We start from the raw sequence: 57041 nt of genomic DNA, 5'->3' as shown, positions 1-57041 counted from the left end.
ACGTCGCGTGGGAGAGCGACGCCGGAAAGCGCATACGCTGCTCGAACTCTACGGCGAGACCAACAATGCCGATGTCAAGAGCATGTGGCGCCAAACGCAGGATGAAATAGACGAGCATGAGCGGCGCCTTGCCGAACTGCGTGAACAGTTCTTGAGCGCAAAAGGCGCTGTTTCCCCGGTTGAGCATGTGCGCCGCATTCAGAAATTCATCGAGCAGATCAACGACGAAGACCTAGAAATCCGGCTCGATGCACGGCGAAAAACGATGACCGCGATGAATGCCGTCATCGACTTCATCAATTTTGACAGGGATCGCAAGGCAACCGTTGTGTTCATGGGCGGTGCCCACAATGTCAAACTCTCGGACAAGGGTGCCGTGGAGCAAGAATTCAGCTTCTTGGTCCAGCTTACTGAGGGCGATCAGATCGCGACCTTGAACGATGGGACCGAGTTGGTTGCGCCCGTGTCGGCCCTGCGGGATGGTCTGGTTGGCGATGACCCCGTGCGGCAATCGAAACTCGACAAGCTTGTTGATCGTGAGCAGCGCTTCCGCACTGGCATGGCCGAGTTAGAAGCCGAGGAGCAGAAGGAAAAGAGCGGCTAAATCTCTGGTCGCTCTTTTGGATGGTGGCTGTAGGCCGGTGGAAAGCAATCCACATGGAGACACCACAGCATGAGCATCCTGAAGTCCTTGAAATTGGCGACGGCACAGCCGGTGCGTGCCGATGCCGATCCCATCCAGCGGGCGCGTGACAAGGTAATTTCCGCGCTGGCCGAGCAGAAGGCCATGGCCGAAGCCAAGATCGCTGGGCAGCATTTTGCGCCCACTCATATGGTCTGGCGTAAGAACGGCGAAGGTCAGCGGGTTCAGGTTGAGACCCCGAAGCGCCTTCGTGCCGGCTGGTTCGTGGATGCTAGCGGTCAGACCTTCTTCGGACTGCGTTATGCGGGCAAACCCATCGAATTTGCCAAGGACAAGAACGCCATCGCCGTTGGCGAGCTTACGGCGTTGCCCTCGATCCTCGATACCCTGACTGAAGCTGTCCGCGCTGGTGAACTCGACGCCCAGCTTTCGGCTGCTGCTGCCGAACGCGGGCATATGCTGCGCAAGGCCCGATAGCTTTGAGCCCGAAATACCTCCGAGTGCTGGGAGCGGCTGCGACGCTGCTCCCAGCATTTTTGCGTTTCGGTCGGCAGGGAAGCGCACGATGACGAGCTACATGCCGCCGGGTTCGCCAGAATATGAGCGCTTTATCCGGTTCAAGCGGAACTTACTCTATTGGGAGGCCAAGCGTGGGATCACCCGGCAACAACTTCTTGACCACATGGGCGTGGACGTGAACCATTTTGATCGAGCCTCCAAAATGACCAGAGAGGACAAGATCGCCTATCTCGAAAAGATGGCGGCTTTCCTGTCCATCCCATTATCAGCGTTGTTCGCGCCACCACCACCCGACTATCGTTCGCCACGCAGTGGTTGGCGACGTGAATAGGAATAGATGGCCGGGAATGGCTTCGATGCTGTTCCCGGCATTTTTGTCTTTGGTCAGTCCCGCCGATGCTGATGATCACCAAGGACAACGTGATTGCGCCGATCTCCGATCAACGGTCCTGCAACTCGTCGGGGATTGGTCTAAGGACATGCTATTCGCGAGCCGCGACATGCACCGCGATGGCTGGCTCGATGCCAATGCGGCGCATTCGTCGTTCAAAGACGTGCAGATCGCGGTGATGCATTTCGACTACGCCTATGAGACTGTGCCGAAGACCCGCGATGCCTGCTATGAATTGGCTTTCCAATTCGGCATGGAAGTGGGCACCTATATCGAAGAGGTTATGGCTACCGGCACGCGCCCAGCGAGGGGCATAGCGGGGCTGGTAGCCCGATAGGGCAGCACGACTTACCCGATGATCATCAACCCCGCCAGCGGGCGCCGTAGGGCATCAATGAGGCAAATAGCATGTCGGCTGCGCCTTGCCGTTGCGGCGTCATTTGCCTATATGGTGGGGTGAAAGGAATTTGTTGTGCATCAGTCCATCCGCAAGCGCTGAGAATATAAAAGCTGCTTCGCTTTTATTCACGCCCTGCCTCTGGCGGGTGTTTCCTTGTGCAAATGGACACTTCCAATGAAAACCTTCGATCTATTTGATCGCCCAGCCAACTGGGCGACCGCAGCCGATGCCTTCCGTGACGACTTTGAGCGGGGCGACCGCATTCAGGCGGCCCCATGGGGTGGTTATGCCATTCTGGGCTATGGCGAACTTTTGGAACTTGCCCGCAATCCCGCCGTGGATGGAATGGCTCCTGACCCGCAGGCCATGGCGAGCACGCCTAACGTTTACACTATGTTGGCGAGAGCGCTGTTCACCAAGGCGGGTCACCACCATCGTGGTGAACGCGCTGCCGTAATTGCCGCCTTCAACAGCGCGGATGTTCCCGCTGTCGTTGCAGAGGTCGCTGCCTCTATCTTGCCGCCCACGGCCTCTGAGCTGGACGTGATGGATGGCATCGTTCGTCCGCTGGTTCGGGAGATATGGGCACGGATAGTCGGCTATAACACTGACGAGGCCGCCGCGTTGGAAACGGCGGTGCAGGAACTGGGTCATGTTCTGTCCTCTGCACCAGATGCCAGCAAGGCCGATATCGCCGATGCAGCAGCGCAACGGGTTCGGGGCCTCAGTCTGGCTGTGGTTGAACGCGGTAGCCCGTTTGCAAATGTGCTGGAGCAGAAGCTGGACAAAGATCTGGCGACTGATCTGATCGCCGGCATGGCCTTTGATGCTTTGGAGACCTCATCTGTGGGCATCGTGGCCAGCTTGCGGATTGCTGCCCGAAACGCGGATAAATTGCTGCCGACCGCCAAATGCGCGGATGAATGTCTGCGGCTTGCCAGCCCCACCCCGTTTACAGTGCGGCAAACCACAGAGGTCGTTCGTGTGGGCGATGTGGAGTTTTCGTCAGGAACACCGTTGAGCATGATTTGGGCAGCGGGCAACCACGATCCTTCAACGTTTGTAGCGCCGGAAACGTTCGATCCAGATCGAGAACGGTTACGCCCCCTTAGCTTTGGTGCGGGGCAGCATGCCTGCCTGGGGCTGGGTATCGTGCGAACTGCGATGCAACAGCTGCTCGCCCTCATGGTCGAACGGCGTCCGAGCATCAGCGGGGATGTGCAGGGCTGGTATCCGTTCAATCCCGCCGGTCCCGAGCCCCTGAGGGTTTCGTTCTAGCGGGCCACCCGCGCAATGCGCGCGTGGCACCCAGACCGGTATAGCCATCGGCTATACCGGTCTGGCCTTGTCCAAAGTGCCCGAGTGGCCAAAACCCGTTCCTAACCCCTTGGTTCTGCTGGTTTCTTTTGCTGAAAAACGCGAGTTCTTGGCCTTTGATCCATTCGGCTGCATATCGCGGCATCGATACGGAAACGGAGATGTGGATTGCGGCCAAGGATCACGGAGGGGCACAAGCTGCTCGCGCACAACGTTCGGCGCTGGCGGGAATTGCGCGGGATCGACACCATCGAACTGGCCAGTGCCATGGATTGGCCTCTGGCCATGATCGAAGACATTGAGCGAGCTGCACGGTTCGACATCACTCTCAACGACATCGACCAGATGGCCGAAGCTCTCGATGTTCGGGCCTTCCAATTGCTCGCGCCGGTCAGGGAATAGCCGATGCCGCGATTGAAGCATCCCGAAGCACCACGGCTGCTTGCCCGCAATGTCTGGCGCTATCGGGAACAACGCCGGATCACAGTCAGCGCTTTGGCCGAGAAACTCGATTGGCCCTTGGTGGAGCTCTATAAGATCGAGGGTGGCGATAAGTTCGATCTGAGCCTTGATGAGCTTGAACGCCTTTCACTGGCGCTTCACGTTGAGCCCGCCGATCTTCTCAGAAGAAATTCGGATCACTAAGGCTTTAGCCGCTATCGGTTGATCAGAGATCGCTTTCGTTGTTGACCGCCGGTTAAACCGAGCAATTTCACGAATGGGTGCGCGGTTACTCATTCGTAGCCCGACTGTCGTTGTATTCGAATATTGGCCAAGCTGGCCCGGTCCAGATGGCCACCGGCTGGTTTGAGATCGACATATCTCCCCAGCGGATTCCCGCAGTGAGAGCAATTCACCTCTGAATCGGGTGTAAGATCACTGCCAATCAGGGTATTCGCAGTCTTACAGGTGGGACAGACGATTGATCTGTCGCTCGCGGATTGAGCGGGCACAATGCTTTCCTTCCGTGGGTTACGTCGAAAGCTCAAGCCTCTTGGATTAGGACCATCTGTCTCTCAGCGGCGGCATGCCATTCGGCGCCGACGATTAGTCGAGCGTCTGCCGCAACTGTGTCGGAAGGGAGGCGCACCTCCAGATGTCCGCCTCAATTTAAGGCTAGTCGGGCAGGGAAGTCTGCGCTATTCGCCATTCTTTTTGTTGTTGTGCTGGCGGTCTTCCTGATTCATGCCGTGTTCACTGATCGGCATTTCGCTTTGTCGTGCGTCTCTGTCCCGAGGAGCGCGGCTATGGCTTTGTTCGGGATGCTTGTCGACATCGCTCTTCTTCGGGACGTCGGGTTTCTTTTCCAACTGGCGCTCGAACTGCTCATGGGTCTTTTTGCCTTGCATCACCATTCTCCTCATGGTTCGCGGGATGGTGATGAACAATCCCAGAGCACGCCTTTTCGTTGCAGGGAGAATGACGGCGGGCAAAGGCTCGCCACAAGCGACGATCCTAGGAGTCCGCTACCCGACTATGGGCAGGGCGAGGGGGATAGGTGATCGCGCCGCCACCGGGAGATTTCACCGCACCCACGGTTAGCTTTGCGTGCTCGCGGCGTCCTGGCGCCATCAGGTGATCGACGTCGTGCCCGGCCATCAAAAGATAATCGGTAATGATTCTGCGGTGGCACCGCCACCAGACAGCCTCTGAGCACATCAATGCCAAGCGCTGGTCTCGGCCAAGATCGATCAAGCGACGGAAGGCGGCGGAGAATTCGTCGCCCATCGCGTAATCGGCATAGTTGTGGAAGCTCTGAACGCGCCAGAGTGCATTGGTGCCTTCGTTCACACCTGGCTGCTTTCCTCTCCGGCCGCCGAGTGCAGGACAGTGCCGGTATCCGATCTGCACTTCCGCGAGATCATTGGGCAAGGTGTCGATGTTGAATATGGGATTGGCACGCGATCGGGGGAAGGTTCGAACGTCGATCAGCAGGGAGACCTGAGCACCGCGTAGCATCTCAACCAGTTCATAGAGCGGGCGATTGGAGTGTCCAATTGTCAGGAAACAAGCCATCGCATTGGCAACTCGTTGAGTTGAGCGACAGTTCCACCATTTACCCTAATCTTCCAGCTCGCCACCCTCACAGTCAAAGGTCGCCCCAAGGGGCGACCTCACCATTGTCAGAGACTATATCAACCCAGCCTCAGCGCATTCTGCGAGTGTGATGGCGTCAAAGTCGATGGTTGCATCGCCGGCCATCGTGTCGCCCGGCGCAGCTATTTCCGGATCGGTGGCCATGCCGTCAGCGGCTGTCTCGTCGCCGGCTGCATCGCCATTAGCATTCGTGTCGTCAGCGGCTGCATCACCCTCGGCTGCATCCCCGTCAGTGGCTGCATCGTCGGTGGCCGCATCAGCTCCTGCTGCATCTTCGCCCTCTGCGGCCAGCATCTGGCAGTGATCTGACACGGCGGGAAGGTCTTCGTCAGTGACTGCCTGGTCGCCGACCATGGTCTGAGCGAGCGCGCCAGTGCTGAGCGTCACAGCGGCTGCCAAAGCAATCGGTGATATGAGCATTTTGAAAGACATTCGTTCCTCCTGCTGGATGGTTGGGGCACTGCCGCGCAGCACCTTCATCAACAATCGCGTGAGGGCACGCTCGTTCCCGTCGTCGTTCGCTAGCCGCTGCTTGCCCATAATGTTTGGCGATACCGGGAACAACGCCAGATCACCGCGAGCGCCTTGGCCGAAAAGCTCGATTGGCCATTGGCGGAAATCGACAAAATCGAAAACGGCGATAAAACCGATTTGACCGTTGATGAGTTGGAGCGGCTTTCCCTAGCCCTTCATATCGAGCCCGCCGATCTTCTCAGAAGGAATTCGGCCCACTAGATATCGCTTCCGGTGTCGGATTGCCGGGTGAAGCGGGCGATTTCGCGAATGGCCATGAAGCAATTGCCCTCGGCCAGCCAGTCCTCGATGCGCAGCACCAATCCGGCGGCATCGTCGGATTGGGCTTCGACCTCCCGCGCCAGTTTGCGATAACTCACCATATGCTGGGCGGATTGGCCGTGCAGATAGATTTCCTGCAAGAGTAGGTGCAGCCTTTGCAGTGGCGTTTCCGCCGTCTCCGGATCGATGGCCTCGCGGTCCTTGAGCACCGGCTGATCGCCATCAATGTAGATGGTGACGGTGGTGTCGGCACGAATAACAAGGGTCGACCTGCCGATATAGATTTTTTCGCCGGGCTTGATAGCCAGTTTGAGCAAGGTTGGTTTCTTCTCAGAAGATGGGGTGACGCCGAAGCGCCACCCCAAGATGATTAGAACAGACGCAACACGGCCTGATCGGCCTGCGAGGCCATCGACAGTGCCGACGAGGACAGCTGCTGGCGGGTTTGCAGCGCCAAAAGGTTGGCGGCTTCTTCATTGGTGTCGGCCAGGGTGAGATTGGCCGCGCCGGTCTGCAGGGTGTTGATGGTCGACTTGGTAAAATCCTGCCGGGTCTGAACAATCGAGAGGTTCGAGCCCAGGTTGGATGCAACCGAACGCAGGGACACCAAGGCTTTGCCCAGATTGGTCGCCGCGTTTTCCAGATCACCATCGCTTTGGAAGTCGATTTCTTCGCCGCCCGCGAGAATGCCGAGGCTCTGCGCATCGAGCTTGGTGCCCTCGATGTTCAATGACGCTGCGGCATCGCCGGACTTTTCGTTGAACACCACCTTGAGCTTATCGCCATTGAGCAGGTTGATGCCGTTGAACGAAGCATCCTGCGCCAGCTTGCCGATCTGATCACGGATTTCGTTGAACTGGGACACCAGCTTGGTGCGCACTTCACTGGAGACGCCAGTGGAGGCAACGCCAGCGCCCGTCAGAGCCGTGGTGCCATCATTGCCGGTGTTGACGCCCATGGCTGTAAATGCCGCAGCCGCGGGGTCGCTGTTGTCGGCTGTGGCATCGAGCTTGAGGGTCTTGCTGTCATTGGCGGTGATCAGCAGTTTGCCGGTGTCATCGACCGAGGCCGATGCCAGCCCCGAGGCGTTGATCGAGGCCACGAAGTCCCGCACCGTGGTGGACGCATCCACCTCAAAGGTGTGGGTGGTGTCGCCAACACTTATGCGGACCGCACCGGTGTCGTCGGCACCGATAGCACCCATCAGGCCAGCGATGCCATCCGTGCCCGCCACTGATGCTGTAGCGGAGCCAGCGATCTTCTTGTCGAGTGCGGTTTCCCGAACTGATTTGCCGGTGGCATCGCTCTCGGCAGCCGTTGCGAGCGTCTTGTTGAGTTCGGGCTTGGTCTTCGTGGCCGCATCGCCAAGTGCCTGACGGATCGTGGACTGGGCGCTTTCGACGAGCTTGGTGATCGCCTTGATGCCGTTATCGGCTTCCTCAATGGTTTTGATGCCGTTCGACATGCTGTCCATGAGGTTGTTGAGGTCCGACGCCCGAGAATTGAGCGAGGCGGCGGTGAAGAAATTGGTCGGATTGTCGAGGGCCGAATTGACCCGGTTGCCGGTGGCCAGGCGCTCTTGCGTCTTGCCCATGAGGTTTGCGGTGTTCTGGAGGGAAAGCAGGTTCGAGCGAACCGCTTTGGAAAGCGAGATATCAGACATGTGACTTCCTTCTGGAATGGCCGAGGCGAATTCTGTCCCCGGAGCCATATGAGGCGTAAAAGCATCATATTAAGAAGTCATTAATCCGTGCGTATAATCCTCGCACGCACAATCGTGCATGGGAGGTGGAATGACCAGTGCTGCACTGGCCGTGGGCCGCAACATTCGGCGGGTGCGGGAACACAAGGGAATCTCACGGGATGACTTTGCCCGAGCCCTCGGCACCAGCATCGCGCAAGTGACCCAATGGGAAGCCGGGCAGGCTGATCTCGATGTCGATACGCTGGACCGGATCGTTGCGGTGCTGGAGATCAAGCACCGCGACCTGTTCGACTGACCCGTGTCAAACGCCTAAATATAGGCGTAGTGTCCGTGGATTAATGCGGCACTTTATGATGATTTGCGCCGATGAATGCACGCGAACTTGTGGCTTGGAACATGCGGCGCTTGCGGGTGGCTGCTGGCTTCTCGCAGGAAAAACTCGGCGATGCCGCCGGGGTGGACCGCACCTATGTCAGCCGTCTTGAGCGCAAGATGGAGAACCCATCGATTGGCGTTCTCGAAAAAATATCCGAGGCGCTGGGCGTGCACATCTCCGAGATGTTTGCCGAGCCCGATCCCAACGAGAAAGCGCCCAAGCCGTTGAAGGCTGGGCGGCGTCCAAATTCGTAAACTAGGCGTTGCGAGGATCTAATCCGGCCAGCCAACGAATAGCGGCCGTAAGATCGAAGGGTTCGGGAGCAATGGTTTGCGTCGTGCCCACGTGGGCAACCTGTTTGGTTAGGGAACGTGGTAAGGTCTGTTCTGCGAGATAAATGTTGACCTGCGCCATTGCATGACGAAGCGCTACCTCACCGCTCTCATCACCGTGTAATCCTTTTATTTCCGAATAAATTGCATCACCGAGCCCCATGATGACCTGGTTCGAAACCGCACGCTGCTTGGCACGCATCGAGGTCAGATAGCTCGGGGACTTTCCGAGCAGTCGTTCCGAGAATTCACCTTTGGACCGGACAATCCCAGCCTCATGAAGCTGCCCGTAGATATTTTCCAGAAATTCGATACCCTGTGTCACGTGCGTTGAGCCTCCCTGTTAAATTCCCCTGAGCTGCCGCAGCGCTTCGATGGCTGCTGCAACGGTATTTAGCTGTTCGGCTTCACTGGACTGCAAATGCCCTGCTGTGAGACGCCGTAGGGCATCAGCGGGTAGCTTGGGAACAAGACCGCGGGGAACAGCAACAACGGAATTTCGAAAGCCCGTGCTGTCCAGGCTGCAGCAGAAAAGGGACATTGCAAATTGCAATGTCCCCGAGCGTTACCAGAACTGCCCACTGGCTAGGTCGTCAATGTCAGCAGCCGCTTGCGCTCTTTGGTGGCTTTGGTTGCAGCGACACGCGCGTCAATCTGCTCCTGCGATTGCTTGACACCTTTTTTGGACCGGCTGACTGCGGCCTTATGCTCTGCGGAACGCTTTCGTCCACGCTGGGCGTCACCAATGCGCTTCTTGGCATCTTCGGTATGGGTTTCCCCAGCCTGGAGATAAAATCGTTCCCGACTTTTCTCGCGTGTGAGGATGCGCGCTGTCGTTGCGTCCATAACGCCTGCTTTTCGGTCGGCTTTGGAGCGCCAGGATAGGACAAAGCCCTTATCCCTATGTCTCATGGCCTTACCAAGCCGCTTGCTCTGATGCCAATAGACGAGTTTCTCCAGCTGATCCATTTTCCAGAGGGCCTGGTATTCCAAGAAAGTGAGCTTGAAATCTATTCCCTTTGAAATTTGATAGCTTTGGGCACGGCTGTAGTGGCTCCAGAGCCAGGTGACGATGCCTTCGGGTAGTGACATAGACATGTTTTTCTCCTTGTTATTGTTGTCTATGTCTCAATTTAACAAAACTGGAATCACCACGTCATTATTCATGTAAGAAAGAACATATATATTATAATCTACTGATCTTCATTGAAAGACATGGCTTAAGAAAGAACTATCTATCTATAGATAGATATTCCCTCCCTAAGGCATACCTCCCAACGAACATCAGGCGAGCGACAGCGCCTTTGGCGGCGCGTTTCTTCGTTCGCCAAGCTCACTCAGAACCCGCTTGCCAAAGAGGCGCTCTCGCGAGTGCTTTCGCCCTCGGCCGTTGGCAGGGCCAACGAGCCGAAGGTCTTCACGCACCAGTTCGCTGAAGCTCACTGGCACGTGTCATTGGCCTTCAGCCAATGGAGAGACGCCGTAGGCGTGAGAAATTGAGGGAGAGGGTTCCGCGCGCGAAAGCGAAACAGCACAGAGGTATCAATAGCCAAAAGAGCGCGGAATTCGAATTTTTCTTCCTTGGAAATCAATACCCTAGAAAGCGCAGATAAGTAGGGAGCATATAGGGTAGCTGACCGGTCGGAACCTTGCTCATACGTGTTGAAATGCCTGAGAGTGAGTGTGCACCGAGTGCAGTCGATCTGGTTCTGCAAAGTTTTGAATTAAGCTGCTGTTCGGCTGTGGGCGTCATTGTTCGCGTTCATAGTATTCTCCGTGCTGCCCGAAACCTGCCGTGCGTTCGGTTTCCTACAAACGGCAGGTCGCGCATCTGCAGTGCTTCCGTCGTCAATTTCGTCGGTACGACGGTGAGCATTGAAAGGATTGTTCGCGGTCCTACTATCCCCATTCCTGTCTTGCCAGCAACGCGGCCTGCACGCGGTTGCGAACCGCAAGCTTGGTGAAGATGTTGGAGAGATGGAATTTCACAGTTTTTTCCTGCACGGCCAGATTCCGGGCAATTTCGCTGTTGCTCATGCCTTGGGATACCAGTCGAAGCACGCGGCCTTCCTGCGCCGTCAGGGCCGCAAGCGCTTGTTGCTCCGGAGTGCTGGCCTGCGCCGCCTGCCGATTGATAAGGCCACTGAAAAGCCGAGGCGAGATATAATCGCTACCTGCGAAAATCTCGTGCAAAATCGCCAAAAGGTCCCGTGCCGTGGTACCTTTCAAGACATAGCTGACAGCACCCAATTCTAGCGATCGTGCGACGTCGTCGGCCTTCTCCGAAGCGGTCAGCATCACCACCGAGGTCGCCGGACTTGCCTCAAGAATTTTCGGAATGACGTCCACCCCGCTCTGATCCATGGTGATATCGAGCAACACCATGTCCGGACGGTGATCTTGGGCGAGCGACACGGCCTCCACTCCACTCGTTCCCTGCCCAACGACATCGAACTCTTCCTCAAGTTCCAAGGCCTGAATGAGCCCGGCGCGGAAGATCGGATGATCATCGACAACCACGATGCGCTTTTTATCCATCGACCATATGCCCCTTTAGGTCGAGACTCATTGTCAAGATGCTTTTGTCGGCCAGAGGCGTGAAAGAGAAAGTTCCGCCCAGGGTATCGACCCGCGCCTGTAGTCCCTTTAGCCCCATACCGTAAGTCGTCTTGCGCTCTCCTGCCTCTCCAGGTCCGAAAGTCGTGATCGCCAAATGCAGGATCGAGCCAACCTCGACCCGGGCTTCCACCAGCGCACGACCGCTTTTGGAATGACGGAAGGCATTGTTGAGGCCCTCCTGTGCGAACCGGAAGGCGCAGACATTGACTGGGCTCGTGGTTCTCGTGGTGCCGAGTTCGATGTCTGTTCCCACATCCATGCCCGTGCGCTCGACGTGCATCCCGATCGCCTGCGATATGGCATCGGCCAGAGGCATGTCGTCGATGGCCGGCAGCGCCAGCCCCGTGGCGATATTGCGGATGTCGTTGAGCGCCTGTCCAAGACTCGTTTCGATATCGCCCAATTCGACCTCCCGCTGGTCGTTGGTCAGGGCGCGACGAGCGCGCTCCACCTTAAGGGTCGCGAAGCTGATGAGTTGGCTGGGCCCGTCATGAAGATCGGCGCCGACCGTGCGTAGCATCCTGTCGGTAAATTCGGTCATGGAACGGGATGCGTCGAGCGCCCGGCGGCGCAAGGCGGCGTTGCGTTCCGCGAGTTGGCGGCTGGCGGCCAACTGCCGCGCGAGAGATTTCTCCTGATGATCGATCACGCGGGAGGCGCGCCAGACGATTGAGAACAGGGCCAGCCAGAAAGCGAGACATGTAAGTCCCACCGCCGTCCAGCTTCGCAGGGTAGCGACCGCAAGGGTTGTCCAGATATCTTCGGATGCTTCGTGGATTTCCGAAACCGCGACGACCTCTCCCGTCATACCTCGCAATGGGGTGTAGATCTCGGTAAAGGTGCGCGTGAAATCGCGACTGGTGTGCTCCATGGCCCCAAGGTCGGTCTCGGCCGCCACGACTTCGCCCGTGAAGGCCTGGCGAGCCGCGTCGGGAAGTTCGAAGATGCGCCCAACCAGTTCGGTCGAATTGGAATAGAGGATCGTTCCGTCGGGACTCCATATTTCGAGATAGGGGATGCGGTCGGTAAATTTCGGATCGTCGAGCAGCGCATCGAGTTCGGCGCGGGCCCTTTCGCCCACGGTTCCGGCGGTCCGAAGGTCGCGTAGATATTGGGCAATGGTGCTGTCAACGAACAGCGCCGTGGCGACCGCCCGGTGATAGAGCACATTCGAGCGCACGAAGTTGGTAATGACCATCCCGCAAATGAGGACGCCGACGATCATTACCGTACCGCCGGCCCATGTGAACTTCTCGATCAGGCTGCGCTCACGCCAATAGCGAAGCCCCCTATTCCAAAGCGGCACGCTGGCAACACCAGCCATGCTTTTGTCCTCTCTTCAGGTTGCGCCTCTGCCTCCCACAGAAATGTCATCCAGGTGGTCGAAGGAATTTGCTTATCCCTTGGGCACATTATCGAACAAAATAAAACAGGGAAGATGAAAAGCGAAGTAATTTAAAAGTAGAGTGTAATGGTTGACAATTACCTAGTCTAAAGTCCTGAAAACCATCAGACCAACGACCCTTAACTTCACCAGACCATTCGTCATTACCTTCGGTTGGGTTTTACCGCAGCATGTTGGCAATTGTCAGCTAATCGGGCGCGGTGTGACCGGCCCTGAAAGGGACGAAAATGGTCAAGCTCAACACACACGACCTCTCTTTTATCCTGGACCAGATCCGGATTGCAGAGGCCCACAACGCCCTCATCGCCGGTTTTACCCCTGACGATTACGCGGAAGACGACCCCGTTGGCGATGCATTGCGCACGCTGGTCGACAGCCCGTTGCTGCCCCACGGATTACGCACCGTCGATGGGAGCTACAACAATCTGGTTCCCGGGCGCGAGCAATGGGGCATGTCCGGCGAGCCGTTCCCCCGGCTGACCGATGAACATTGGGTCAGTGAATCCGACGACTCCATCAGTTTCGGCAACGGCGCTGTGACCCTGACCGATGGCAATTACGGCGAGCATGGCGCACCGACCGACCCGTTCGGGCTTGGTGGCGGCACCTTGGTCGATGCCGACCCGCGCATCATCTCCAACCTCATCGTCGACCAGACGCTGGATAATCCCGCAGCCATCGCCGCCGCCTTGCGTTACGCAGGGCACGATCCGGCCGATATGCTCAATGCGGTGGAAGCAATCCGCACGGTTTATCTCGCCAACAAGGACGTTCTCCAGGCAGCCCAGGAGGCCGATGCTGCGTCGGATGCTGCTGCAGCAGCCGCCGGCGCCGCGTTCATCGCCTGGCAGACGGCTATCGGGGCGGGCGATCCGAATGCTCCGGTTCTTTGGGATGCTTACCAAACCGCCATAGGCACTGCCGTCATTTCGGCCCAAGAAGCCGCAAACGCCGCCAATGCGGCAGCAACAGCCTCTGCTACGCTAACCGCCACGCTCGAAACCTACGGCATCGAGATGGATGCCAATACCATCCGGTTGCCCAACGTATCTCCAGATGAAGGCCTGTCAGCGCCCTATAACGCGTGGTTCACGCTTTTCGGTCAGTTCTTCGACCATGGCCTCGATCTCGTCGCCAAGGGTGGCAACGGCACCGTCTATATTCCCCTTCAACCCGACGATCCGCTTTACGACCCGGCCAGCCCGCACACCAATTTCATGGTGCTGACCCGCGCGTCCATCGGAGAGGACGCGGGCAACGTCACCACGCCTTGGGTCGATCAGAACCAGACCTATACCTCGCACGCTTCCCATCAGGTGTTCCTGCGCGAATATGCGCTCAATGCCGATGGCAAGCCGGTGGCTACAGGGCACCTGCTCGACGGCGCGCGAGGGCTCGCCACTTGGGGCGATATCAAGGCCCAGGCCCGCGAAATGCTGGGCATCGAATTGACCGATGCCGATGTGGGCATGGTTCCGATGCTGCGCACCGACCCCTATGGGCGGTTCATTCCCGATCCCGAAACCGGTTTTGCGCAGGTGATCGTGGGGTTGGGCGCCGACGGCATTCCCAATACGGCCGACGATATCGTGGTTTCCGGAACGCCGGACAGCCCCGTCAATCCCACGACCGCCGGCGCGCTGCGTCTGCCCAACGCGTTCCTCGACGATATCGCCCATGCCGCGGTTCCGATAATAACCGATGGCGTGCTGCAGGCCGATGACGACAGCAGCGTCGGCTATTCGGGCGGGTTCGACACACGCGGCCAGCAGACCGGTTATGACGACGAGTTGCTGGACGCCCACTACATAACCGGTGACGGGCGCGGCAACGAAAATATCGGCCTGACCGCCGTCCACCACGTGTTCCATGCCGAACACAACAGGCAGGTCGATCAGATCAAACAGACCATCCTGGATTCGGGCGATCTGGCCTTTCTCAACGAATGGCTTATCGACGATGTTACGTCCATCCCCGGTTCGCCCGATGGGCTCGTGTGGGATGGTGAACGGCTCTTCCAGGCCGCGCGGTTCTCGACCGAGATGCAATATCAGCATCTGGTCTTCGAGGAGTACGCCCGCAAGATTCAGCCGGACGTCGACCTCTTCATGGTTCAGCCCGATGTCGAGCTCGATCCGGCGATCTTCGCCGAATTCGCCAATGTGGTCTATCGCTTCGGCCATTCGATGCTGAACCAGTCGGTCGATCGCATCAACGCCGATGGCAGCCGGGACGATATCGACCTTTTCGAAGCCTTCCTCAATCCGCTGGCCTTCGGGGCAGTGGACGCCGAGGGCAATGTGCTGGTCGACCACCGGGAGGCCGCCGCCGCCATAGCACGCGGAATGAGCACCCAGCACGCCAACGAGATCGACGAGTTCGTGACCGACGTGCTGCGTAACCAGTTGGTCGGTATTCCGCTCGATCTCGCCGCGATCAACATCGCCCGCGGCCGCGATACCGGCATGCCCACCCTCAATCAGGCACGGGCGCAGTTCATGGAAATGGCGGGCGGGGACACCCTGCTCAAACCTTACGATAGTTGGACCGATTTCGCGCTCAATCTCAAGAACCCGGAATCGATCATCAACTTTATCGCCGCCTATGGAACGCATGCTTCCATCGAGGGTGCGGAAACGCTTCAGGAAAAGCGCGATGCCGCCTGGGCGCTGGTTTTCGGCGGCGAGAACGCGCCAGCCGATCGCCTCGATTTCCTCAACGGCCAGGGCGCCTATGCCGGCAATCTCGGCGGGTTGAACGATGTCGATCTGTGGATTGGCGGGCTGGCCGAAAAGAAGATGGCATTCGGCGGCGTGCTGGGCTCCACCTTCTCGTTCGTCTTCCAGTTGCAGATGGAAAACCTGCAGGATTCGGACCGGTTCTACTACCTCTCGCGCGCCCAGGGTCTCAACCTCTTGACCGAGCTCGAGAACAATTCGCTGGCCAAAATGGTCATGCGCAACACCGATCTCGACGGGTTCGCTCTGCCGGCCGATATCTTCTCGACGCCCGATCACATGCTCTACATGGATCGCAACAAGCAGTTGCAGATGACCGGGCTGGACGACCCGATACATGACAACCCGCTGCTTGAAGCCATGTCGAACCTCGTGGAGCGCCGCGACGCCAATGGTGACGGAGTTGCGGAATATATCCGCTACAACGGGCTCGACCACATCGTGATCCAAGGAACCGATGGCAATGATCACATCATTGCCGGCGGCGGCGACGATACTGTCTGGGGCGGCGCGGGCGACGATCGCATCGAAGCCGGGTATGGCGTCGATGCCATGAATGGCGGGGATGGCGACGATATCATCACCAGTTCGGGCACCGATATCGGCGCGGTATCGGTCCTCAAGGGCGACGCGGGCAATGACGTCATCGTCGACGGAACAGGCATGTCCCTGATCTTTGGCGGAGACGGAAAGGATTACCTGTCCTCGGGCTCCGACGACGGCGACATTCTCGCCGGCCTGGGCGACGACTTCGCGGCCGGCGGCGATGGCATCAACAACATTTTCGGCCACGCTGGCGACGACTGGATCGAGGGCGGCGCCGGTTTCGACTACATCGCCGGCGACAACGGCGAATTGTTCTTCAACTCGACGGTTATCGGCCATGACGTGCTCAATGGCGGCCAGGGCGATACCGATTATGACGCCGACTCGGGCGACGACATCATGTTCGCTGGCGAAGGCATCCAGAAGAACATCGGCATGTGGGGCCATGACTGGGTTATCCACCAGGGTCAGCAGACCGGCGCCGACGCAGACATGCGGGTGGAGATTTTCACCACCCTTCCACTCGAAGTCCTGCGCGATCGTTTCAGCCAGGTGGAAGGTCTTTCGGGCTGGCACCATGACGACGTATTGCGAGGCGACGACCGGACGGGCACTGGCCCTGAAGGTGGCACCGTGGTGGACCCCACACCGGAAACCGGCCTGCGCTATAACGAACTCAACCAGGCGGCGATCGATCGCATTGCCGGGCTCGACCAGATCATAACCGACGATCTCATGGTCGACGGCGAATACTGGGCCGACGGGTCCTGGGAAAACGGCCAGACCGGAACGTCAGAAAAGATCTTCGTGGGCGGAAATATCCTGCTCGGCGGCGGTGGCTCCGATACCATCGAGGGACGCGGCGGCGACGATGTGATCGACGGCGACCGGTACCTGAGCGTTCGGATCGCTGGGACCGCCAAGGACGGGTCGACATTCTCCGTCGACCGCATGGACGGACCGGTAACGCTCAACGGCGTCACCAAGCCACTCTCGGCCTGGATGATCGAAGGCGCGGTCAATCCCGGTTCGCTCGAAATCGTGCGTGAAATCCTCGATGGCGGCGCGGCGGACGATATCGACACTGCCGTCTATTGGGACGTTCGCGAAAACTACGAAGTCACACAGAACGCCGACGGCAGCTTCACGGTCGCCCATATCGACCAAACCGGCGGCGCGATCGATCCGGTGACAGGCCGCAATCGTGAATCCGACGGCGTGGATCGGCTCTACAACATCGAACGCGTGCAGTTCGCCGACGGCGTATTCGATATCGAGACCCTCATACCCCAGCCCAACAGCCCGGCGACAGGCGCGCCGGTGATCAGTGATCTCACCCCCACCGAGGGACAACAGCTCGCGGTCAATACCGGCCTCATCGCCGATGGCAATGGGCTTGGAGCCTTCAGCTATCAGTGGCAAGTTTCGTCGGATGGTGGCGCGACCTGGAGCAATATCCCGGCCCAGGCTGGCGGCACCTCGGCCAATTTCACGCCCAATGACGGCATCCTGGGGTTCGGAGGCCAGGTCGGGAGCGTGTTGCGGGTTGCAGTCAGTTTCACCGACGGCGCCGGCAATCTCGAAACGCTGACATCGGCCCCCACGGGCGTGGTGGGCGACGACTGGAATGCCATTCCGTTCGTAGGCAACACGTTCAATGGAACCGAAGGTGACGATATCGCAAATGGCACCAGCGGCCTTTTCGGAGCTGGCGCCAACGATACGCTTAACGGCAATGGCGGCAACGACATTCTCAACGGCGCCGGCGGCAACGACACCATCAATGGTGGAGCCGGCGACGACATCATCGATGGCGGGGCTGGAAACGATACTATCAACCAGACCAGCACGCATGGCCGCGACATGGTCAATGGCGATAGCGGCAACGATACCTATCGCCTCAACGGGGCCGCCGGCAGCGAGATTTTCCGGATCTACGCCATGACCAGCGGGCAGAACGCCAATTTGGCAGCACTGCTCGGAACCGCCTTTGCGGCAACGACCGAAATCGTCGTCACCCGCACCGCCAATGGTGCGGAAACCGTGGTGGCCGAACTCGACAATATCGAGGAAATCGTCGTCAACACCCTCAATGTTACCGCCGATGATGGCGGTGGTCTGAACCAGGGCACCAATGCCGGCGACACTATCCAGGTGGTCGGCAACTTCAGCGCCACCAGCCTCAACTACAGCACCATCACCATCGAGGGTAGCGAAGGAGACGACGTTATCGACATCTCGGCCCTCGAATCCGCTCACCGCATCGTTTTCCGCTCCAATGGGGGCAACGACACGATCATCGGCACCCTGCGCGATCAGGATGTCGTGGAAATGCCGGGCGATTACACCCAGTCCACGAGCGACGACAAAACCCGGCTTGAGACCGAAACTGGATCGGTAACGTTCGATGCGCTTGGATCGCCTGAAATCACTACGGGACCCGGCACCAACGATGATGACTGTAACGATGATGACGATCAGGGCGGAGATGACGACAACGGGGAACCCGTCACGCCTCCCCCGTCTTCGGCACCCGGCGTTATCACCGGCACTTCCACATCCGACGTCCTCATGGGTACCGCCGGAGCCGATCTGATCTTCGGCTTTGCCGGAACCGACTACATCGTTTCGGGCACCGCGGCCGATATCATTCGCGGCGATGAGGGCGACGACTTCATCTATGCCGAGGATGGCCGCGACATCGTGTTTGCCGGCGACGGCGACGATGATGTGTTCGGCGGAGCCGACGACGACGCCCTTTATGGCGAAGACGGCGATGACTGGATCGCGGGCGATGGCGGCAACGATATGCTCGATGGCGGCCTCGGCAATGACACCGTCTTCGGCGGTGACGGCGATGACATGTTCATCGGCCGGGCCAATGACGGAGACGATTTCTACGATGGCGGCTCCGGCATCGACACGCTTGATCTCGGCTCGGTCGGAGGCGGTGTCCGAGTGGACCTGGGAACCGGCATCGGAGGGCGCGGCAGCGTCACCGGCGTGCAAACGGGGACCGACACGCTCTACGGCATTGAAAATGTCACGACCGGCTCGGGCAATGACACGATCATCGCCAGCACGGCCGTCAACGTCATAGACGGTGGCGCGGGAGAAGACGTCTTCGTCTTCAAATCGGTCGCTGCAGCCAATGGCGATACGATCGTCGGCTTTGAAACCGGCGACAGGATCGACCTTTCAGGTATCGATGCCAACACCGGCATCGATGGCGTCCAGAGCTTCACTCTGGTCTCGGGCCAAACGAACGCACCGGGGCAGCTCGGCATCACCCATGAAAGCCGTGAGGATGGCGATTATACCGTCATTTCTGGCAACACCGGTGGGGACGATCAGCCTGAATTTCGGATTGAGATCGCCGGCAATCACACGCTGACCAACTCCGATTTCAACCTGTGACACCGACCGCCTGGCCGGACCTCCGGCTAGGCGGACAACCATTGACCGGGGGAACCGATGGCCACCGCAAAAGCCGCCAGCAAGCTCGCAGAACATCGCGGAGACGAAATGCTCCGACGCCAGTTCAAGGGCATCGGCCACTATCTGTTTTGGATATCGGGTATCATCAACGTGCTGGCGCTGACCGGCTCGTTCTACATGCTCCAGATTTACGATCGTGCTCTGACCAGCGGGTCCGTGCCCACCCTTGTGGCGCTTTCGGTACTGGCGGTGGGGCTCTATTTCTTCCAAGGCGTATTCGACACGTTGCGCGGCCAATTGCTGGTTCGGGTCGGCGCCCGTTTCGACAAGCTCCTCGCGCCGATCGCCCATCGGGTAAGCGTCGACATGCCCCGGTTCGGCTTTTCGACCTCGGAAGCCCTCGAACGCGGGCGCGACGTGGATACCGTCAGAGGCTTCATGGGCACTCAGGGTCCGGGAGCCCTGTTCGACCTGCCCTGGGTGCCGCTCTATCTTCTCTTCGTTTATTTCCTCCATCCCGTCCTCGGCGCCATGACGCTGGGCGGCATCGTGGTTCTGACGCTCCTGACCGTCATAACCGAACTGAAATCCCGCAAGCTGGCCAAGGCCGCCCAGCAGGCCGGGATCGTCCGCAACGCCATTGCCGATTCCAACGCCCGCAATGCCGAGGTGATCAAGGCGATGGGATTTGCCGGCCGCGCCGTGGAACGTTTCAACAAGGCCAATGACGAGCATCTGCAACTTCAAACCCGAACGAGCGATATTGTGGGTACGTTCAGCTCGTTCTCGCGGGTCTTGCGCATGCTGCTGCAATCGTCCCTGCTCGGCATGGGCGCCTATTTCACCATTCAGGGCCAAATGTCGGCGGGCGCGATCATCGCCGTTTCTGTCGCCTCAGGCCGGGCCTTGGCACCGATCGATCTGGCTATCGGCAATTGGAAGGGCGTGGTGGCCGCGCGTCAGGCTTTCAACAGCCTGCGCGACACCATGATCGCCCTCGACAAGGTCGAAAAGCCCATGGACCTGCCGCCACCATCGCAGACACTCTCGATTGAAAAGGTCACTGTAGCATCGCCCGCCACCGGCCAGGTTCTGCTTTCCGAAGTCAGCCTAGAGCTCAGCGCTGGGCAAGCCCTCGGCGTCATCGGGCCCAGTGGCGGTGGCAAGACGACGCTGGTCAAGGCCATGACGGGCATCTGGCCAGCCTTGCGCGGCTACGTGCGGATCGACGGGGCCGATCTTTCCCAATGGGACGAGGATGTCCTGGGCCAATATATCGGCTATCTGCCCCAGGAGGTCGCGCTGCTCGATGGCACCGTGGTGGAAAACATATCCCGCTTTGCGCCGCAACGGGATGGCCGAGCCATCGTACTGGCCGCCCAGGCCGCCGGCGTCCATGAAATGATCGTGCGCCTTCCCGATGGCTACGATACCCAGCTAGGCCCCATGGGAACGTCGCTTTCGGCAGGCCAGCGGCAGCGCATCGGCCTTGCCCGCACGCTCTACAACAACCCCTTCATCGTAATACTCGACGAACCCAATGCCTTTCTCGACGCGGAGGGCGAGGCGGCGCTCAACGCGGCCATTCGCGGCGTGCGTGAACGCGGCGGCATCGTTGTCGTGGTCGCGCACCGTCCCAGTGTCCTCGCCGAGGTCGACCTCGTCGCCGTGATCCAGAACGGCAAGCTCACGAGCTTTGGGCCTAAGGATCAGATCATCTCCACCTCGCGCAGCACGGCGCCCGAGCCTGCCGATCCGACCCGAGTCAATCCGCAGCGCAAGGTGGGCTGACCATGACCATCGACGTCAAAGCCAGCAAACAGGACAAGATCCCCGAGGACCCACGCAAGCGCTTCGATTTTCTTTCGCGCCACCGCATGACCAAGCTGCCGGTCCATGTGGGAGTGTTTGTCATTGCGTTTGCGCTCTACATCAAGAGCTTCTTCGATCCCCCCCAATCCGCAACACCTTCCGAAGGCAAAGACCACGAGCCGCATGAAGACAAGATGCATGCGGCTCGTGGGGAAAGCGGCCTCAAGCCCGACTCACGCGACAGACGCGAAGGCGAAGATCGGGACGAACGCCGCCACGAAGACGACGATCTCGATTACCACAGGATGTCACAAGGCCCCGACTGGTCTCCGGCCACGTTCGTTTCCGACTCGGTAGGTTTGCTGCGGTTCACCAATCTCGATTTCCCCGGTATCCGGCCAAATCCGGGATTGTTCCCGGCCGGTTTCGGTTTCGAGATTTCCAATGACAATCGCACTTCCGTGCCGATCGGCACGTCTCCCAAGCCCAACACTTCCCCGTCATCCAGCAAACCCGCCAGCTCGCCGGACAATCCCGACAAGACTGATAATTCGGGCAAGGATGACGGCAAGTCCGACGACGATGACGACGACAGCGAGGGGGAGGCAATCGAGCCTAACCGGGCGCCCATGCTCTCCGGTCCGGTTCGTCTTCACGACGTGATTGCCGGACAAGCCGTGCTCTTCGGGCTCTCGCACCTGCTCTGGGGAGCGAGCGATCCCGACGGCGATATACTGAGCATCATAAACCTGACGGCATCGGGCCTGCCCGTTGGAAGCGAGACCTCGGGGTGGTCGTTCCAAACATCGCCGGGCATGCTGGGCCAGATAACTCTCACCTACCAGATCACCGACGGCGAGGCGTCGGTCTGGCAAACTGCGCATTTCGAGATCGTCCGCAACTTTGTGGTCCTCACGCCGCTGAGCGATCTTTTCGTCGGCGCTCCATATGACGACGACATCGATGGCGGCGCCGGCGACGACATCATCAATGCAATGGGCGGCAATGATCTGGTCGTCGGGGGGCTCGGCGACGATCACATCTTCGGGGATATGGGAGACGACGTCCTTTACGGTGGCGATGGCGACGATGCCCTGTTCGGAGGAGTGGGCAACGACATCATCCACGGCGGTCGAGGCAATGACCGTCTCTTTGGCGAAGATGGCCACGACACGCTCTATGGAGAAGCTGGCGACGACATCCTCGACGGTGGCGCCGGCAATGACAAGCTCGACGGCGGAACGGGTAACGACCGCCTCATGGGTGGCGACGGTAACGACACGCTCGCCGGCGGCCATGGCAACGATTTTCTCGATGGCGGAACAGGTGCCGATGTGCTCGATGGCGGCGAAGGCCACGATCGACTTTTGGGTGGCGAAGGCGATGACATTCTGATTGGCGGAGCCGGAGATGACGTGATCGATGCCGGAAATGGCGACGATACCGTGGTGGGCGGTGCCGGCAGCGACATTTACGATGGAGGGGAAGGCTTTGACATTCTCGATTACAGTCAGGCTGAAGGTCCGCTCATAATCGACGACACTGCAGGCCAGGCCTCAGGCGCCACGATCGGCGAGGACAACTTTACCGGCTTCGAGCAGATCAATGGTGGTTCAGGCGACGACCTTTTCGTCATCGGCACCGAAGCCCGAATCCTGTCGGGCGGTAAGGGTCGCGATATCTTCGTCTTCGAGGTGACCGACACTCTGCCCTCGCTGAGCGACGACATTGTCCACGATATTCTCGATTTCGTTGTCGGCGATCGTATCCGCGTCCGCGAATATGACGTCGCCCACGAGGCCCGCGCTGCGGAGCGCGACCTTTTCCGTTCAATCTACGGCGATGACGACGACGAATGGTTGCGCTCGGACCTTCCGATCCTCGTCGGTCACGAGCGCTACAACGATGTCGATCGCACTGTCATCCGCGCCGATATCGACAATGACAACATCTTTGAGATCACCATCAACGTCCACGGCGTGCACCTTCCGCTGGGCAATGATCCGATCTCTGCGTAACCAGGGAGACCAGTGCACATGTCGACCATAGATGCGGGATATCAACCCTCCTTTTCGCCGAACCCGGCAAATTGGTCTTCCAGGGATAAGCTCTTTTCATTGAGGGGGCGCGTCATTCTCGGATCGATCTTTGCCGTGTTGTTGCTCGGCGGCATCGGCGGCTGGGCGATGACGGCCAAGCTCTCGGGTGCGGTGATCGGCACCGGCAGCGTGTTGGTGGATGAAGACATAAAAGTGGTTCAGCACCCCGATGGCGGCGTGCTTCGTGAAATCGGGGTGCGCGAAGGCGATTTCGTCACCATCGGCCAGGTTCTGCTGCGGCTCGAAGATGCCGAACTGCGCGCCGAGCGGGCAATCATCGCAGGTCAGCTCGTGGAATTGCAGGCGCAGCGCGCGCGGCTAATCGCGGAAACCGAAGGGCTCCACCTGCTGGCAATTCCCGTTGGGCTGGTCGAAACATATCCAAGTGCCGAACAGATCATTGCTGGGGAAGAACGCCTGTTCCTGGGCAACCTGGCCCGCCATCAATCCCAGAGAGACCAGATGGCGCTGCAAGTCGATCAGCTTCGGGAGGAAATCAACGGACTGATTTTCCAGCGCAACGCCGTTATCGCCGAATTCGAACTGGCACAGATCGAGCGCGACAGGCTGCGTACCCTTTCGAACAGCAACCTCATCGAAACCTCACGCTTGAGTGATGCGGAGCGCGATGTTGCCCGGCTGCAGGGGCAGATGGGAGAGCTCGATACCGCAATCGCCCGGGCGGAGGTTCGTATCAGCGATGTCGAACTGCGGATTCTCGAGCATGACGGCACCCGCCGCACCGACGCCCAGCGCGAACTGCGTCTCGTCGAGGCAGAGATATCCCAAACCGAGGAACGTCTCGCGGCAACCGAAGCGCGATATGCGCGCACGGAAATCCTCTCGCCCGTCACCGGCACCGTCAACGAACTCAACGTCACCACCGTCGGCGGTGTTATTTCTCCCGCCGAGCGACTGATCACCATCGTGCCCGAAGACGCTGACCTCACCATAGAGTTCCGTATCGCCATCAATGATATCGATCAGGTGCGCGTTGGCCAGGAGGCAACCCTGAGGTTCAGCGCCTTCAACCAGCGCACGACCCCTGAAGTCAGCGGCGAGATCATCCGGGTTTCGGCCGCCGCCCAAAGGGACGCTCAATCGGGCGAGCAGTTCTATCTCGCCCAGGTTGTCGCCAATGAAGAGGAAATGGCGATCAGCCAGAACCAACTGGTGCCAGGAATGCCTGTTGAAGTTTTCGTGGAGACCCAGCAGCAGCTAGCCATCGCCTATTTTCTCAAGCCGTTCACCGACCAGATTACTCGCGCATTCCGAGAAGAATAAATAATTATATACATTCCGACTTTCACTAAAGATTATACTAGCCCAAGGTCTAGCATAAATCATTCATGTTAATCAAAATACACAATTACATATATTTCATGTTTACGATTAATTAACCAGCGTGCATACTACCCTTTACGTCCCGCCATTGGGGAGCGGGGCGTATCGGGGGCGGTGCCGCATGCGCCAGATAACGATCGCATTTTTCGACGACCACCCAGCAATGCTAAGAGGATTGGTGTCGATATTTTCAGAGGACAACAGGTTTTCAGTCGTCGGCTCCGGTTCTTCGGCAGACGAGGCCTGGACTTTGGTTGCTGACAATAACCCCGACATCGTGGTTCTCGATTTGAGTATGCCGGGCGATGTCTTCAAGATCATCTCCGATATCGCCCGCAGCAATGGTAAAACGCGAGTCGTCATTTTCACTGCATTTTCAAGCACCGACTCTGCCATCCGCACGCTCGATGCCGGAGCGACCGGTTTTGCGCTTAAGGGCAGTCCCATCCCCGAACTGGTTGAAGCTATCGAAGGCGCGCTGGCCGGCCAGCTCTATGTCGGCAGGCAGTTCGCGACCCAGGTGCTGACTGGCCTCCGAGAAAGGGCGCAAAGGCGCAAGCTTCAAGAGGTCGTGAGCCTCAACGTACGTGAAAAGCAGATCGTCGCCCAATTGCTGCAAGCGCGTACCAACAAGGAAATCGCTCAAGAACTCCATCTGAGCGAAAAGACTGTCAAACACTACATGTCCGGCCTCATGCTCAAGCTCAAGGCCCGCAACCGTGTCGAAGTCGTGATCGCTGCCCGTCGCCATCAGGATGCAGTCGAAGCGGCAATCTGACACCAGGCGGTGCGTCTCGCCCGCCGGTTATGCGCTTGCTCCAGATTTCCCCCGAGATGGCCGACGGCATAGGCGTCGACGAGCGCCGCACGCGAGTATCGCCTGTGTCTTGCGCACCTGCCAACACTCCAGTTCCGATTGCCGTCCTTCAGCGTCTGCGTTTCATAAGGTACGTCCGTAAGCTCGGTTTCGAGATCAAGGTCGGCTGGCCACTAGCCGGAAGGGAATATCGAAGCAGCATCGGCGTCTAGAGCGAAGATAGGAGCATCGGATGTTCGAGGACGGGAACCCGCCGCAGGTTTTTGACAGAGTTGTCACCGCCGGCGGCTATCCGCTCAGGTATCAACCTGAGCGGGGAGGGCTCTTCTCCTTGGGAGCGTATCAAACCAAGAGTGCCATCACTTCGTCGGCGTTGAAGAAATTTTCGCCAATCACGCCCGCGGAAATTTGGGGTGGACTTTCAAGAACCTTGCGAACCGCGTCCACCAACAGCGGTTTGTTCCGAACATAGCTGTCCCGGTTTTCGGTCCATTCGCTTGGGTAGAGGCAGTCAGCCGGATACATCTCGCTGTAGGAGAGCCGGTTGGGGGCAAACGGCACCGCTCCGCACAGGAGGCCCTCATAGAGGCCGATTCCAAGGGTTTCCTGCAGGCTGGCCGAAAAGACCATTTTGGCCTCGCCCAGCAGCCGGTGGTATTCGGCCTTGGTCAAGGGTGTGTCCTGACAGACTCGGAACTCGTAATCGGGAAAAGAGTTCGCCAGGTCTCTAAAGATATCGACCTGCTTTTCCGGGGCGATCCGATGCGGGAACAGCACCAGATTGCGCTTGGGGAGGTCCCGATAGGGCGCAAGGGTGGTTTCGAGGTATTCCATCGGCCATCCCGTGCGCAGGATGCGGCTATCGTCGCTAACACCCAATTCCGACTTGAACAGCTCGATGTGGAAGTGGGTGGCGAAGCAATTGACATCGAGCGCATGGAACAGGGAACGCTCGAAGTGCCGCGCCCAGGTGGTGGGGATGCGGCCGAGGAAGTCGTGCGGATCATAGGAGCCCGCGTGCCAGAGGCCGAAAAGCTTCACCGGCACGCCCAGCAAATCGCTCATGTAACGCGTGGTGATCACGCCGGGGTGCCACGCGTCGGCGAAGAGGAATTTGTCGTCCGGTCTGATCTGCCCCCGAGTGAACAGCTCGGCGATCTGGCTGATTTGCGCCGCCTTAAAAATGTTGGTTTCGGCAAAGTTCAGGAACGCCCCTTCGGTGGTGATCTGAGTCGCGTGGTGGCCTTCCACCACGCGAACCTGTTCGATTGAGCCGGAAGATTTGAGGAACTTGGCGACACTCCTGGGCAGTTCCGTTGCCCATTCGCTCGTATAGCGTTGCTCGTGCTGTTCGAGGCCGATGATATAGACGGTCATCACAGGTCCCCTTGCTGGGCTTCAACCCACTTAAGACCGATCCAGAAGACCATGGTGCCGATAAGCTTGATGACGATCCCGAGGATCAGCGAAAGCGGATCAAGGATGTCGAGCAGGGCGTAGAACACCGCTGTGTCCATGGGAACGCTGATCAGCGAGGAGATCACGACACGCTGCGACATCGGGCGCTTGGTCAGCGAATAGATGATCCAATCGGCCAACTCGGCGACGAGGAAGGCCGAGGCACTGGGAATGGCGACCTCTGGGCCGGCGAGCCAGAAGGTGGTGCCGGCAGCGGCCACAATGGCGATCAGCACGAAGTGGCCGATTTCCCGCTGGGCAAAGTCGCGCAGCACGAACACGAAGCCCGAGGCGAAGATCGCCGGTGGAATGGCCGAGCCAGCGATGAACAGCGGCTCGAACCAGAGCAGCATCATGTTGGCAAAGACGATGGTGCCGAAATACCCCAAGGTCCAAATGGGAAGGCGCTTGGGCGAACGAATGCCGGATGTGGTGATGGTGGTCATTTGATTTTCCTTTTTCGAGACGCACCGGTCCTGTCCGCTGAAACAGCAGGTTGAAACGGCGCAGAGGTTTTGGGAGAGCCGCTGATCAGCGGCCGAGGATGCGGCGGCGCTTAGCGGTCGGCGTCGCCGTAGTCTTCGAGCAGCTTTGTGTTCCGGCTCTTGTGCCGGAGCATGTCCAAAAGGACTTGATGCTGGTCGATCATCGTGTGCGAGTTTTCGCGCACGAGGATTTCTTCGATGATTTCGGCCAACTCGACGATCCGGGGCGGCAACCACAGATTGCGATTGGCCGAGGGGAGGCTAAGCCGGTGGTTGACCAATGCGATGGCCCGACACATCACCCAGACATTATGCACGGCGACGAGCACGTGCGAGAGCGTGTCCCAAGCCGACTTCGGATCGCCCTTGCGCACATTGAGGTCGCCCAGGTCGAGCCGGTTCGCGAAGGGGCTGGAGACGGGCCAGGGATGATCGCTGCCGACATAAATGTCGCCATGCGGCATCTGAGCGATGGTCATCTGCAAACTCTTGCGATTGAGGGTCGGCACGCCAAAGGCCTTCTTGTATTTTCCGGCCATGATAAATGGCGTGGCGCTGTCAAAGGAGACCTGGATGTCCTCGCCGATCGTTTTTTGCAGCCCCGATTGCACGGCGCTGAGGGCACAGGCCACTTCCGGATGTCCGGTGCCCAGCACGTGGATGGGGGCGCTGTTCCTGAGCAAGCCATTTTCCCGAAGCGCAATCAGATTGCGCAGCTGGATCGAGAAATGCAGCCGGGCCGCTCCGGCGATAGCCCACCCGTCGAGGGCGCGCTCACCGTAGATTTTCGGGTCGCTGAACTGGGAAACAGCGCCCAGCCACTCCTCGGATTCCTTCTGGGAGCGCCCCTGACTGACGTTGAGGAGCTTGGTTTTGCCCGGAACACGATGCTGGATGGCATAAAGGGCGTTGGACTCGGTGAACCTCATGCAATCGGCCAGGGAGCGCAGCTTGCTCTTGGGATTGGTGATCGATGATGTGGGGCCATCGAGAATGGCCGCACTGTTCATGGCTTCGGAAAACCGAAACATGTCGTGCTGCCGCCGCTCGGTAAGCTTGAGCACACCAGTGGAAGCCTGATAGCCGCCGCTGTCGGCCATCCCGTTGGTGATCGCAGGATTGCGGGTGGCGACCATTGATCGCTCACTGCCTTCCACACCGTCGGGAGCGGCCTGTAGGAAGTGGGTAACATGAGCAAGGCCAGTGCCGCTCAGCAGATGCAAATCCGCACTACTGAGCTTGCCGTCGGTGCGCAACCGGGCGGTGCCGTCACCGATGACACGGGCCATCCAATCCTGCATCGCAGGGCGGTAGGCGGCCCCGGTATGGGCGAGAGGGTTTTTCATAGTGAGTTCCTCCCGTCCTAAGCCGCGCTCTGGTAGGCTTTTTCCAGCGCCCGAAGAACTTCGTCGGCCTGGGTCGAGATGATGGGACCGCGCACCACGATGGTGTCGCCGCGAACGTGGCCAAGCATGATGAAGTAATCCTGGTCGAGCCCTGCGTCGTTGGGGATCTTTCCGATCACTGCGGGAAGCACTGGAGATGCGGTGCTCGGTGTGGGGACCAGCCGCAGCGGGGCCGAGGGCGCCGCACCGGTCTCCTCTGAGGCGTTCTCATCCTTATTGTCCGGCTCGGGCTTCTGGCGGGCATGCGGTTGCCCACTGGGAGCGGTCGTCGTCTGGGATGCCGGAGGATTCGAGATGTCGGATTTTGCGGCACCTTCCGCATCCGGCTTCGCCTCAGCCGCGTCCACGAGCTTTTGGAAATAGGTCCTGTTGCGCTCCAGTGCGGTGTCGATCACCTTGGCGACATTGCCCAGGTGAACTGCGACCCCAAGGCGTTCACATTCCATGCTCAGACCGATTGCCGTCTTGGACAGGCGAGAAATGCGCACATTGGTGTCAGCGCGTGCCGCAACCTGTCCAGTGACGAGCCGGATGAGAGCGCTCATCCTGGCGCGTTCGATTGTGGCCGCATTGGCCGCAATCTTCACCTCGCCCTCGCCAAGAAGGCTATCGATATAGCCGGGCGACTGTTCGGCGGTCTTGACCCAGCAAACAAAACTGGCGGTCAAGATCAGGTCGTGGCGGCGATCGCGAGCGATGAGAGCGGTTTGGACCTGTTCGTCAGTGGTCTTGAGGGTCTGACGATAGGCGTCCAATGCCTCGTCGGATTTTGCCTGTTCGCCGATGGCCAGGCCATCGGTGCGCAGCTGCGCCTCATAGGCGTTGCTGAACCCGGCGTGGTGCTCGCCGAGAACGTCGTTCTGGGCGGTGTGGTGTTGAAGTTCGGTCGTCAATGTCTTGCTCCTGGTCAGTGTTGATGTCCAGAAGCATAGGGATTTGGCTAAATCTCTCGATTAGAACAGGTAGGGAGATATCTGTTAGATATCAGTAGCTTAAAAGGCGAACTCGCAGCTATAAAATTGCCATTGCGCGTTGAACGAAGGTCGGACTGCAAATGTAATGTTCGCCAAACTGGCTGCCGTCGGCGGCGATGATGCAGGCCGTGAGCAGTTTATCGCGATTGCGATTGTTTTCCCGGCCATGCCGTTGGTCAAACTCATCGGCACCGTATCGGCTGAAGAGCTCGAGCTTGCTTTGCGGCGTGAGCTTGGCGATTTCGGACTGAAGGTTTCTCGCCGCCATGAGCGGAACGTCCATCGCCCCCTTCTTCTGTCCTGTCCCAGCATCATAATGCTGGCGCATGACCTCCATTTTCAATGGCGTGCGGCGACGAAAAGAAAAGTCATAGGGGCGATCGAAAGGTGCCTCCGGTGATAGCAGGCTGGGCTCTTTGGCGTGGAAGTCCTCAACGATAGCGTTGCGATGCTGGGGCTTGATGCTGCGAACGAACTGGGCGGTTTCTTCGCTGAGGCCAGCAAAGTCCTGAAGCTCTTTGTCGGACCATGTCCGCATATCGGCACGCATGTCGTCGAGTGCACGTTGCCGATCGGCTTGCCGCTGTTCGTCTGAAACCTGCCAGCCGTCTTCCAATTCGGCTTTAGGGGTTTTGCTGGCGTATTCGCGAGCGTAGGCGATCTTCTCCAGAGTTGCGTCCATGTCGAAGTTATGCCGGGCAGTCATCTTATAATAGAACAGCACGCGCCAATCGGCCGTGGTGATCTCATCGACGCTCTTGCCGGCAAATGTCTCGGTCGCATGTGCGGGGTAAACGCGATCAAACAACGCGTGATATTGGGGGATAACGTCATTCCCGACGGGCTGGATGATTTTTGCCCGGTGGCGCCGAGCGTATTTGATCGCGTCGACGAGTTCGTCCGTTAGATTAGTTGTAAATGCCTTGGCCATAACGTGCCCCCGTAAATCCGTAGAGGGGCAATTTCCCAAGCAGAGGACAACACCGAGTAAACGCCAGCCCACACATTGCAATTTGAAATGTGCCGTCACCAAGCACGGGGCGACCGCCCGTATCTCGACTATGGGGAGACCCGGGAGATGGTGCTGGCGCTCACATTATAACTGCGGGCGATTTCCCGCACGGGCTCACCGGCCAGCTTCCGGCGTCGGACTTCGTCCTGCTGATGCCGGGTGAGGGTGGGGCGCCTGCCCAGGCTCTGGCCGCGTGCTTTGGCGCGGGCGCGGCCCTCGCATGTTCTGGCGCGGATCAGTTCGCGCTCGAACTCCGCCACTCCGCCCACGATGGTCACGGTCAGGCGGCCATGCGGAGTGGTCGTGTCGGCCCACCCCTCGGTGAGCGAACGGAACATGGCCCCCTTCTGGGAAAGCCCATCAAGAATATTGAGCAGGTTGACCGTGGACCGGGCCAGCCGGTCGAGCCTCGTGACCAGCAGGGTATCATCGCGACCGATGAGAGCCAGTAACTTGGCCAGTTCGGCCCTGTCGGATTTTGCGCCGCTCGCGGTTTCCGCGAAGACCTTTTTGGCCCCGGCCGAGGTCAGCGCCTCACGCTGTGCATCGAGCGTCTGACCGTCAGTGGATACGCGAGCATAGCCGTAAATCATGCCGCGATTCTGCAACGGACTTTTGCAACGCGCAAGCCATTGAATTCCGTGGCCGGAAAATTCGTTGCACAAGTTGTAACTTCCGCAACGTCGGAAGACGACGTGCCCGCATGGGTGCCCAAAACTGGCATCTTCCGACCCCCTTGCGGAAATTCCGAGCCAAACGGCTACGATCCGAAAGCGGCCGTAAGCTTCGACCGGGGTTGCCAAGCCTAACAAAGCTGCTTTATATCTCAATGGTCCTTGAAGCATTGAGACGATGATGAACGAGCAACAAGCCCTTACCGCATTTGCTGCACTTTCCCAGGAAACGCGACTGCGCATCGTTCGGCTGCTGGTGACGGCCGGTCCCGATGGTATGGCCGCTGGCGCGATCGGCGAGGCGATGGATGCCTCATCCTCGCGCATGTCGTTTCACTTGAGCCACCTTGAGCATGCCGGACTGATTGGATCACGCCGCGAGGGCCGGTCGATCATTTACAGCGCTACTTATCCGGCGCTTTCCGGACTCGTCGAATTCCTGATGCGGGATTGCTGCCAAGGTCATCCCGAAGTGTGCCAGCCAGCCGTTGCAGCTCTGTCGTGCTGTGACCCAATCACGAGTGATGCCCATGCCTGACCCAATTTATAACGTGCTATTTCTCTGCACCGGCAACTCCGCTCGCTCGATCCTTGCCGAAGCGATCTTGAACCAAATGGGAAATGGCCGTTTCCGAGCCTATTCAGCCGGTAGCCAGCCCAAGGGACAGGTTCACCCACTGGCGATCGAGACGCTTCAACACTTCGATTTTCCGGCCAATGGGCTTCGGTCGAAAAGCTGGGACGAGTTTTCCGGCCCATCGGCACCGGTCATGGATTTCGTCTTTACGGTTTGCGACAACGCCGCCGGCGAAGCGTGCCCGATATGGCCGGGCCATCCAATGACAGCGCATTGGGGCATTGAAGACCCGGCGGCGATTTCCGATCCGGTCGAACAACGGACGGCCTTTGTGACCGCCTTACGCTACCTGATGAACCGGATTTCGGCGTTCACTGCCCTGCCTGTCGCTTCTCTCGATAAGTCGTCCCTCAAGGTGCGGCTGAACGAAATCGGGCGAGCCGAAGGGGCGACCAAGCCCCGAGACAGTGCGGCGTGAGGGCGGCATGGATATTATCATCTACCACAATCCTGACTGCGGCACCTCGCGCAACACGCTCGGCCTGATCCGCAATGCCGGCGTCGAGCCGCACATTATCGAGTATCTGAAATGTCCGCCGACGCGGGCGCGCCTCGCCGACCTCATTAGCCGCATGGGAATAACCCCGCGCGACCTCCTGCGGGAAAAGGGCACGCCCTACGCCGAGTTGGGGCTGGACGATCCAAGCCTTGGCGACGATGCCTTGATCGACGCGATGATGGACCACCCGATCCTGATCAACCGGCCCATCGTCCTAACGCCCGCCGGGGTGCGCCTATGTCGGCCATCCGAAGCGGTCCTCGATCTTTTACCGCCACAGCGCGGGGAGTTCATCAAAGAGGATGGCGAGCGCGTCGTGGATCAACACGGCCGCAGGGTCGCGTCTGCCTGATCCTCATACTTATTGTATTGGAGAGTTCCCATGGCTTCCGTTGAGCCAACTTCACGGCTGTCGTTCCTCGACCGCTACCTGACGGTCTGGATTTTCGCGGCAATGGCCCTCGGCGTCGTCCTCGGCACGCTGTTCACCGATTTGCCGAACACGCTCGATGCCATGTCGGTCGGGTCGACGAATATTCCGATCGCGATCGGCCTCGTCCTCATGATGTATCCGCCGCTCGCCAAGGTGAAGTACGAGGAACTGCATCAGGTGTTTGCCGACAAGAGGGTGCTGATCCTCTCGCTCGTGCAGAACTGGCTGATCGGCCCGACGCTGATGTTCGTCCTCGCGGTCATCTTCCTGCGCGATCATCCGGAATATATGACGGGACTGATCCTGATCGGGCTGGCCCGCTGCATCGCCATGGTACTCGTCTGGAACCAGCTCGCGCGCGGTGACAACCAGTACGTAGCTGGCCTTGTCGCCTTCAACTCGATTTTCCAGATCCTGTTCTTCTCGACCTACGCATGGCTGTTCCTAACGGTTCTGCCGCCGCTCTTTGGCTTAGAAGGCAGCATAGTCGATGTTGGCTTCTGGACCATTACCGAAGCGGTATTGATCTATCTCGGCATACCGTTCCTCGCCGGCTTCCTGACGCGGCGCATACTGATCGCTCGCAAGGGGGAAGGCTGGTACGAACGCGAATTCCTGCCGCGGATCGGCCCGATCACACTGGTGGCACTGCTTTTCACAATCGTAGCAATGTTCAGCCTGAAAGGCGGCGACGTGGTGCGCCTGCCATTCGACGCCGTGATGATCGCGATCCCGCTGACGGTCTATTTCGTGGTCCAGTTCGTCATCAGCTTCGCCATGGGCAGGCTGATCGAGGCCGATTATCCCCGCACGACCGCGATCGCCTTCACCGCCGCCGGAAACAATTTTGAGCTGGCCATTGCCGTTGCCATTGCCGCGTTCGGCCTGGCTTCACCGGTCGCTTTTGCAGCCATCATCGGTCCTCTGGTCGAAGTGCCTGTGCTGGTGCTGCTCGTTCACGTCGCGCTGCGTCTCGGCCGTCGCTGGTTTCCCGCGACTGCGCCAGCGACAGCCCGATAGGAGAGCTCATCATGCCACTACGAACACTCATCGCTCCCGATTACCTGCCTGCTCTCGATCCGCGTTTCGTAATAGAGCGGCCCGGAATTGGCTTGGGTCTGGCGGATAACCCGCCGCGTATCCTACTGCTCTACGGATCGCTCCGGCCTCGGTCCTTCTCCCGGCTGGCGACGGAAGAAGCCGCGCGACTGCTGCAATTCTTCGGCGCGGAAACCCGAATTTTCGATCCGAGCGAATTGCCGTTTCCCGATCAGGTGACGAAGGATGATCATCCCGCGGTCCATGAGTTGCGCGAGCATGCGCTTTGGTCAGAAGGCATGGTTTGGTGTTCGCCGGAGCGCCATGGTCAGGTCACGGGCCTGATGAAAGCGCAGATCGATCATTTGCCGCTCTCGATCGGCAGTGTTCGGCCGACGCAAGGTCGGACGCTCGCGGTCATGCAGGTATCAGGCGGCTCTCAGAGCTTCAACGCCGTCAACACGCTCAGGCTTCTCGGCCGCTGGATGCGCATGTTTACGATCCCGAACCAGTCGAGCGTCGCCAAGGCATACCAGGAATTCGATGAAAACGACCGTATGAAGCCGTCGAGTTACTATGATCGGATCGTGGACGTGATGGAGGAACTGGTACGTTTCACGATCCTCACGCGTCCGCATGCCGGTCAGCTTGTTGATCGATATTCAGAGCGAAAGGCGGCAGCGCTAAAGCACGATCCAACGACCGACAAAAGCGCAATTAGCGCACCTCAAAAGCAGCCCGCATAGACGATGGTCAGAGCGAATCGGCTGACGGTCCATGCTCTTGGCGTAGTAATGATCTTCACCTGGGGCAGCACCTACTATCTGATCGCCGTTCTTGCCGCGCCGATCGTTAACGATACGGGTTGGCCGCTTGAATGGGTGGTCGGTTCTCTTTCGCTCGGGTTGCTGGTCGCAGGGCTTTCCGCGCCTACAATTGGGGATGCAATATCGAGACACGGCGGACGGCCAATTCTGGCGCTTGGCTGTCTCATTATCGCCGTAGGTCTGGCAATGATTGCGGCCGCGCCAAACCTGGCGATCTTCATGGCCGGGTGGGCGGTTCTCGGCATTGGCATGGCCGCCGGGCTGTACGATGCCGCATTCTCGACCCTCGGCGGGATCTATTGCGAGAAAGCCCGCCCCTCGATCACGACGCTGACATTGTGGGGAGGCTTTGCGAGCACGGTTTGCTGGCCACTTTCAGCCGCTATGGTCGACGCGGTCGGCTGGCGCGGGGCTTGTTTCGCCTATGCGGCTATTCTCGTTGGCGTTTGTCTGCCCTTGATCCTCGCCATGGTGCCGCAAGCCACACGGCCGCTTAAACAGTCCAGTATCGACGCCGATGCAACGCTCGTGCTCTCGCCTCGGGAACGAGCCATGTTCTGGCTATTCGCCTTGATCCAGATCATCGCAGGCCTGTTCGTCACGATCGTCGCGGTACATCTGCTCACGCTCCTGCAAGCCAGAGGCATATCCCTGGCCGAGGCGGTCACACTCGGCGCGCTGATCGGGCCAGCCCAAGTCGGCGCGCGGGTTCTGGAAATGCTCGGTCGCGGTCGCCATCATCCAATGTGGACGCTAAGTGCAGCGGTTGTTTTATGCGCTGGCGGATTGATCGTTCTAGCGGCAGGGATGCCGATTGTTGGGCTGGCGCTGATCCTCTACGGCGCAGGGAACGGCATCTTTTCGATCGCGCGAGGGGCGCTTCCGCTCAGTCTCTTTGGTCCGGAGCAATATGCACCTATCATCGGACGGCTTGCCCGCCCCGGCCTGATTGCTCAAGCTGCTGCCCCCATGATCGGAGCAATTTTGATTTCCAGGCTTGGTTATGACGCTCTGCTTCACGTCATAGCAGCATTGGCAACGATCAACGTCTTGATCGCCGGCATGCTTTGGCAGGTCGTTCGACAACGTCCGCTTGGAAGGGTTGACTGCTGAAAGCTGTCTTTCCGCTTTCCACCCCAAGTAAGCCATTCCTCAAGAGGAGGAACAACATGTTTGCGGGAGACGTAACTTCATGAAAGTGCCCGAAAACCGGCAATTCAAACGTTACATGCACAACTAATGCTGTGACCAATCCTCCGCAACGGTTGTGTCCCATGCCAGGCGCAATGATTTGAATGGCTTAGCCGTTAAGCCGTAGATGCTGCCCTGGTCGGCATTTGCCCCGGTCTTTCGGCGCACCAATGCCATCTCTGGAAAGAAGCCGCAGGCCACGGAAACGGGTAATATCGACTATGAGACTAAACGCGGCGGGCTTGTGAAAGGTCTTGCCGTGCGTCTCTAATGATCGACCATGCCGATTGCAGGAACAGGCCCGCCACGGCGAAGGCAACCAGCAAATCCGGCCATGGATTATTGAGCCACCAAACGAGAGCAGCAGCAGCGACCACGGCCAGATTGCCAATTGCGTCATTGCGCGAGAACAGCCATACGGCCCGCATATTGGCATCTCCTTTTCGGTGCGGGATCAGCACCACGGCAGCCAGCACGTTGATGATGAAAGCCACGAAAGCAAACCCCGCCATCAGCATGGTTTGCGGTTCATGCTCGAAAAACACCCGGTAGGCGGTCGAGCCGATCACGCCGAAGCCGAGCAGGGCTAGAAACACGCCTTGCAGCAGGGCTGCTTTAGCGCGGGCAGCAAGACCCCATCCGACAGCGATCAGGCCGAGAAATGAAATCAGACCATCCCCGATAAAGTCGAGGGAGTCGGCTTGAAGGGCTTGTGATCCTGACAGGATTGAGCCGCCAATCTCGATAATGCCATATCCGACATTGAGCAGGACGACGATCCAGAGCGCCCGTTTATACGCTGGGGTGACGTGGGACAGGTCGGGAATTTGGTCGTCATCATCATCGCCCGCGCCTTCGGCCTTGTGTTGGCCTAGGCGGTTGAGTTGATAGCCAAGGTCGGTTATGGCGGATTCCACCACTGGCAGGCGCCGCGCCGGGTCATCGACTTTTAGCGTCATGATCTGGGAGGCAATCGACACCTTCACATCATTGACGCCATCGACCTTGCGGGTCGCGCCCTCGATCTTGGCGGCACAGGACGAGCAGTCCATCCCGGTTACATGATAGCGGACTGTGTCGGTTGCGGCGGCCATGGTCGATCCTCGAAATTCTAGCCTTGTCATGCTACAACCTGTAGTCACTACAGGAGCAAGACGAAAAGATGCAGATTGGCGACTTATCCCGACAGGCAGGCGTGAACATCGAAACAATCCGCTATTACGAGCGCATCGGGGTTTTGCCCAAGCCTGCCCGCCAATCCAACGGACGGCGCACTTACAGCCCCGTCGATGCAGAGCGGCTGGGCTTTATCCGCCATGCCCGCGATCTTGGTTTCGATCTGCCAAGTGTTCGGGTGTTGCTGGCTTTGCAGGAGCAACCCGAAGCATCGTGCGAGGACGCGAGCCGCATTGCACAGGGACAGCTTGAGGAAGTCGAAAGACGCATCGCCCGCTTGCTCTCTTTGCGCGACGAGTTGGCCCGCATGGTAGGTGAATGTCATCAGGGGCGCGTTTCGGAGTGCCGCGTGATTGAGGCGCTTTCAGTGAGCTGAACTGAATAATCTCACTATGACCATGAGCGGGGCCGTCGCCTTTCCGCCCCATTCCGGGCGATGTGCAGGACGTTGGAAGGTAGCGAGTTAGGTGAATACATCATCAAAACTATCGAAAGCCGACTTTCTGTTATGTTACATACACGGCTGATGCTGTGGCCAACCCTCTACAATGGTTGTGTCCCACCCAGGCGCAATGATTTGCATGACTTAATGTGCGCGCGCTGGATCAGCGGCAAGAAACGACCCCATTGTCGCCGTTCGGAGCGCCGCGTTCGGCACCCGAAACCTGCCGTTCATTCATTTCACCCGACGGCAAAGCCGGGGCCGTCTGCTGAAGAGGTCATCAGGGAAATCAAGCGGCTCTTCAAGATTGAAAAGAACCCACCCACTGTACCCGCGCCGAAGGTCGCCTCACGCGGCGCGGTGGCTTCTTGAAGAGTACGGCCTCGTCACCGACGACTATCACCGCACACGATGGGTGTGGTTCGCTGTGACCTTCACCGCAATCTGGCGCAATTTCTCCAGCGCTAAGTGGCGGATTGCGGGCGAGATCTCGAAGAAAAGTAGAACGGACGTTCGAGCGTGATGCCGCGAAAGTCTGGTCTGAGCCCAAAGTGACGAATGCTGCACGATGGGCGAATGTCGATTACCGACCTCACTACGCCAGCGTGCGCGTCATCTCACGGATCAGATCATTTGTCTCTGGTCTCGTCGTTTGGTGCCGATATCGAAGAGCCAAAACAGTTCTTGTTAATTCAAGACCATCGATGGGTTTCGACACCAAGCCCATGTCCGAAGGAATAGCGGTGGCTGGCAGGATCACCGCACCTGACCCTTGTCGCGCCAGTTCAACCAACCAATCCACGCGATTTGACCGATAGGCCGCGTAGAGTTCATGACCATGATCCGCGCAGGTTCCATGCAAAGTATCCCGCATTTCGCAATTTAGTCGGTCCAGCATGTCAGTCTTAGCCAGCGTCGAAAGAGAGATCGCATTTAGTTCAGACAACGGATGCGACTTTGACACCACGACCTTGTAGTCCTCTTCATAGAGATGGTCTATGCGATAGAGGTCTTCACTGACCTTCTCTGCGGTGACTACAACGTCAAATTCACCATCTCGTAACCCGGCAAGAAGCTCGGAGGTTGACGCAACGATCAATTCGATTTCGGCTTGCGGCAATCGCGTACGAGTACGCTCCATAGCTGCCGAAATCCTGTTGTGGCCAATCGTTTCGCCGACACCAACAGAGATTGGAACCCGCTCCAAGCGCACATGACGGACCGCCTCCGCCTTCGCCTGTCTCGTCTCATCATGAGCCTTCTGCAATCTTGGCTGCATGAGTCTTCCCAGCGGAGTCAGCCTGCATCCCGCTCGGTCCCTGACAAACAGGTCACCTCCAAGCTCGTCTTCAAGTTTCTTGATCGCAGTCGTCAAGGAAGGCTGGGAGACATTGGAGGCGCTGGCTGCGTGGGTGAAGTTTCGGTGCTCGCAGACAGCGAGAAAATACCTGATCTGGTTCATTTCCATCGCCGCATTCTCCGTTACATCTCCAGCCACGCCATCAAACCAACTTCAATAGTCCATGTCTATCAAAGAATAGAACTTCGGAATTGGGTTCGGGCGCATTCGGCATGGGACAAGAGTGCATCAAAACCAAACATGAAGCACTTCAAATCAGGAGACGACCATGAAAACGCAAATCCTTCAAACAGTCGCCGCACTGGCGCTGATCACAACTTCTGCAACTGCACAGGACAACCCAATGGTAAATCATACAGCCAGCTACATCGCCATGCCGGCCGCCGAAGGCCAGACCGGAGCTTTCGCGGAGTTTCTGGCTGGTGCCGCAGCGATCGTGCGGGACACAGAGCCGGGCACCGTCCTTTGGTTTGCTCTGCAAGCCGATGACACGCTCGCAATCTTTGACATCTTCGCAGACGAAGAAGCACGCGACGCTCACTTCTCAGGAGCGGTTGCTGCGGCTTTGAACCAAAACGCCGACGCACTGGTCGACGGCGGATGGGACGACGGTGTTGTCGCGAATATCAACAACTCCGATGTCCTGTCGGTCAAGGCGCCGGTTGATCTCTCCACGGCAACAACCGCAACTTACATCAAGCTCGAAGCTGCTCCAGGTAAAGGCCCCGAATTGGCAGCCTTGCTGACCGCCGCCGGCCCCATCGTCGCAGAAACTGAACCCAAGACATTGTTCTGGGCGGCGCTGCAGATTGACGAGACCAACTTCGCCATCTTCGACATCTTTGCCGACAACTCTGGCCGCGAAGCGCACTTTGCCGGACAAGTCGCCGGACTCCTGAATGAAAAGGCTTCAGAATTGATCTCAGGTGGATGGGACGACGGTGTGGTGGCAAACGCCCACAATTTCGAAATCCTCGCTACCAAGTAATCTCGAGGTGACTTGAGAAAGAAGTGCCCGGTGCAACCCATCGGGCGCTTTGCTGTTTGAATTTAGAGTCACGCCAAAGCGGCCGTGCCGGAGCTGGCAAGCGAAGCTCGCACTCGCCTCCGGCTTTGAAAGGGCGGCTATCGGCGGGAACATGTCAGCGCCTTCGACCAACACGTCGAGATCGCGGACGACGCGATCTACATCAAGGGCAGCAAAAATACCCTGTTGAGGAAGCCGGTAGCCACCAAAGGAGGGAAGTCGGCGAGAATCGGCGTTCCCGATTTTTACCAAAGTGGCGGACCGGGTGGGGTTCGAACATATACGCCGGAGTAATCGGCTTGCGCTTGGCTAGGCCGTGAGCAATGTCGGCTTTCGGGACGCCGCAAGCGGCAGTCGAACGGCCGGATAGGAGGCGCATTGTGGTCGAAGTACAGTAGCCTGCTGAACGGCCGCTTTCCCGGCTTGGGCCCCAGAAGCGGTCGGCAGCTTGCCACCCCAAATAAGCCATTCCTAAGAAGAGGAACAACATGTTTGCCGGAGGCGGACCGTCATGAAGGTGCCCAAAAACCGGGGATTCAAACGTTACATGCACGACTGTGTGCGTGTTACGTTTGAAAATTCCGGTCCCTGATGCCCCAAACGTTACATGCACATTTGATGATCGGTCCTCCAGGCGCGGGAAAATCCATGCTGGCTCAGCGCCTGCCTTCGATCCTGCCGCCCCTCGATCCGCGCGAACTGCTCGACGTGTCGATGATCGCTTCGATCGCCGGGGAATTGAAGGGCGGCCAGATTTCCGACCGAAGGCCGTTTCGCGCGCCCCATCATTCCGCCTCCATGGCCGCGCTGGTGGGTGGGGGAATGAAGGTGAGGCCGGGAGAGGTTTCGCTGGCCCATAACGGGGTTCTGTTTCTCGACGAGCTGCCCGAATTCCAGCCCCAGGCGCTCGACAGCCTGCGCCAGCCGCTGGAATCGGGAGATACCGTCATCGCCCGCGCCAATGCCCGGGTGACCTATCCCGCCCGCTTCCAGCTTGTCGCTGCCATGAACCCCTGCAAATGCGGCCTCGCCGGCACGCCCGGCCACATTTGTCGGCGCGGGGAAAAATGTGTAGCCGATTATCAGGGCCGCGTCTCTGGCCCGTTCCTCGATCGCATCGATATCAGGATCGATGTGCCCGCCGTCACCGCGTCCGACATGATCTCGGCCCAGCCGGGCGAGGCGAGCGCAGTGGTCGCCCAACGCGTCGCCCGCGCGCGAAAAATCCAGCGCGATCGCTATATGGCGCTCGATCTCCCCGGCATCCACACCAACGCCGCCGCGCCGTCCAGCGCTATCGAGCAGATCGTCGCCCCTGACGGCGAAAGCCGTGATCTGCTCCTCAAGGCCGCCGAAAGCTTCAAGCTCTCGGCCCGCGCCTATCACAGGGTCCTCAAGGTCGCCCTGACCCTCGCCGATCTGGCCGGCAGCCCAAAGGTTTCCCGTCCGCACATTGCCGAGGCGCTGAGCTACAGGATCAACATGGCGGGTGCGTGACCAAGCTTGCGGCGCCTGCCGCCGTCCAATGGATCAGTTGCCAACAAAAGGACCGTAAAACCATGAGATTTGCATTTACCGTCATGCTGGCGCTGGCCATTGCCCTTCCCGCCCAGGCCGACGAGTCCTTCGCACAGGCCCAGTCGATTTTCATGCCGCTGACGCCCGCGCCCATCACCGACAATATCGATGGCGAATGGCTTTCGATTTCCACATTGTCGGGCGCCACCGTCGGCGGGCATGGCAATCCGGAACTGGTTCCGAGCCTTCTCGAGCGGATTTGCGGTGACGATCCTGCAAAGGGCTATGTCATCGCCACCGAAGGCGAGGCGCGTTTTACCATGGATGTGCCCGGCTCGGGCAATCTCGTTTACACCTTCGATTGGGTGGGCGGCACGCGCTTTTCGCGCGGCTACGATGCCCAGATGCTGTTCGAGCGCCTCGGCCTCGACACCATGGATGAAGAACGCCGCCTCGAAATGGGCGCGCGCGCCCTCTCCGATACCCCGCGCGAGGTCGATATCTACCGGCTCGACCCCGACACGCTGGTCATTTCGACCCCGCGATGGACTGAAATTCTAGGCCGCTGCGGGTAACGCCTGGTCGCTCGTTCAGGCCGCCATGCCCCGGTCCTTGGTGGTCATGAACGTCAGTTCGGGAAAATCCTTGGCGCAACGGTCGATTTCCCATTGGCTGGGCGCCAGGAACACCGGATCGCCATAGCGGTCCTCGGCAATGTTGAGCCTGTGCAGCGCGGCGAATTTTTCGAACTGGGCCTGGTCGTTCACCTTCACCCAGCGCGCGGTAACATATTGCGCCGGCTCGATCCGGATCGAAACCGAATATTCCGCCGCCGCGCGCGAGGTCAGGACTTCGAGCTGCAGCGGTCCCACCGCGCCCACGTAATACCCGGCGCCGAGCGTGGGTTTGAACACCTGCACAACACCCTCTTCTGCCAGATCGTTGAGCGCCTTGGCGAGCTGCTTGGTCTTGCTGGCGTCCGAAAGGTGCACGCGGCGCAACAGTTCGGGGGCGAAGTTGGGAATGCCCGTCACCGTCACCTCGGGGCCTTCGCTCAGCGTATCGCCCACCGAAAGCGTGCCGTGATTGGGAATGCCCACAACGTCCCCGGCCACCGCCTCGTCGGCCAGTTCGCGCTCGCGGGCAAAAAAGAACATCGGATTGGCGATCTTGAGGTCCTTGCCCGAGCGCACGTTTTTCAAGCGCATGCCGCGCTTGAGCGTCCCCGACGCCACCCGCACGAACGCCACGCGGTCGCGGTGGTTGGGGTCCATATTGGCCTGAACCTTGAAGACGAAACCCGTACAGGCCGGATTTGCCGGATCGACCGGGGCGGGAACCGCCGGCTGGATGCGCGGGGCCGGCGCGAAGCGGCAAACCGCTTCGAGCAGTTCGCGCACGCCGATCGATTTGAGCGCCGAGCCGAAATAGACGGGCGTTAACGTTCCTTCGCGAAAAGCTTCCATCTCGAATTTGGGCAGGGAGCCCCGCGCCAGCTCCAGTCCCTCGAGGGATGCGGCGACCAAGGGGTTCTGCGTATCGCCAAACCGCGCCGCGAGCGCATCGACGCCCACCGCCTCGGTTTCCGGCACGCCCTCCGACGAGATGAACCGGCCGCGTTCGAGGTCGATCAATCCGGTGAAATCGACGCCCGCCCCTACCGGCCACATCATGGGCGCGGTGTCGAGCGCCAGCGTCTCCATGATCTCGTCGAGGATTTCGAGCGTGTCGCGCGCTTCGCGGTCGATCTTGTTGACGAAGGTGATGATGGGAATGTCGCGCAGCCGGCACACTTCGAAGAGTTTGCGCGTCTGCGCCTCGATGCCCTTTGCCGCGTCGATCACCATGATCGCCGAATCGACGGCGGTCAGCGTGCGATAGGTATCTTCGGAAAAGTCGGCGTGGCCCGGCGTATCGAGCAGGTTGAGCGTCAGCCCGTTATGCTCGAACGTCATCACGCTTGAGGTGATCGAAATGCCGCGCTTCTGCTCGATCTCCATCCAGTCCGAGCGCGTGCGCCGGCGCTCGCCGCGCTCCTTGACCTCGCCGGCCAGATGAATGGCACCCGAGTTCAAAAGCAGCTTTTCGGTCAGCGTCGTCTTGCCGGCGTCCGGGTGCGAAATGATCGCGAAGGTGCGGCGGCTCTGATAGCCGGTGGTCTCGGCACTCACGGGGGCAATTCTCCGGGAAGGATGGTTTTCCGAACCTATATGGTCCGCGCGCCTCCCTATACCAATTCGCCCGTCCTAAAAAGCCCTCGGCGCGCCCGCGCGGGCGCGCCTGGCGACAAACGATTCACGTGAAGCATCGCCGGTTCGGGCTCGATGTGCTTCACGTGAATCATTTTGCTGTGGATAAGATCGGGGAAAATATCCCCGGTCCCTCAGTGGAACTGCGCGGTTTCGGTCGATCCGGCCATGGCCGTGGTCGCGCTCTTGCCGCCGCTCACCGTGGTGGCCACGGCGTCGAAATAGCTCGTTCCCACCTCGCGCTGATGGCGCGTGGCCGAAAAGCCGTGCTTTTCCGCCGCGAACTCGGCCTGTTGCAATTCGGAATAGGCCGCCATGCCGCGCGCGCCATAGCCGCGCGCCAGGTTGAAGGTGGTGAGCGAAAGGTTGTGGAATCCGGCCAGCGTGATGAACTGGTATTTATAGCCCATGGCGCCAAGTTCGCGCTGGAAGGCCTCCATTTCCGCCTCGCCCATATATTTCGCCCAGTTGAAAGAAGGCGAGCAATTATAGGCCAGCATCTGGTCGGGATGCTGCTTGCGGATCGCCTCGGCGAAGCGTTTGGCGTCCTCCAAATTCGGCGTCGAGGTTTCGCACCAGATGAGATCGGCATAGGGCGCATAGGCGAGCCCGCGCGCGATCGCCGCCTCGAACCCGCCCTTGAGGCGATAGAATCCTTCCTCGGTGCGCTCGCCGGTGATGAAGGGCGCGTCATAGTCATCGACGTCTGAGGTAATCAATTGCGCCGCTTCCGCATCGGTGCGCGCCATGATCAGGGTCGGCACGCCCATGACGTCGGCGGCCAGCCGCGCAGCGTTGAGCGTTTTGACGAAGGTGCGGGTCGGCACCAGGACCTTGCCGCCCAGATGGCCGCATTTTTTCTCGGACGCCAATTGGTCCTCGAAATGGACGGCCGCAGCGCCCGCCTCGATCATGGCTTTCATCAGTTCAAAGACGTTGAGCGCGCCGCCGAACCCGGCCTCGGCATCGGCGATGATGGGGACGAAATAATCGATTTCCTCGTCCGATTTGCCGTCGAGCCGCTCCATGGTCTGGATCTGGTCGGCGCGCTGCAGCGCCTTGTTGATGCGCTTGACGATGGCGGGAACGGAATCGGCCGGGTAGAGCGATTGGTCGGGATACATATTGCCCGAGGTATTGGCATCCGCCGCCACCTGCCAGCCCGAGAGGTAGATGGCTTTCAACCCCGCCTTCACTTGCTGGACGGCCTGATTGCCGGTGAACGTGCCAAGCGTTGGCACGAAATCCTCGCTATGGAGCAATTCCCACAGGCGCCGCGCGCCGTTTTCGGCCAGCGTATGGCGGATGGGCAGGGAGCCGGCCAGCCGTGCCACGTCGTCGGGGGTGTAGTCGCGGGCGATATTGGTCCAGCGATCGGGAGCCCAATCGGGGGCGTCGAAGGTTTGCGGGGCGGGTGATTTTTCGAGCATCGTGAATTCCTCCTCGTGTAAAATTCTGTGGCGGTATTCGCTGCAAGCTCAGCGCACCCCTCATCCGACCGCTTCGCGGCCACCTTCTCCCTCAAGGGGAGAAGGGGTGCTTAGGGCGAAAGCTCCGGAAAGGACCCGAGGAGCTTTTTGAGCAGGCGATCGTTGTTGCAGCGTTTGCGGTAAGCTTTCCTTCTCCCCTTGAGGGAGAAGGTGGGCCGGCGAAGCCGGGTCGGATGAGGGGGCGCCGAGCATGCAGCAGGCTCCAGCGCCAGCCGCCCTACCCCCGCCGCGCGAACGTCGCGGCGACCATCTGGGCGCCGTCGAACAGCTTCTGTCCGCCCGCCATTGTGAAGCTGTGGCGTCCGGCACGGTGAACGATGGAATAGTCCCGCTCGGCCAGGCCCTGGTTCTTGAAGCTGTCCATCACCTCGGCCATCGACGGGGCGATGATGGTTATGAAGTCCTCATTGGCTGTGTCGATGATGTCGTGGGCAGTCATTTTCATTCTCCATCCAGAGACACATCCTCGTGTCTCGCTTGTCGTAAAGAATTGACAAGAGAACGGATAAAAGCAAGAAAAGAAGTGGAAACAGCGTGTTAAGCTGTAAAGTGCTGCAAAGAACTGCCGGTTTATTTGTAAATCCAGTAAAGATTTGCGGCGCAGGAGGAGTGGCGATGACCCAGGTCGATTTACAGATCGGCGGACGCATCAAGCGGCTGCGGCGGCAGAAATCGGTGAGCCAGACCCAGCTCGCCGAGGCGCTGGAAATTTCGGCCTCCTACCTCAATCTCATCGAACACAACCACCGCCGCATCACCGTGCCGCTGCTGTTCCGGGTCGCCGGCTATTTCGGGGTCGAGCCGGGGGAATTGGCCGAAAGCGACGACGCGCGGCTGGCCGGGGATCTTATGGAAATGTTCGGCGACGATATCTTTGCTGACGCCGATCTGACCAATACCGATGTCCGCGATCTCGCCACCCACCATCCCGCGGTGGGCCGTGCGGTGCTCAAGCTCTTCGACCAGATTCGGCACTTGCAGGCGCCAAAATCGGCCGCCGCCGAACCCCTGGCGACCGGCCATAATGTGGTGACCGAAGCGGTGTCCGATTTCCTGCAGGAAAACGCCAATTACTTCCCCTCACTGGAAGCGGCGGCCGAGCGGGTGCGTCACGATATCGACAATGACGGCGATGGGTTCGAAGCGGGGCTAAAGGCCTATCTCTTCAACGTCTTCGGCATCGAAACCCGCCTTGCCTCCCTTCCCAATGGTGTGGTGCGCCGGCTCGACGATGGCGGGCGCGTGCTTTTGGTGTCCGATACGCTCGAATCCGAATCCGCGCTCTTTACGCTCGCCCAGCATGTGGCCTTGCTCGTCGCCGATGGGGAAATCCGCGCGCTGATCGAAGCGAGCACCCTGCCCCAGCCCGACAGCATCGGGCTGGCGCGCAATGTCCTGGCCTCCTATGCCGCCGCGGCGCTGGCCATGCCCTATGAGCCGTTCTTTCGCGCCTGCCGCGACACCCGCTACGATATCGAGCGGTTGGGCCGGCGCTTCCGCATGAGTTTCGAGCAGGTCTGCCACCGGATGACCACGCTCCAGCGGCCGGGCATGAGCGGCATTCCACTCCATCTGGTGCGCACCGATATCGCTGGCAATATTTCCAAGCGTTTCTCGCTGTCGGGTATTCACATCCCGCGCCATTCGGGCGCCTGCCCACGCTGGAACGTCTATTCGGCGTTCCTCAATCCCGGCCAGATCAACGTCCAACTCTCCCAAATGCCCGATGGCCAGCGCTATTTCTGCATCGCCAGGGCCATCACCAAGGGAACCTACGCTCATAACGCACCGCGCCGGCACATCTCGATCGGGCTGGGTTGCCATGTGAGCCACGCGGCGGGCATGATCTATGCCGATGGCGTCGATCTTTCCGCCCCGGCCGGCGCCGTCCCCATCGGGGTGGGCTGCCGCATCTGCCCGCGCGGCGAATGTGGCCAGCGCGCCCACCCCGCCGCCGACCATCGGTTTCTCACCGATGACAGCCGGCGGATGGAAAACCTTTACATGCGCTAGCGCAGGGCGGAAATTTTGGCGGCTGAACCGCTTACGCCTTCGCGCGTTAGCCCACGGGATCGATTACGGGAAGGAAATGCATCATGGAAATTCTTTACACCGCTCATGCAACCGCCAGCGGCGGTGGCCGCGAGGACGGACACTCGAAAACCGATGACGGCAAGGTGGATGTGAACCTCTCCACGCCGAGGGAAATGGGTGGATCGGGCGGGGAGGGCACCAATCCCGAGCAGCTTTTCGCCACCGGCTATGCCGCCTGCTTTCTGGGCGCCATGCGCTTTGCCGCCGGCAAGTCGCGGGTAAAACTTCCGGCTGAAACAACCGTCTCAGCCGATGTCGGCTTCGGCAAGCGCGACGATGGCGAGGGCTTCGGGCTCAAGGTGACGCTGACGGCCAAGGCCCCGGGCCTCGATACCGAAACCCTTAAGGATGTCGTGGACGCCGCTCATATCGTGTGCCCCTATTCCCACGCGACGCGGGGCAATATCGAGGTCGAACTCAAATCGGCCTGATGGATTCACGTGAAACCGCCCCGTTGTGGGGAGGTTTCACGCTGCTGCTGGATTCCGGGAATAAATCCCGGAATGACAACGGTGGGGATTTGGGAGTTGCGGTTGCGCTGAACTCAGCTTGTCATGCCGGGGGCTCGTTCCCGGAATCCAGCGCTGCATTTGCCGCAAGCACCGATCGACCCTATTTCTCCAACGGCCGATAGATGAAATGGGAGAAATCGGCCGGACGAGCCGAGCCGTTAAGGTCCTGCGCCGCCATGCCCACGAAGGCGCCGGTGAAGCTGCCATGCTCGGCATGCCCGCCGCATTCGTCCGAAAGGATCGACGCATCGAGCAGCGGGCCGATTGTCCTCCACTCCCCTCCGTCCTCGGCATAGAAAAACTGCAGTCCGGAATTCTCCATCCTCGCCTTCATCCCGATCGGCCCCGCGCCGACCGGCATCGGGTCCGTCCAATAGGTGAGCCGGCCGTCCGGGAACGAGACGACTGAAGAAAAGATATTGAGCTCCCGCCTGCCGTCGGGATCGGCGGTGAGGTGCAGATAGTGGAAATTGTATCGCCCGTAATAGGCCGTCAGCCCTGCCATCTCCCGCTCGTCCCACGGATCGAAGGTCAGTTCGGTTTCCGCCTCGTAGTCGAAATGGGTCTGCCGCCGCGCCACCAGCGCTTGCTCGAACCATGAGGCGATCGATTCCCGGCCGTACAGGCGCAGCCGACCTTCCTTGATCTCGAAAATCCGATCCGTTTCGGGCGTGCGCAGCCATTGGAAATCGATGTGCAGTTCATGATCGAAATCATAGCGCCGTTCGGCATCGAAAGCGGCCTTGTCGTAAATGCCGGGCACCTCGACTTCCGATTTGGGCAGGTTCGAGCCGCCGCCCAGATAGAGCCAGCCGTCCTCTTCCCATTGCGCCTTCTGCAGCGCCGTCTCGCGCCCCAGAACGCATCGCCGCTTCTGCGTGGTCGGGCGTCCGCTCAGGTGCACGATATAAGTCTCGCCCTCGGGCGTCTCGACGATATCCCCATGCCCGGCCCGTTGCAGGGGATTGAGCGGATCGTCCTTGGCCGTCACCACATAGATGTCCGGGTGCAGCTCATAGGGCCCGTCGATAGTTTTCGCGCGCGCCAGCGTGCAGGCGTGGTCGTATCCGGTGCCGCCCTCGGCGGTGAGCAGGTAATACCAGCCATCGCGCTTATAGAGATGCGGCCCCTCGACGAGTTTCAGCGGCGAGCCCTTGAAGATGTTTTTCCGCTCCCCCACCAATTTACCGGCCACCGGATCGAATTGCTGCAATGCTATCCCTGCGAACCGGTGATATCCGTTGCGGTGATCCCAGAGCATGTTGAGGAACCACTTTTTCCCATCGTCATCGTGAAACAGCGAGGGGTCGAACCCCGAGGAATTGACGTAAACCGGGTCCGACCACGGCCCGGTGATCGTCTCGGCGGTGACGATAAAATTGTGAGCGTCCTTGAAGTTGCCGTCCTTGCGCTTGACGTCGGTATAGACCAGCCAGAACTTTTCTCCGTCATGGGTGAGGCACGGCGCCCAGACCCCGCAGGAATCGGGGTTGCCCCGCATGTCGAGCTGGCTTTTCCGGTTGAGCGGCCTCGTGATCAGTTCCCAATTGGCAAGGTCTTTTGAATGGTGGATCTGGACGCCGGGATACCATTCGAAGGTCGACGTCGCGATGTAGTAATCGGTCCCGACCCGGCAGATCGAGGGATCGGGATTGAACCCGGGCAATATCGGGTTTGGGCGAATGGGCATGTGGTTTCCTCCCAAGATGTCGTTGGTTGAGACTCTGCGCACCCCTCATCCGACCCGGCTTCGCCGGCCCACCTTCTCCCTCAAGGGGAGAAGGGCAGCCCTTGGCAGCGTTTCGGCAAAAACTCAACGCCGCCACAAGAGCCCCCCTCTCCCCTTGAAGGAGAGGGGTTGGGGAGGGGTGCGCGGCGGGCGCAAGCATCTCGACGATCAAACGAACCGATTGATCAAATTCTCCAGATATTCCTGCCGCCCCGATTTCGGCTGCGGATCGATCCCCTCAGCTTCGACCCGCGCCGCGATATCCTCGAGCGTCCTCTCCCCCTTCAGCATCGCCAGCGCCTCGGCGCCTTTCCATCCGGCATAACGCTCATCGAGAAACGCGTCATAACTCCCATCCTCGATGATCGCCGCCGCCGCCTTCAATCCGCGCGCGCAAATATCCATCCCCCCGATATGCCCATAAAGCAGGTCTTGCGGGTCGATCGATTGCCGCCGCAGTTTCGCGTCGAAATTGGTTCCCCCGGTCGAAAACCCGCCGGCCTTGAGGATATGGTAATAAGCCAGCGCCACTTCGGGCACGTTGTTGGGGAACTGGTCGGTATCCCAGCCCGACTGATAATCGTTGCGGTTCATGTCGATCGAACCGAAAATCCCCAGCGCCGCCGCGCTCGCCACCTCATGCTCGAAACTGTGCCCGGCAAGGATCGCGTGTCCCACCTCGATATTGACCTTGACCTCGTTCTCCAGCCCGTAGCGCTTCAAAAACCCGTAAACGGTCGCCACGTCATAATCATACTGGTGCTTGGTGGGCTCCTGCGGCTTGGGTTCGATCAGGATCGCGCCGGTAAACCCGATTCTATGCTTGTAATCGACCACCATCGAGAGCATGCGCGCCATCTGGTCGAGCTCCTGGCCCATGCGCGTATTGAGCAGCGTCTCATAGCCCTCGCGCCCGCCCCATAGCACGTAGTTCTCGCCCCCCAGCCGCGCCGTTACGTCTATATTGGCCTTGATGGTCGCGGCGGCATAAGCGAAGACGTCCGGGTCCGGATTGGTCGCCGCCCCCGCCATGAAGCGGCGGTTTGAAAAGAGGTTGGCCGTCCCCCACAGCAGCTTCACGCCCGTCTCGGCGATTTTTGCTTCGAAGATATCGCCAAGCGCGTCGAGCCGCTTTTTGCTCTCGGAAAGGCTCTCGCCCTCCGGCCGTACATCGGCGTCGTGGAAGCAGAAATAGGGCGTGCCCAGAAGCGTGAACAGCTCGAACGCCACGTCCGCCTTGAGCTTGGCCGTGTCCATCCCGCCATCGAACCAGGGCCGCTCGAAGGTCCGCCCGCCGAACGGATCGCCGCCCTCCCAGGCGAAGGAATGCCAATAGGCGACGGCAAAGCGCAGATGCTCTTCCATCCGCTTGCCCAGCACGATCTCGTCGGGGTTGTAATGGCGGAACGCCAGCGGATTGGTGCTGTCGGGGCCTTCATAACGGACCTTGTCCAGCCCCTTGAAAAAATCGCTCATAATGCCCGGGCCTCCTCGATGCCCCGATACAAGGCGCGATAGCGCCGATATTGATCGTCCTGGGCCGATGTGAGATCGGCCCTCGGTTCGATGGTTTTTCGTATGGCGGGCCTGGTGCAGACCGATTTCGGATCGGCCCCGGTCGCCGCGATCAGGCCCAGCCGAGCCGCGCCGAACGCGCCGCCGAAATCGCCATCCTCGGGCACCTCGATCGCCATGCCGAGATTGGTGGCGATCATTTCGAGCCAGAGATCGGAACGCGACCCGCCGCCCACCGCGATCAACGTATCGATCCGCGTCCCGGCATCCGACAAAACGCGCTGGCAGTCGCGCACCGCGTAGGCGACGCCCTCCATCACCGCCCGCGCCATGCTCCTGGCGTTGGAAAGATGCGAAAGCCCGACGAACGAGCCGCGCGCGTCGGCATTGTTGTGCGGCGTGCGCTCGCCCGAGAGATAGGGCAGGAAAATCTCCTCCTCCGGCCCGGCATAATCGGTCGCCACCGCCCCGGTCAGCGCCGCCGCGTCCTTGTCCACCAGCCTCGCCAGCCAGTTGAGACTGTCGGTGGCCGAAAGGAACACTCCCATCTGGTGCCAGGTTTTCGGGATCGCGTGGCAGAAGGCGTGCACCGCTCCTTGCGTATTGGGCGAGAATTTCTCGTTGGAAACAAACAGCACGCCGGAGGTGCCCAGCGAGACGAATCCGGTTCCCGGCTCCACCGCGCCGATGCCGCAGGCCGAAGCGGCGTTGTCGCCCCCGCCCCCGGCGACGACGGGCATCGCGCTTATCCCCCAGCGGCGGCGCAGCTCGTCCTTCAAATGCCCAGACGGTTCGGTGCCCTCGACAAGCGAGGGCATATGCGCGGTGGTCAGCCCCGTAACGGCCAGAAGATCGTCCGACCAGCCGCGATATTCCACGTCCAGCCACAGCGTCCCCGCCGCGTCCGACATGTCCGACACATAGGTGCCGGTCAAAAGAAACCGCACGTAATCCTTGGGCAGCAGTACCTTGGCGATACGGTCGTAATTCTCGGGCTCGTGCTTTTTGACCCAGAGGATTTTCGGCGCGGTAAACCCCGGCATGGCGATATTACCGGCGATCTGGCGCAGCGAGGGGAGCGCCGCTTCCATCTCCGCGCATTCGGTTGCCGAGCGCACGTCGTTCCAAAGGATCGCCGGACGGATCACCCGATTGTCAGTATCGAGCAGTGTCGCCCCATGCATCTGTCCCGAAAGCCCGATCCCCTTGATGGCCGCCACCGCTTCGGGATTTTTCGCCTTGAGGCTGTCGACGGATTTGAGCACCGCGTCCCACCAATCGGCCGGGTCCTGCTCGGAAAATCCCGGCCGGGGCCGGGAAACGGTAAGCGGCGCATTGGCTTCGGCCAGCGCCCTGCCCTCGCCATCGATCAACACTGTCTTGACGCCGGACGTGCCGATATCGAGCCCGAGATAGGTCATTGCCTTCTCCGGGAAAATTCAAATGAGGAACGTACCTCAAAACTCTTCATGCAAGAAACTCCTCCTCCCTGGGATTGCCCTTTTCCGGGCAGCTCCGGCGTTCTCGATGATGGATCACTTCTAGCGCAGATTGTCGCGCAGGAAAACCTTGATCTCGACTGCAGCGCCCGGCGGAGCGGTGTCCGGGCCCAGCACCAGCCGCCGCGCCGCCGCGCAAACGGCGCGGATTTCGTCTTCCGGGCTCTGGTCGAGCACCAGATCCATGACGCCCGACTCCAGCCCCGCCCGGGTCGGCCCGGTCAGCTCATGGCTGATCACCCTGATCTTGCCTGCAAGCCCCTTTTCGGTGATGGCCATCAGCATGCCCGCATTGCCGGCGCCCACATTGTAGAGCCCGCCGATATCGGGGTGCTGGGCAAGCAGCGCGAGGGTCTTTTCATAGGTGGGGGTGAATTCGTCCTGCCCCTCGATCGGTCCGACGATGTCGATGGCGTCAAATTCGGCGTCGATCACCGCCTCAAAGCCGGCGATCCGCTCGGCATGATCGATCAGCTCCAGCGATCCGGCCACCAGCCCCACCTTGCCGCCCTGGGGCAGGAAGCGCCCCATCAGCGAGGCCGCCGTGCGCCCGGCGGCGCGGTTGTCGATCCCCACAAAGGCGTGCCTTGCCGAGCCGGGCAGGTCCGAGACGAGGGTTATCACCTTGATCCCCCGCCCCTCGGCCCGCGCCACCGCCGCGTGCACCTCGGGCTTGTCGATGGCGACGATCACCGCGCAGTCGTTCTCGTCGGGAGCAATCGCATCGAGGGCGGTGACCAATGCCCTGGTGTCCATGGCCTTGACGCGGTGGCGGCCGAGCCGCAGCCGCTCGGCGCGCATTTGCGCTCCCACAATATCGACAGCCTCGGCCAGCTTGCCGAAAAACTGGTTCGTCCCGTCCGGAACGATCACGGCGATCCCGATATCGCGGGCGCGGGCCAGCATCGAGGCGGTCAGGTCGCGGCGGAACCCGATCTCGGCGATCGCCGCCTCGACCCTTTCGATCGTCCCCCTGCGCACCCCCGGCCGGCCATTGAGGACGCGGTCCACCGTCGCCAGCGACACCCCCGCCGCCCGCGCCAGATCATGCACCGTCACCCGTCCATTGGTCTCCAAGGGTCTTCATCCTTGGTTGAGGTACGCAACGCGTGGCGCTTTAAAGCGCGCGCGTCAAGCCTGCAGGTTGCACGCAGACCGAGATGTCTTGGGCAAATTCAGCGCACCCCTCATCCGTCTCGGACCTTTGGTCCGATCCACCTTCTCCCTCAAGGGGAGAAGGGTAGCCCCTGGCGGCGTTTCGGAAAAAAATCCCGTGCTGCCACAAGAGCCCCTCTCGCCGAGCCGGCAAAAGCAAGAAGGCAAGGTATTCCCCAAGAAGCGACCGCTTCCACCCGTCGCAATTCCCTCCCGCCCCCATCTCCGGTACAAAGGAACCCATGACCGAAAACGCTCTCCACAGCGCCCGATCCTCCGCCCCAGCGCTCGCGCGGCTGGGCCAGTTCGAGGTACGCCTTGCCGCGACCGCTGCCGAGCGCCACGCGGCTTATCGGCTGCGTTATGAGGTCTTCCACCGCGAGCGACAGGTCGATGCGCCTTCGATGGATCATCTGGACCATATCGAAGCCGACGCCTTCGATCCCTTTTGCGACCACATCATCGTCATCGATACAAGCGCGCTGACCCCCGGCGATGCCCCGGCCATCGTGGGCACCTATCGCGCCATGCGGGCCCCCGCGCCCGGTGTGGGCTGGTATGCGGACACCGAATTCGATCTCTCGGGCCTGTTCGCCCGTCACCCTCAGCTCAATTTCTGCGAGGTCGGGCGCTCCTGCGTTGCCCCCTCCTATCGCTCCATGCGCACCATCGAAGCGCTCTGGTGCGGGCTCTGGGCCTATGCCTGCCTCAACGGCATCGACGCCTATTTCGGCGCGGCGAGTTTCCCCGGCACCGACCCCGCCGCCCACGCCTTGGCGCTGACTCATCTTTACCGCACGGCCCGTGTGCCGGAAGCCTGGTCCGCCCCGGCGCGTGCCTCGGGCGCGCTGGCCATGGACCGGTTGGGCGCTATCGACAGGCACGCGGCGCTGCGCGCCATGCCCCCGCTCGTGCGCGGCTATATGCGGGTCAATGCCGTGTTCGGGGAAACCGCTTATGTCGATACCCGCTTCGGCACCACCGACGTCTTCGTCCTCGCCCGGTTCGCCGCCGCGCCTCTGGCCTATCGCCGCAGGGTCGAGCGCGTGACTGGGCTGCGGCATCCGCGCCTCTAGATCACCGGTTGGAATCGCGACGCTTTTGTCATAGCGTGCCGGCTGCTTTCAAGCCCGACACGCCGGAACTTCAGCCCGTTCATGACGCAAACCGAGCCCCAGGCCGACCACGTGGCGCCCGCCATTTCAGCCATGACGCCCATGATGGCCCAATATTTCGAGATCAAGGGCGTCAATCCCGGCTATCTGCTGTTCTATCGCATGGGCGATTTCTACGAATTGTTCTTCGAGGATGCCGAAATCGCCGCCGCCGCGCTGAGCATTACGCTCACCAAGCGCGGCAAGCATCTGGGCGAGGATATCGCCATGTGCGGCGTGCCGGTCCACGCGGCGCAGGATTATCTTAAAAAGCTGATTTCCTTGGGCCACAAGGTCGCCGTCTGCGAGCAGGTCGAAGACCCCGCGGAAGCGAAAAAGCGCGGCAGCAAATCGGTGGTCAAGCGCGACGTCGTCCGGCTGGTCACCCCCGGCACGCTCACCGAGGACGATCTTTTACCGGCCCGCACCAACAATTTTCTCCTCTCGCTGGCCCGGCTGGGCGCGGATGGGGAAGGCTTCGCCATGGCCTGGGCCGATATTTCGACCGGCGAGCTTCTGGTCGCCGATCTGGCGCGTGACGCGCTGGCCGACGAGATCGCCCGCATCGACCCGGCCGAACTTGTGCTGTCCGATCGCCTGATCGACGAATTGGCCGAGCTCAAATTTTTGCCCGCCGATCGCCTCGCCGCCGCCACCCGCCGCCCGCATGACAGCTTCGATTCCGAGGCCGGCGCCCATCTCCTGCGCGAAACCTTCGGTGGCGACGTCGATCCCACCGCCTTTTCGCGCACCGCCCGCGCCGCGCTGGGGGCGCTGATCGCCTATGTCGCCGAAACCCAAAAGGGGGCCGGCGTACCCCTGCGCCTGCCGCGCCGTGAGGCATCGGGCGAACGCATGCAGATCGATGCGGCGACGCGATCCTCGCTCGAACTGCTCGTCACCCAGCGCGGCGACGTCCGCGGCTCGCTGCGCGCAACTGTCGATCTCACGGTCACCGGCGCGGGCGCGCGGCTTTTCGCAGGCCGCCTTGCTGCCCCCCTCAACGATCCGGCAGCGATCAACGCAAGGCTCGATGCGCTCGACGTGCTGATCGACAATTCGATCGAAACCGACGCCATCCGCAAGGGCCTGCGCGCCGCCCCCGATATCGCCAGGGCGCTGACCCGGCTGACCCTCGAACGCGGCGGTCCGCGCGATCTTGCCGCCATCGGCCGTGGCATCGCCCAGGCGCGCGCGCTTTCGGCCCTGCTCTCGAGCTTTCCCGATCCGGGCGACCAATTGCAATCGATAGGTGCCGGCCTCGCCCGGGCGCCGGAAATCCTCGCCGACCAGTTCGCCCAGGCTCTCGTCGACGAACCCCCGCTCCTCGTGCGTGACGGCGGCTTTGTCGCCTCGGGCTATGACGCCGAACTCGACACCCAGCGGCGCCTGGGCAGCGAAAGCCGCAAGGTGGTGGCCGAGCTCCAGGCGGCGCTATGCGAATCCACCGGCGTCAAGGCTTTGAAGATCAAGCACAACAACGTGCTGGGCTTTTTCGTCGAAGTCCCCGCCGCCCACGGCGCGCGGCTTCTCGAAGACACGGTGTTCATCCACCGCCAGACCCTCGCCAACGCCATGCGGTTCACCACGACCGAGCTGGCCGAGCTCGAGGGCAAGATCGCTCGCGCCCAGGAAATCGCCGTCGAGATCGAGCTGTCGATCTTTTCCTGCCTGCGCGAGGCCGCCATCGCCCAGAGCCGCGATCTTATCGCCGCCGCCGATGCCATGGCCGAGCTCGATGTCGCGACCGCGCTCGCGACGCTGGCCGCCCAGCGCAACTGGAGCCGGCCCCAGATCGACGCTTCACTCGCCTTCGAGATCGAGGGGGGGCGTCACCCGGTGGTCGAAAAGACGCTGGAGGCCGAGGGCCGTGCCTTCGTCGCCAATGATTGCGACCTTTCGGCGCCCCAGGACGGTGACGGCGGCCAGCTCTGGCTGGTGACCGGCCCCAATATGGGCGGTAAATCGACCTTCCTGCGCCAGAACGCGCTGATCGCCATTCTGGCGCAGATGGGCAGCTACGTGCCCGCCACCAGCGCCCATATCGGGGTGGTCGATCGCGTTTTCTCCCGCGTCGGGGCCTCCGACGACATC

Annotated in this window: 52 protein-coding genes and 2 pseudogenes (2 of these 54 running past the window's edge); 30 read left to right on the top strand and 24 right to left on the bottom strand. The window is 60.1% G+C overall.

The features are described from left to right. The 7 genes from V4T21_RS03830 to V4T21_RS03800 all read left to right on the top strand — a co-directional run. Positions 1 to 604, top strand: the 3' end of a protein-coding gene (locus V4T21_RS03830) for a recombinase family protein (protein ID WP_332713315.1). Its footprint begins 1211 nt before the window's first position; only the last 604 of its 1815 coding nucleotides appear in the window; its start codon lies beyond the left edge, outside the window; its stop codon occupies positions 602 to 604. 69 nt (positions 605 to 673) lie between these two features. After that, positions 674 to 1120: a hypothetical protein gene (locus tag V4T21_RS03825; protein ID WP_332713312.1), complete on the top strand. Its 447-nt coding sequence runs from the start codon at positions 674 to 676 to the stop codon at positions 1118 to 1120. 88 nt (positions 1121 to 1208) lie between these two features. Beyond that, positions 1209 to 1493 (top strand): hypothetical protein, encoded by a 285-nt coding sequence (locus tag V4T21_RS03820; RefSeq protein WP_332713309.1) that lies wholly within the window; start codon positions 1209 to 1211, stop codon positions 1491 to 1493. A 16-nt stretch (positions 1494 to 1509) separates the two neighbouring features. Then, the gene (locus V4T21_RS03815) at positions 1510 to 1890 is read left to right on the top strand and encodes a hypothetical protein (protein WP_332713307.1); all 381 of its coding nucleotides are present in this window, start codon (positions 1510 to 1512) and stop codon (positions 1888 to 1890) included. A 237-nt stretch (positions 1891 to 2127) separates the two neighbouring features. Continuing rightward, positions 2128 to 3231, top strand: coding sequence for a cytochrome P450 (locus V4T21_RS03810; protein ID WP_332713304.1), 1104 nt, complete (start codon positions 2128 to 2130; stop codon positions 3229 to 3231). Positions 3232 to 3438: 207 nt separating this feature from the next. Then, complete coding sequence (locus V4T21_RS03805; protein ID WP_332713301.1) at positions 3439 to 3672, top strand: helix-turn-helix transcriptional regulator; 234 nt, start codon at positions 3439 to 3441, stop codon at positions 3670 to 3672. Positions 3673 to 3675: 3 nt separating this feature from the next. Then, positions 3676 to 3915 (top strand): helix-turn-helix domain-containing protein, encoded by a 240-nt coding sequence (locus tag V4T21_RS03800; RefSeq protein WP_332713298.1) that lies wholly within the window; start codon positions 3676 to 3678, stop codon positions 3913 to 3915. Positions 3916 to 4409: 494 nt separating this feature from the next. Here the strand turns inward: V4T21_RS03800 and V4T21_RS03795 are convergent, their stop codons facing one another. From V4T21_RS03795 to V4T21_RS03785, 3 genes are all read right to left on the bottom strand, one after another. Next, positions 4410 to 4619: a hypothetical protein gene (locus V4T21_RS03795; RefSeq protein WP_332713294.1), complete on the bottom strand. Its 210-nt coding sequence runs from the start codon at positions 4617 to 4619 to the stop codon at positions 4410 to 4412. A gap of 106 nt (positions 4620 to 4725) precedes the next feature. Beyond that, positions 4726 to 5286: a DUF488 domain-containing protein gene (locus V4T21_RS03790; protein WP_332713292.1), complete on the bottom strand. Its 561-nt coding sequence runs from the start codon at positions 5284 to 5286 to the stop codon at positions 4726 to 4728. A 114-nt stretch (positions 5287 to 5400) separates the two neighbouring features. Further along, positions 5401 to 5931 (bottom strand): hypothetical protein, encoded by a 531-nt coding sequence (locus tag V4T21_RS03785; RefSeq protein WP_332713289.1) that lies wholly within the window; start codon positions 5929 to 5931, stop codon positions 5401 to 5403. 21 nt (positions 5932 to 5952) lie between these two features. Between V4T21_RS03785 and V4T21_RS03780 the strand changes: the two genes are divergently transcribed. Beyond that, positions 5953 to 6102 (top strand): helix-turn-helix domain-containing protein, encoded by a 150-nt coding sequence (locus tag V4T21_RS03780; RefSeq protein ID WP_332713286.1) that lies wholly within the window; start codon positions 5953 to 5955, stop codon positions 6100 to 6102. Here the strand turns inward: V4T21_RS03780 and V4T21_RS03775 are convergent. Both V4T21_RS03775 and V4T21_RS03770 read right to left on the bottom strand, forming a co-directional pair. Further along, complete coding sequence (locus V4T21_RS03775; RefSeq protein WP_332713284.1) at positions 6099 to 6479, bottom strand: flagellar biosynthesis repressor FlbT; 381 nt, start codon at positions 6477 to 6479, stop codon at positions 6099 to 6101. The two genes, V4T21_RS03780 and V4T21_RS03775, sit on opposite strands and share 4 nt — an antisense overlap. Before the next feature lie 53 nt (positions 6480 to 6532). Then, positions 6533 to 7825: a flagellin N-terminal helical domain-containing protein gene (locus V4T21_RS03770; RefSeq protein WP_332713281.1), complete on the bottom strand. Its 1293-nt coding sequence runs from the start codon at positions 7823 to 7825 to the stop codon at positions 6533 to 6535. 130 nt (positions 7826 to 7955) lie between these two features. On the opposite strand from V4T21_RS03770, the gene V4T21_RS03765 reads away from it, so the two are divergent. Together V4T21_RS03765 and V4T21_RS03760 are read left to right on the top strand one after the other, a co-directional pair. Further along, the gene (locus tag V4T21_RS03765; RefSeq protein WP_332713279.1) at positions 7956 to 8162 is read left to right on the top strand and encodes a helix-turn-helix domain-containing protein; all 207 of its coding nucleotides are present in this window, start codon (positions 7956 to 7958) and stop codon (positions 8160 to 8162) included. A 71-nt stretch (positions 8163 to 8233) separates the two neighbouring features. After that, on the top strand, positions 8234 to 8497 hold the full coding sequence (locus V4T21_RS03760) for a helix-turn-helix domain-containing protein (RefSeq protein WP_332713276.1): 264 nt from the start codon (positions 8234 to 8236) through the stop codon (positions 8495 to 8497). Position 8498: 1 nt separating this feature from the next. Here the strand turns inward: V4T21_RS03760 and V4T21_RS03755 are convergent, their stop codons facing one another. From V4T21_RS03755 to V4T21_RS03740, 4 genes are all read right to left on the bottom strand, one after another. Then, complete coding sequence (locus V4T21_RS03755; RefSeq protein WP_332713273.1) at positions 8499 to 8900, bottom strand: DUF6626 family protein; 402 nt, start codon at positions 8898 to 8900, stop codon at positions 8499 to 8501. 260 nt (positions 8901 to 9160) lie between these two features. Beyond that, positions 9161 to 9667 carry a hypothetical protein gene (locus V4T21_RS03750; RefSeq protein WP_332713270.1) on the bottom strand — a complete coding sequence of 169 codons (507 nt, stop codon included), beginning with the start codon at positions 9665 to 9667 and terminating at the stop codon, positions 9161 to 9163. Between the two features lie 807 nt (positions 9668 to 10474). Next, positions 10475 to 11113 (bottom strand): response regulator, encoded by a 639-nt coding sequence (locus V4T21_RS03745; protein ID WP_332713267.1) that lies wholly within the window; start codon positions 11111 to 11113, stop codon positions 10475 to 10477. Continuing rightward, positions 11106 to 12518 (bottom strand): sensor histidine kinase, encoded by a 1413-nt coding sequence (locus V4T21_RS03740; RefSeq protein ID WP_332713265.1) that lies wholly within the window; start codon positions 12516 to 12518, stop codon positions 11106 to 11108. Before V4T21_RS03740 ends, V4T21_RS03745 begins: the two co-directional genes overlap by 8 nt. Positions 12519 to 13201: 683 nt before the next feature. On the opposite strand from V4T21_RS03740, the pseudogene V4T21_RS19165 reads away from it, so the two are divergent. The 6 genes and pseudogenes from V4T21_RS19165 to V4T21_RS03715 form a co-directional block, all read left to right on the top strand. Continuing rightward, a pseudogene (locus V4T21_RS19165) lies at positions 13202 to 16327 on the top strand (peroxidase family protein); the annotation flags it as partial. Beyond that, complete coding sequence (locus V4T21_RS19160; RefSeq protein WP_440589630.1) at positions 16319 to 19300, top strand: beta strand repeat-containing protein; 2982 nt, start codon at positions 16319 to 16321, stop codon at positions 19298 to 19300. The pseudogene V4T21_RS19165 and the gene V4T21_RS19160, both read left to right, overlap by 9 nt. A gap of 57 nt (positions 19301 to 19357) precedes the next feature. Next, complete coding sequence (locus V4T21_RS03730; RefSeq protein WP_440589619.1) at positions 19358 to 21112, top strand: type I secretion system permease/ATPase; 1755 nt, start codon at positions 19358 to 19360, stop codon at positions 21110 to 21112. A 2-nt stretch (positions 21113 to 21114) separates the two neighbouring features. Further along, the gene (locus tag V4T21_RS03725) at positions 21115 to 23151 is read left to right on the top strand and encodes a cadherin-like domain-containing protein (protein WP_332713258.1); all 2037 of its coding nucleotides are present in this window, start codon (positions 21115 to 21117) and stop codon (positions 23149 to 23151) included. Positions 23152 to 23250: 99 nt separating this feature from the next. Beyond that, positions 23251 to 24516: an HlyD family type I secretion periplasmic adaptor subunit gene (locus V4T21_RS03720; protein WP_332713256.1), complete on the top strand. Its 1266-nt coding sequence runs from the start codon at positions 23251 to 23253 to the stop codon at positions 24514 to 24516. Positions 24517 to 24697: 181 nt separating this feature from the next. Next, positions 24698 to 25354, top strand: coding sequence for a response regulator (locus V4T21_RS03715; protein WP_332713253.1), 657 nt, complete (start codon positions 24698 to 24700; stop codon positions 25352 to 25354). 381 nt (positions 25355 to 25735) lie between these two features. Here the strand turns inward: V4T21_RS03715 and V4T21_RS03710 are convergent, their stop codons facing one another. The 6 genes from V4T21_RS03710 to V4T21_RS03685 form a co-directional block, all read right to left on the bottom strand. Next, positions 25736 to 26770, bottom strand: coding sequence for a glycosyltransferase family protein (locus V4T21_RS03710; RefSeq protein ID WP_332713251.1), 1035 nt, complete (start codon positions 26768 to 26770; stop codon positions 25736 to 25738). Further along, positions 26770 to 27297, bottom strand: a complete 528-nt coding sequence (locus tag V4T21_RS03705) for a hypothetical protein (protein WP_332713248.1) — start codon at positions 27295 to 27297, stop codon at positions 26770 to 26772. The genes V4T21_RS03710 and V4T21_RS03705 overlap by 1 nt, the downstream gene beginning before the upstream one ends. Before the next feature lie 110 nt (positions 27298 to 27407). After that, entirely contained in the window at positions 27408 to 28682 is a 1275-nt protein-coding gene (locus V4T21_RS03700; RefSeq protein ID WP_332713245.1) for a hypothetical protein, read from the bottom strand. A gap of 17 nt (positions 28683 to 28699) precedes the next feature. Continuing rightward, complete coding sequence (locus V4T21_RS03695) at positions 28700 to 29635, bottom strand: hypothetical protein (protein ID WP_332713243.1); 936 nt, start codon at positions 29633 to 29635, stop codon at positions 28700 to 28702. A gap of 118 nt (positions 29636 to 29753) precedes the next feature. After that, complete coding sequence (locus V4T21_RS03690) at positions 29754 to 30647, bottom strand: hypothetical protein (RefSeq protein WP_332713240.1); 894 nt, start codon at positions 30645 to 30647, stop codon at positions 29754 to 29756. A gap of 128 nt (positions 30648 to 30775) precedes the next feature. After that, a complete protein-coding gene (locus V4T21_RS03685; RefSeq protein WP_332713237.1) occupies positions 30776 to 31321 on the bottom strand; it encodes a recombinase family protein in 546 nt (181 codons plus the stop codon). Between the two features lie 262 nt (positions 31322 to 31583). Between V4T21_RS03685 and V4T21_RS03680 the strand changes: the two genes are divergently transcribed. Genes V4T21_RS03680 through V4T21_RS03655 form a run of 6 tightly spaced genes read left to right on the top strand, consistent with a single transcriptional unit; the run spans position 31584 to position 35949 of the window. Beyond that, the gene (locus V4T21_RS03680) at positions 31584 to 31940 is read left to right on the top strand and encodes an ArsR/SmtB family transcription factor (RefSeq protein WP_332714007.1); all 357 of its coding nucleotides are present in this window, start codon (positions 31584 to 31586) and stop codon (positions 31938 to 31940) included. After that, positions 31933 to 32457, top strand: coding sequence for an arsenate reductase ArsC (locus V4T21_RS03675; RefSeq protein ID WP_332713234.1), 525 nt, complete (start codon positions 31933 to 31935; stop codon positions 32455 to 32457). Before V4T21_RS03680 ends, V4T21_RS03675 begins: the two co-directional genes overlap by 8 nt. 7 nt (positions 32458 to 32464) lie before the next feature. Then, complete coding sequence (gene arsC, locus V4T21_RS03670; RefSeq protein ID WP_332713231.1) at positions 32465 to 32890, top strand: arsenate reductase (glutaredoxin); 426 nt, start codon at positions 32465 to 32467, stop codon at positions 32888 to 32890. 30 nt (positions 32891 to 32920) lie between these two features. Next, complete coding sequence (arsB, locus tag V4T21_RS03665; protein ID WP_332713229.1) at positions 32921 to 33991, top strand: ACR3 family arsenite efflux transporter; 1071 nt, start codon at positions 32921 to 32923, stop codon at positions 33989 to 33991. Positions 33992 to 34002: 11 nt separating this feature from the next. Then, positions 34003 to 34755 (top strand): arsenical resistance protein ArsH, encoded by a 753-nt coding sequence (gene arsH, locus V4T21_RS03660; protein ID WP_332713226.1) that lies wholly within the window; start codon positions 34003 to 34005, stop codon positions 34753 to 34755. 48 nt (positions 34756 to 34803) lie between these two features. Continuing rightward, positions 34804 to 35949: an MFS transporter gene (locus V4T21_RS03655; protein ID WP_332713223.1), complete on the top strand. Its 1146-nt coding sequence runs from the start codon at positions 34804 to 34806 to the stop codon at positions 35947 to 35949. 305 nt (positions 35950 to 36254) lie between these two features. On the opposite strand, the gene V4T21_RS03650 is transcribed toward V4T21_RS03655, so the two are convergent. Further along, positions 36255 to 37121: a cation efflux transmembrane domain-containing protein gene (locus tag V4T21_RS03650; RefSeq protein WP_332713220.1), complete on the bottom strand. Its 867-nt coding sequence runs from the start codon at positions 37119 to 37121 to the stop codon at positions 36255 to 36257. Positions 37122 to 37189: 68 nt separating this feature from the next. Here V4T21_RS03650 and V4T21_RS03645 point away from each other — a divergent pair, with 68 nt between their 5' ends. Further along, a complete protein-coding gene (locus V4T21_RS03645; protein WP_332713217.1) occupies positions 37190 to 37579 on the top strand; it encodes a MerR family transcriptional regulator in 390 nt (129 codons plus the stop codon). Positions 37580 to 38240: 661 nt separating this feature from the next. Here V4T21_RS03645 and V4T21_RS03640 read toward each other — a convergent pair. After that, entirely contained in the window at positions 38241 to 39113 is an 873-nt protein-coding gene (locus V4T21_RS03640; RefSeq protein WP_332713214.1) for a LysR family transcriptional regulator, read from the bottom strand. Between the two features lie 160 nt (positions 39114 to 39273). Between V4T21_RS03640 and V4T21_RS19155 the strand changes: the two genes are divergently transcribed. From V4T21_RS19155 to V4T21_RS03625, 3 genes and pseudogenes are all read left to right on the top strand, one after another. Then, the gene (locus tag V4T21_RS19155; RefSeq protein ID WP_090600532.1) at positions 39274 to 39993 is read left to right on the top strand and encodes an NIPSNAP family protein; all 720 of its coding nucleotides are present in this window, start codon (positions 39274 to 39276) and stop codon (positions 39991 to 39993) included. A gap of 645 nt (positions 39994 to 40638) precedes the next feature. Further along, positions 40639 to 41529: pseudogene (locus tag V4T21_RS03630) on the top strand (YifB family Mg chelatase-like AAA ATPase); the annotation flags it as partial. Between the two features lie 62 nt (positions 41530 to 41591). After that, the gene (locus V4T21_RS03625) at positions 41592 to 42125 is read left to right on the top strand and encodes a hypothetical protein (RefSeq protein ID WP_332713211.1); all 534 of its coding nucleotides are present in this window, start codon (positions 41592 to 41594) and stop codon (positions 42123 to 42125) included. Between the two features lie 15 nt (positions 42126 to 42140). On the opposite strand, the gene V4T21_RS03620 is transcribed toward V4T21_RS03625, so the two are convergent. From V4T21_RS03620 to V4T21_RS03610, 3 genes are all read right to left on the bottom strand, one after another. After that, positions 42141 to 43721, bottom strand: coding sequence for a peptide chain release factor 3 (locus V4T21_RS03620; RefSeq protein ID WP_332713208.1), 1581 nt, complete (start codon positions 43719 to 43721; stop codon positions 42141 to 42143). Positions 43722 to 43933: 212 nt separating this feature from the next. Beyond that, positions 43934 to 45229 (bottom strand): isocitrate lyase, encoded by a 1296-nt coding sequence (aceA, locus tag V4T21_RS03615; RefSeq protein WP_332713205.1) that lies wholly within the window; start codon positions 45227 to 45229, stop codon positions 43934 to 43936. Positions 45230 to 45506: 277 nt separating this feature from the next. Then, a complete protein-coding gene (locus tag V4T21_RS03610; RefSeq protein WP_332713203.1) occupies positions 45507 to 45728 on the bottom strand; it encodes a hypothetical protein in 222 nt (73 codons plus the stop codon). Between the two features lie 176 nt (positions 45729 to 45904). Here V4T21_RS03610 and V4T21_RS03605 point away from each other — a divergent pair, with 176 nt between their 5' ends. After that, positions 45905 to 47302, top strand: coding sequence for a helix-turn-helix domain-containing protein (locus V4T21_RS03605; protein ID WP_332713200.1), 1398 nt, complete (start codon positions 45905 to 45907; stop codon positions 47300 to 47302). Positions 47303 to 47385: 83 nt separating this feature from the next. Further along, a complete protein-coding gene (locus V4T21_RS03600; protein ID WP_332713197.1) occupies positions 47386 to 47814 on the top strand; it encodes an organic hydroperoxide resistance protein in 429 nt (142 codons plus the stop codon). Positions 47815 to 47995: 181 nt separating this feature from the next. Here the strand turns inward: V4T21_RS03600 and V4T21_RS03595 are convergent, their stop codons facing one another. The 4 genes from V4T21_RS03595 to V4T21_RS03580 all read right to left on the bottom strand — a co-directional run bounded on the left by V4T21_RS03595 (position 47996) and on the right by V4T21_RS03580 (position 53715). Continuing rightward, positions 47996 to 49585: a glycoside hydrolase family 43 protein gene (locus tag V4T21_RS03595; RefSeq protein WP_332713194.1), complete on the bottom strand. Its 1590-nt coding sequence runs from the start codon at positions 49583 to 49585 to the stop codon at positions 47996 to 47998. A gap of 207 nt (positions 49586 to 49792) precedes the next feature. Further along, positions 49793 to 51100 carry a xylose isomerase gene (xylA, locus tag V4T21_RS03590; protein WP_440589618.1) on the bottom strand — a complete coding sequence of 436 codons (1308 nt, stop codon included), beginning with the start codon at positions 51098 to 51100 and terminating at the stop codon, positions 49793 to 49795. Further along, a complete protein-coding gene (gene xylB / locus V4T21_RS03585; protein WP_332713191.1) occupies positions 51097 to 52560 on the bottom strand; it encodes a xylulokinase in 1464 nt (487 codons plus the stop codon). The genes xylA and xylB overlap by 4 nt, the downstream gene beginning before the upstream one ends. 120 nt (positions 52561 to 52680) lie before the next feature. After that, positions 52681 to 53715, bottom strand: a complete 1035-nt coding sequence (locus V4T21_RS03580; RefSeq protein ID WP_332713189.1) for a LacI family DNA-binding transcriptional regulator — start codon at positions 53713 to 53715, stop codon at positions 52681 to 52683. 320 nt (positions 53716 to 54035) lie between these two features. Here V4T21_RS03580 and V4T21_RS03575 point away from each other — a divergent pair, with 320 nt between their 5' ends. Both V4T21_RS03575 and mutS read left to right on the top strand, forming a co-directional pair. Beyond that, entirely contained in the window at positions 54036 to 54869 is an 834-nt protein-coding gene (locus tag V4T21_RS03575) for a GNAT family N-acetyltransferase (RefSeq protein ID WP_332713186.1), read from the top strand. 81 nt (positions 54870 to 54950) lie between these two features. Then, positions 54951 to 57041, top strand: the 5' portion of a protein-coding gene (gene mutS / locus V4T21_RS03570) for a DNA mismatch repair protein MutS (protein WP_332713183.1). The gene runs 615 nt beyond the window's last position; only the first 2091 of its 2706 coding nucleotides appear in the window; its start codon is at positions 54951 to 54953; the stop codon falls past the right edge of the window.

Origin of the sequence: Pelagibacterium mangrovi, from assembly GCF_036662815.1 — a bacterium.
GTDB lineage: Bacteria > Pseudomonadota > Alphaproteobacteria > Rhizobiales > Devosiaceae > Pelagibacterium > Pelagibacterium mangrovi.
This window is presented reverse-complemented; position numbering and strand designations above follow the sequence as displayed.

What these genes read in the sequence shown, in the direction of transcription:
- V4T21_RS03825 (WP_332713312.1), top strand. Translation starts at nt 674, where the DNA reads ATGAGCATCCTGAAGTCCTTGAAATTGGCGACGGCACAGCCGGTGCGT.
- V4T21_RS03820 (WP_332713309.1), top strand. Translation starts at nt 1,209, where the DNA reads ATGACGAGCTACATGCCGCCGGGTTCGCCAGAATATGAGCGCTTTATC.
- V4T21_RS03815 (WP_332713307.1), top strand. Translation starts at nt 1,510, where the DNA reads ATGGCTTCGATGCTGTTCCCGGCATTTTTGTCTTTGGTCAGTCCCGCC.
- V4T21_RS03810 (WP_332713304.1), top strand. Translation starts at nt 2,128, where the DNA reads ATGAAAACCTTCGATCTATTTGATCGCCCAGCCAACTGGGCGACCGCA.
- V4T21_RS03800 (WP_332713298.1), top strand. Translation starts at nt 3,676, where the DNA reads ATGCCGCGATTGAAGCATCCCGAAGCACCACGGCTGCTTGCCCGCAAT.
- V4T21_RS03795 (WP_332713294.1), bottom strand. Translation starts at nt 4,619, where the DNA reads ATGCAAGGCAAAAAGACCCATGAGCAGTTCGAGCGCCAGTTGGAAAAG.
- V4T21_RS03790 (WP_332713292.1), bottom strand. Translation starts at nt 5,286, where the DNA reads ATGGCTTGTTTCCTGACAATTGGACACTCCAATCGCCCGCTCTATGAA.
- V4T21_RS03770 (WP_332713281.1), bottom strand. Translation starts at nt 7,825, where the DNA reads ATGTCTGATATCTCGCTTTCCAAAGCGGTTCGCTCGAACCTGCTTTCC.
- V4T21_RS03765 (WP_332713279.1), top strand. Translation starts at nt 7,956, where the DNA reads ATGACCAGTGCTGCACTGGCCGTGGGCCGCAACATTCGGCGGGTGCGG.
- V4T21_RS03760 (WP_332713276.1), top strand. Translation starts at nt 8,234, where the DNA reads ATGAATGCACGCGAACTTGTGGCTTGGAACATGCGGCGCTTGCGGGTG.
- V4T21_RS03750 (WP_332713270.1), bottom strand. Translation starts at nt 9,667, where the DNA reads ATGTCACTACCCGAAGGCATCGTCACCTGGCTCTGGAGCCACTACAGC.
- V4T21_RS03745 (WP_332713267.1), bottom strand. Translation starts at nt 11,113, where the DNA reads ATGGATAAAAAGCGCATCGTGGTTGTCGATGATCATCCGATCTTCCGC.
- V4T21_RS03740 (WP_332713265.1), bottom strand. Translation starts at nt 12,518, where the DNA reads ATGGCTGGTGTTGCCAGCGTGCCGCTTTGGAATAGGGGGCTTCGCTAT.
- V4T21_RS19160 (WP_440589630.1), top strand. Translation starts at nt 16,319, where the DNA reads ATGTGGGGCCATGACTGGGTTATCCACCAGGGTCAGCAGACCGGCGCC.
- V4T21_RS03730 (WP_440589619.1), top strand. Translation starts at nt 19,358, where the DNA reads ATGGCCACCGCAAAAGCCGCCAGCAAGCTCGCAGAACATCGCGGAGAC.
- V4T21_RS03725 (WP_332713258.1), top strand. Translation starts at nt 21,115, where the DNA reads ATGACCATCGACGTCAAAGCCAGCAAACAGGACAAGATCCCCGAGGAC.
- V4T21_RS03715 (WP_332713253.1), top strand. Translation starts at nt 24,698, where the DNA reads ATGCGCCAGATAACGATCGCATTTTTCGACGACCACCCAGCAATGCTA.
- V4T21_RS03710 (WP_332713251.1), bottom strand. Translation starts at nt 26,770, where the DNA reads ATGACCGTCTATATCATCGGCCTCGAACAGCACGAGCAACGCTATACG.
- V4T21_RS03705 (WP_332713248.1), bottom strand. Translation starts at nt 27,297, where the DNA reads ATGACCACCATCACCACATCCGGCATTCGTTCGCCCAAGCGCCTTCCC.
- V4T21_RS03700 (WP_332713245.1), bottom strand. Translation starts at nt 28,682, where the DNA reads ATGAAAAACCCTCTCGCCCATACCGGGGCCGCCTACCGCCCTGCGATG.
- V4T21_RS03690 (WP_332713240.1), bottom strand. Translation starts at nt 30,647, where the DNA reads ATGGCCAAGGCATTTACAACTAATCTAACGGACGAACTCGTCGACGCG.
- V4T21_RS03685 (WP_332713237.1), bottom strand. Translation starts at nt 31,321, where the DNA reads ATGATTTACGGCTATGCTCGCGTATCCACTGACGGTCAGACGCTCGAT.
- V4T21_RS03680 (WP_332714007.1), top strand. Translation starts at nt 31,584, where the DNA reads ATGAACGAGCAACAAGCCCTTACCGCATTTGCTGCACTTTCCCAGGAA.
- V4T21_RS03675 (WP_332713234.1), top strand. Translation starts at nt 31,933, where the DNA reads ATGCCTGACCCAATTTATAACGTGCTATTTCTCTGCACCGGCAACTCC.
- arsC (WP_332713231.1), top strand. Translation starts at nt 32,465, where the DNA reads ATGGATATTATCATCTACCACAATCCTGACTGCGGCACCTCGCGCAAC.
- arsB (WP_332713229.1), top strand. Translation starts at nt 32,921, where the DNA reads ATGGCTTCCGTTGAGCCAACTTCACGGCTGTCGTTCCTCGACCGCTAC.
- arsH (WP_332713226.1), top strand. Translation starts at nt 34,003, where the DNA reads ATGCCACTACGAACACTCATCGCTCCCGATTACCTGCCTGCTCTCGAT.
- V4T21_RS03655 (WP_332713223.1), top strand. Translation starts at nt 34,804, where the DNA reads ATGATCTTCACCTGGGGCAGCACCTACTATCTGATCGCCGTTCTTGCC.
- V4T21_RS03650 (WP_332713220.1), bottom strand. Translation starts at nt 37,121, where the DNA reads ATGGCCGCCGCAACCGACACAGTCCGCTATCATGTAACCGGGATGGAC.
- V4T21_RS03645 (WP_332713217.1), top strand. Translation starts at nt 37,190, where the DNA reads ATGCAGATTGGCGACTTATCCCGACAGGCAGGCGTGAACATCGAAACA.
- V4T21_RS03640 (WP_332713214.1), bottom strand. Translation starts at nt 39,113, where the DNA reads ATGGAAATGAACCAGATCAGGTATTTTCTCGCTGTCTGCGAGCACCGA.
- V4T21_RS19155 (WP_090600532.1), top strand. Translation starts at nt 39,274, where the DNA reads ATGAAAACGCAAATCCTTCAAACAGTCGCCGCACTGGCGCTGATCACA.
- V4T21_RS03625 (WP_332713211.1), top strand. Translation starts at nt 41,592, where the DNA reads ATGAGATTTGCATTTACCGTCATGCTGGCGCTGGCCATTGCCCTTCCC.
- aceA (WP_332713205.1), bottom strand. Translation starts at nt 45,229, where the DNA reads ATGCTCGAAAAATCACCCGCCCCGCAAACCTTCGACGCCCCCGATTGG.
- V4T21_RS03610 (WP_332713203.1), bottom strand. Translation starts at nt 45,728, where the DNA reads ATGACTGCCCACGACATCATCGACACAGCCAATGAGGACTTCATAACC.
- V4T21_RS03605 (WP_332713200.1), top strand. Translation starts at nt 45,905, where the DNA reads ATGACCCAGGTCGATTTACAGATCGGCGGACGCATCAAGCGGCTGCGG.
- V4T21_RS03600 (WP_332713197.1), top strand. Translation starts at nt 47,386, where the DNA reads ATGGAAATTCTTTACACCGCTCATGCAACCGCCAGCGGCGGTGGCCGC.
- V4T21_RS03595 (WP_332713194.1), bottom strand. Translation starts at nt 49,585, where the DNA reads ATGCCCATTCGCCCAAACCCGATATTGCCCGGGTTCAATCCCGATCCC.
- xylA (WP_440589618.1), bottom strand. Translation starts at nt 51,100, where the DNA reads ATGAGCGATTTTTTCAAGGGGCTGGACAAGGTCCGTTATGAAGGCCCC.
- xylB (WP_332713191.1), bottom strand. Translation starts at nt 52,560, where the DNA reads ATGACCTATCTCGGGCTCGATATCGGCACGTCCGGCGTCAAGACAGTG.
- V4T21_RS03575 (WP_332713186.1), top strand. Translation starts at nt 54,036, where the DNA reads ATGACCGAAAACGCTCTCCACAGCGCCCGATCCTCCGCCCCAGCGCTC.